Origin of the sequence: Pontibacter diazotrophicus, from assembly GCF_003367245.1 — a bacterium.
Taxonomy (GTDB): Bacteria; Bacteroidota; Bacteroidia; order Cytophagales; family Hymenobacteraceae; genus Pontibacter; species Pontibacter diazotrophicus.
The window spans coordinates 57,672-115,342 of the sequence record NZ_QRGR01000001.1 but is presented as its reverse complement, the minus strand read 5'-3'; the positions used below and the strand labels follow the sequence as shown (position 1 = coordinate 115,342).

Genomic DNA, 57,671 nt, shown 5'->3' with positions numbered 1-57,671 from the left:
GTCTTTGGAGTCATAGCCCCGGGCCTCAAACCGCCACAGGAAATTGTTTGCCGGAATGTAGTCGAAGTTAAGCGAGGCGCTGGATGTCTGGAAACCGGCGGGAGTACCTGTTACAACGATAATCTGGTCTTCATCATTATAATGCTCCACCCTACCGGCCAGGGCGAAGTGGTTGCTTAGTCTATAGCGGGCCAGCAACATAGCGGCGTACCAGCTCCCTTTCTCGTTGCTGCCAAACAATTCCTGGCGGCCATAGTCGGCACTGGCTCCCATCGAAAACCTGTCAGAGAAGGTGTAGCCAGCATTAAAATTGTTAAAGAACCGTCGCTTTGCCTCTACACCTTCCGGTGCTTCATTGCCATAGTAGTTGTTGTAGCTTAGTTCCAGTTGCGCTGTAGGGGTATAGCTGATGCCAAAGCCCAGAGACTTGGCATCATTCGTTTCCTGGATGTTCTGCCAGCCGTTGAGTACCAGAAAGGTCAGGGTTACTTGGTCAGACACGGCTGCCGTTAGCTGTGCCCCGGTCTCAAAATAGGGCGAATTTTCCGCCATCAGCGCCCGGGTGTAAATCTCATTATCGCCGGAGAAAGTAGACTCATAACCAATATGCGACGGCAGAATACCTACGTCCAGCCAAAGATCCTCAGCCAGCCGTACTCCTGCGTTTGCCTGCGCTATCAGCCGGGTTAGTTCGTTTGGCTCATCTGCATAGTTTGCCTGCACATAGGTACCCGTATGCAGTGCCAGCGTGGCCCGCACCCGGTCTGTGGCATAATCTGCCTGTAAGAAGCCCCAGTTCAGATTAAACTCATTGTGCCGGTATGCCTGCGTGGTGTAGAGGCGGTCCTGCCCGACAGGTTTCGAAAAATCATACCCATAGTATACATCCACTGCCCCGCTTAGCTGAAAAGGCGTTGCAGCGGCTTCTATGCTTAATGAGTCTATAGACTGTGCGTTTAAAAAAACAGGAGCAATGAATAATAGAAGGGAAAGTATGGTGGTAAAAAATCGCATAGTACTGTTTTAACCTTTTACTGGCCTCTTAGTGCGTAAAAAGGTACCGTGTTTCATTATTTCTTTTATGCCATTTACCTTATTTCAGGCTGATGGGTTGTCTCTGCTACAGGGCAGAATCAAAATCAGGAATCATGTTCAGGTTTGTAACGCAGGAGGACGCTCAAAGAAAAAAGAGTCAGATACCGCTAACAGCGCCTATGCCTTCCATCTCGTTTGCCGCTGTTGAATGCTTTCATGAATAATCTTGCTGTTCAAAAGAAGCAGCAAGAGCGAAATTGCATCAGTGCCGGTACTTATTTTATCGCCACTACCTGCTCCTTTTTTCTTTCACGGATACTTGCCGGAACAGCGGCTACAATTTCTTTTTGTAGCGCCTCTATCAGCTTTTTCTTCAGGAAGCTGCGGTGCACGACCAGACTTACCTCCCGCAGCGGCAGCGGCTCCTGGAAAGGGCGCACTAACCGGAGCTTTTCCTCAGGCATTTCCAGCACCGATAATTCTGGTAAAAGCGTGAGGCCGTGCTGTGTCTCTACAATACGTTTGAGTGTTTCCAAAGACCCGCTTCTGTAATCGAGGTGCCCCTTGCCCTCGGCGCCTACATGCACGCCCCTGTTGCAAATGTTGAGCACCTGGCTCCTGAAGCAGTGGCCCTCATTCAGCACCCACAGCTCTTCCAGGTCCAACTGCCCGGGATCTATAGCCTCTGACTTCGCCAGTGCATGGTCCGGGTTTACGTAAGCTACAAAGGCCTCATAAAAGAGTGGCAGCTCCCTAATGGATTTATTCTCCAGCGGTGTTACCAGCAGGCCTACATCCAGTAACTCATGATTCAGCTTTTCTACAATCTGCTCTGTCAGCAACTCCTGCACTACTACCCGCACATGGGGGTACTTCTCTAAAAAGCTGGTAATGAACAGGGGGATCAGGTAAGGGGCCAACGTAGGAATAACTCCGACACGCAGTTCCCCGCTAAGCTCCTGCTTTTGGTTCAGCACAATCTCCTGCACCTTCTTCGCCTCCGCCAGTACAATCCGGGCCTGCGCAATAATGTCTTTGCCCACTTCTGTCGGGCGCACCGGCACACGGCTTCTGTCAAAAAGTTGCACGCCAAGGTCCTCCTCCAGCTTTTGAAGCTGCATACTGAGTGTAGGCTGCGTTACAAAACAATGTTCTGCTGCGGTGGCAAAGTGCCGGTAGGTATCTACTGCCACCAGGTATTCTAACTGCACAAGCGTCATCGGTTGTGTAAATTAAATTTTAAGTATTGATTTGCCCTGAGTATTTGCGGGCACCAGCAAAGGTAACAAATAGACAAAGTTTATACTAGCATAAATATTATCGATTTGATTTATGAACATACTTGCACAATCTTTGTACATAAGCTTATAAATAACCAAAGAAGAAACGACTATGGAAAAGCTTACGAATATCGGATTACAGAAAGAGGATAGCCTGCAGATTGCCGAAAAACTGAATGAGTTGCTGGCAAACTATCATCTATATTATCAGAACCTGCGCGGATTCCACTGGAATATTAAGGGTATCCACTTCTTTCAGTTGCACGCAAAGTTTGAAGAACTATACACGGTGTCGCTTACAAAAATTGATGCCATTGCAGAGCGCATTTTAACTATCGGGCAGCAGCCTTTACATACTTTCTCTGATTATGTGCGGGTTTCCAGCATAAAGGAAGCGGGTAATCTGAGTGGCGATAAAGAAACAATATCAGTAACACATGAGAACCTAAGCACATTGCTGGACCTGGAGCGCGAGATTCTGAAGTTAGCCGCTGACACCGGCGATGAAGGTACTGTTAGCCTTATCAGCGAAGACATAAATGAAAATGAGAAAACGCTCTGGATGCTAAACGCCTTCCTGAGCTAGTTTCCTGAGGAAACTACGACTACCCAATTATATATCTAAAGCGCCTGCAGTTTCTGCCGGCGCTTTTTTGTTTACGAGGCCTCTTAAAGTTCCTTTAAAGTCCTTAAGCTTCTAGTCCCGGCGGGACGGCCTGTCAATAGAAAACCTATCATTAACTCCTAGCTCCAGAGGAGTGACCTGTTTGGTATGTATGAACAGGTTGCTCCTCTGGAGCTAGGGGTGCTTGCAGACTATCAGCTACCAACAGGTCGTCCCGCTGGGACTGGTTGAAAAGAAAGGCAGTTTCCCCGTCCCTGTCTGCCTAAGAAGGATGGAATGGTAAATAGAGGAACTCACAGTAATAAAAAGCGGCTGGCTCTTTTCAGAACCAGCCGCTTTTATTTTATAGCTTGAGGTAAGCCCTAGGACAGGACAAAGAATCAAAAGTCATTTGTCCTTCTTTAAAAAGTCCTTTGTCCCTCTTACCTCGCTTCTTCTAAACTAACCTTTGCCCATTGGCAGATGCCCCCGAGGGGTGGGTTAAATTTATATACGTTTACTTTAACAGAAGCTACAAAAGGGAATCTTTCATATACTTTATCAATGATGCGGTGCCCCAGGTGCTCAAGCAAACGGGCAGGAGACTTCATTTCGGTCAGCACCAGTTTATACAGTACCTCGTAGTTTACCGTCTCGTGCAGGTCGTCGCTTTCGGCGGCGCGGCGCAGGTCAGCATCTATAATCAGATCAATACCGTACTTGTTGCCGATTTTCTGCTCCTCATCATAATAGCCATGGAAAGCAAAAAACTCCATACCCTCCAGCGCAATCTGTCCCATACGTATGGCGGCTTAGCCTATCTCATCAAAGAATGAACCGGCAGTTGCAGTTTGCTTTACAGCACCAGCACCACTGGTAGCATAGTTGCGGGACGGCTCCGTAAGCGGCGGCTGAATTTCAGGCTTCTCTGGTTGCACTGGTTCAATATCCGGTATAGGTTGCTCAATGTCCGGAGCGGGCACACGTCCCGGATAATCCGGCTGCACTGGCTCAATTTCCGGAGAAGGCACGTTGGGTACCGTTGGCTCTATTGGGCTTGGCACCTCTGGTTGCGGCTGCGTTACGTCTGGCGCAGGGTCACCCAGTGGGTGGTACCCGTTGCTGTTGCTAATGGCTACAGGCGCGTTAGCTGCCGTAGATTCTGCCAGTTGGTATGGCCTCGTTTCAGTAGTTGTTTTCATTTCTTTCAAGGTTTTCAGTAGCTCGGCGCTTTCAACTTTCACGTTGTCGGCTCTTGAAAGAATACTCTGTGTATTGGTTTTAGGTTTTGCCTTTGTCTTTTCAGCTCTTTCCAGGGCTTCGTTGGCCAGGTTCTTCAGCTCACGAACCATCGTGTCCAGGTGGCCTTCCATGCGCTGGTAGTCCTGCTCCAGCACTTTCACTTCCTGCTTCATCTCGGTTATCAGTTTTTCTGACTGCCTTGTCGCTTCCTCGAGCACCTGGCGTGCCTGGTTGCGTGCCTGGTTCAGCAGTTCATTTGCCTGCAGTTCCGCTTCGCGGGCTCTCAGTTCTGCTGATTTGGTTGCCTGCTCCACAATGCTGCTACCAGTATCTTCGGCCGTTTTAAGTGTCTTGTAAAGTGAAGACTCCACCTCACGCAATTTCTGGGTCTCGCGGTGCGAAGCGTCCAGCTTCATGCGCAAGTCCTTATTCTCATCCAGTAACTTTTCCCACTGTTGCGAGAGCGTCATCAAAAAGGCATTTACCTCATCCTTGTCTAACCCTCTGAAAGCCTTTTCAAACGTTTTTTGTCTGATCTCTAATGGTGTAATCTTCATAACTCAACCTGTTTAATATCCCAAACCGAAATGGTGCGATCGTCACTACACGAAACTAACTGATTCTGATGAGCCGACCAAAATAATTTATTCACCGATGTGCCGTGGCTGGCATTCCGCACTTTATCGATCACCTTCAGCAGTTTAAAGGTCTCGGCATCCCAAACTTTGATGGACTTGTCCATGCTGCAGGTGGCAAAATGACGTCCGTCGGGGCTATAGGTAATATGATTGATGGTATACATATGCGCAATAGTATAGCCGCGCTCTTTGTAATTCTGCTCTACCTCCCACACCCGCAGGTGGGCATCGCGGCTTCCGGAAAGCAACAGCTTGCTATCCGGTGAATAAGCCACGGTAAACACGGAATTGGCGTGGGAGGCCATCTCGTGCTTCAGCTCCATCGTAGCAGCATCGAATATGCGTATGACGTTGTCGCTGTAGCCGATGGCCAGGTCCTGCGTTTGCGGGTTATAGGCCAGGCTGCGGGCGCTTTGGTCTGTTTTTCGAACAGTAGTCTGCAGCTTAAACGTGTCGCTGTGAAGCACGCAAACGGCACCGTTACCCATGGCTACAAATATTTTCTGCAGCTCCGGAATATAGGCAATATCAAAGATGGCTACCTTCGGGAGCGGCACCGACTTCAGTATTTTCTTATCCTTTAAATCAATTACCTGCAGCCCTTCCTGGTTTTGCCCTATGAGCAGCAGGTTCCGGTCTGCCACATAGCGGAGTGCATACACAGAGGTGCTTACCTTCGCAATAAGCTCCCCGTTCTCCGGGTTGTTCAGATCCCAGGCTGCCACCATGCCATCGCCGGCAGCCGAGAAAAAGACATGCTCCTCCCCCGACCGCTCCAGGGTGTACACACAGTCGCGGTGACCGGTGAGGGTGCTTAGTTTTTGAACTTGTACTTTACTGGTCATATTGCTGTAATGCCATATTACTGTAATACAGTATTACCGTAATTCAGTATGATATCTAATTTTAGCTAAATTTACAATAAATACGGCGAACCTGCGGTGCCCGCCAGTATAAAACCACCGCCAACGTGCCTTTTCAGCTATGCCCCTTCTGCTTACCCGACAATTAAACCCAAACACCTGGCTTGGTATCTGGCAACTACAGGAGTCCGTGCAGGATTTACGCGCCCTACTGCCACTACATGCCGATGTCAGCGCTATGGCAGGCAAGGTACACCCCAGGCGGCAACAGGAGTGGCTGGCCAGCAGGGTGCTGGTGTATCAGTTGCTGCCCCACTTCACATCGGAGCCACTGGTGCTGGCGCGGGATGAGAACGGCAGGCCCTACTTTCAGGACCAGCCTCTGCACGTGTCTATTACGCACTCGCCACACCTGGCCGCCGTTATACTTTCAGGGCAGCATCAGGTTGGCATAGATATTGAACTAATAACCCCGAAGGCACTGCGCGTAGCAGATAAGTTTTTGACAGAAGCAGAGAAGCGCTGTACCGCATCCGATGAAAAAGCTACCTGCCTATACTGGAGTGCCAAAGAAACATTGTACAAATTGTACAGCCGTAAAAAGCTGGTATTGAAGGATAATTTGTTGATAAGTCCGGGTTTGGAGCCAAATATGCTGCTGGGTCGTGTGCAAATCGAAAATTTTTCTAAATTGTACCAGATTCATCACGACACCATACAGGAACACGTGCTTACCTACTGCATCGACAGTGAATCAAAGACTACAACCTAAACCCTGTTATATGAAATACTTAGCCTCTCTTGCTACAGCCTTGTTCCTTTCAGTTGGTGCTTTTGCTCAGTCTGGAGGCTATCAACTGGGCGATAAAGTAACAAATTTCACTCTGAAGAGCAGTAATAACCAAACTGCTTCCCTGTCTGATTTCACCAATGCCAAAACTGTGGTACTGGTGTTTACAAACAGCCAATGCCCCTATGCAAAATTGTACGAAAACCGGCTGGTTACTTTGTCCAGCACCTATGCCAACCAGGGCGTGCAGTTTGTTTTCGTGAACCCGGGTGTAGGTGACGGAAGTGAGACACTGGAGGCAATGGCCGCCAAAAACTATAGTTTTCCTTACTTAGCCGATGAAGGCCAGAAGGTGAGCAGGCAGTTTGGTGCCACCAAAACACCGGAAGTATTCGTGCTGCACAACACGGGTGATGGCTTTGTGCTGAAATACAAGGGGGCGATAGACGATAACCCACAGGTGGAAAGCGGCGTGAAGAACTACTACCTCAGAAGCGTGATTGATTCGGTACTGGCAAATAAAGCAGTAGCAACACCTGACAAGCGCGCCACGGGCTGTTTAATCAAGAAGTATTAGTAACTGAAAATATAAACAAACCAAAGAAGGCAACCGCATGCGGTTGCCTTCTTTGGTTTAGCTAATGCCTGTTCTATTTACATACCACTTTCATCGTCTGTGATGGCTGCAAGCAGTTTGGTTACTTCAGTCGCCTTTTCCAGGTCATCCATCTTCTCGAACGAGAAGGCCAGGTTACGCAGCGCCCGCTTTACAATATCTAGGTTAGAGCAGGGCTCATAAAAGATATCAATCGGGTTCAGGTTAAGCTGCAGGATATAATTGTCTATGTCTGCCTTAGAAAGGATAAGCCCTTTGTTGTACACGTTGATGTAAAACTGCACCCCATCCATCTTATAAGTCAGAATAAATAGGTTTGGCAGGTTTACACCATATACCGGCATTCCGAGTCGCTGCGCCAGCGTCATGTAAATAACGCACAACGTCAGCGGATTTCCACGCTTTGACTCCAGCACCAGGTGCAGCATGGAGTTTGCCGGCGAATGAAAGTTTTTGGTGTTTGCCGAAAAGCGCTTTTCCCGGAACAGCACATTGTTCAGCGACTTTACCTGGTCATACGGATGCATCTCGTCCTTCATGTGTGTCCAGGCATCAAAGTAAAGCTGGTCCATTGTTTTGGTAATGTCGCTGAATTCCACATCCGGGTACATGTAAGAATTTACGAGCCACATGCCCTCCAGCAGATTCTCTGCTCCGCTTTCTTTCCACGCTTTCAGCCTGGCATGCAATCCTTCAAACTGCAGGTTGTGTATCAGGTCCTCTATCTTTTTCTGAAGGTCCGAGTCAAGCGTCTCTTCCCACTCTTCCTCCAAAAAGGGTATTATCCCCTCTCCCAACGCCACAATCCGCTGTTCTACGTGCTGCGCCACCTCGTTGTCATGATCTTCCAACAACGAGATCATCGCCTTTATTTCTTTCTTCGTCACTATACTCTCCTATATAAAAATTCAATATCTAAATCCGGAATTTAAACTGCCTGAGGCAAGCGCACATATTGGCGTATGATTTCTCTTGATAAAAATCTCAAACATGAGCCAGGCATACAAGGCGCAACGATGTTTCTGCTATAACCATGCCTTTTGCAGGGAGCAGATAGCTGCTTCGCAGCATTAATCACCTGTTTTTGACGCCTGCCTTTAGACTGTTAGCGCTTTCCTTAACTTCATTTAAGGTGTACGATAGGTTACCCGACGCTTCCGAATTTTAATCTATAATTTTAAGTTATTTGCTAACTTATCACGTCTGTATTACGCCCACATTGTATTGTTTCTCAATCGGGGCGTGATTGGCAGCCTCAATTCCCATGGAGATTACTTTTCGTGTTTCCAGTGGTTCTATGATGCCGTCCACCCACAGACGGGCGGCCGCGTAGTACGGCGACAATTCTTCGTTATACTTGTTTGTGATGCGCTCTAATAGCTCTGCCTCGGCTTCAGGAGTTATCTCCTCCCCTTTGGCTTTCAGCGATGATACCTGTATCTGCAGCAGTGTTTTAGCAGCTGCGGCCCCACTCATTACGGCTAACTGGGCCGTTGGCCAGGAATAGATCAGGCGCGGGTCGTATGCTTTTCCGCACATGGCGTAATTGCCGGCCCCGTAGCTGTTGCCCACCAGAATGGTGAATTTCGGCACCACCGAGTTGGACATGGCACTCACCATTTTGGCACCGTCTTTAATAATACCGCCATGCTCTGATTTGCTGCCCACCATAAACCCGGACACGTCCTGCAGGAACACCAGCGGAATCTTCTTCTGGTTGCAGTTCATGATAAAGCGGGCAGCTTTATCGGCAGAATCGGAGTAGATAACGCCTCCCATCTGCATCTCACCCTTTTTGCTCTTCACAATCTTGCGCTGGTTTGCCACAATGCCCACCGACCAGCCATCGATGCGGGCCAGGCCACAAATCAGCGTCTGCCCATATAATTCTTTGTAGGGCTCAAACTCAGAGTTATCAATCAGGCGATAGATGATATCCATCATATCGTAGGGCTTCACGCGGTCTGATGGCAGCAGGCCGTAGATCTCCTGCTCATCCAGCCTTGGAGCAGCAGGGGCAGCGCGGTTGAAGCCCGCTTTCGGATTATCGCCCATCTTGTCGAAGATGTTGCGGATATGGTTCAGGGCCTCTTGATCGTCTTTGCACTTATAATCGGTAACACCGGATATCTCGGAATGGGTGGTTGCACCGCCCAGTGTTTCGTTGTCGATGGTCTCGCCAATGGCAGATTTCACTAAGTAGGAACCCGCCAGGAAAACAGAGCCTGTGCCTTCCACAATTAATGCCTCATCGCTCATGATGGGCAGGTAAGCACCACCTGCCACGCAACTGCCCATGATAGCGGCAATCTGTACGATGCCCATCGAGCTCATCACGGCATTGTTGCGGAACATGCGGCCAAAGTGTTCTTTATCCGGGAAAATCTCGTTCTGCATGGGCAGGAAAACGCCGGCACTATCCACCAGATATACAATCGGGAGCTTGTTCTCGATAGAGATTTCCTGTGCCCGCAGGTTTTTCTTGGCTGTGATAGGGAACCAGGCGCCTGCTTTTACAGTGGCATCGTTGGCCACCACCACACACTGCCGGCCCTTGATGTACCCGATGCCTGTTACCACGCCACCACTTGGACAGCCGCCTACTTCCTCATACATGCCCTCCCCGGCAAAGGCACCTATTTCCAGAAACTCAGCGTCCTCATCGAGCAGATAGCTGACACGCTCGCGTGCGGTCATCTTGCCTTTTTCGTGCTCTTTCCGGATTCGCTTCTCTCCTCCTCCCTGGTGTACTTTGTTCAGTTTTGTTTTCAGCTGGTATACCAACTGCTTTAATGCATCTTCGTTTTTGTTGAATTCGATATCCATGCAGACTTTTTTGTGGTGTAGAACTGACAGCGTAAAAAGAAAAATCCGCCCTTAGAAGCGGATTTTACAAATATACAATTTTTAGTCCTGAAGGTTTAGTTAGCTTTCACCGAATCGGCTTTAGCAGGCTGCACAGCGGCCCCGGTTCCAGTAACAGGTGCCGCAGGTACCGGCACATACACTGTGTCAGGCACTGTCCGGAATTCTTCCGGGTTCTGCTCCTGTATCTCTTTTACTTCTTCCAGAGACACCACACGGCCTGTTTCATCTACTTTATACCTGTCTTTGCGGCCAAACACAGAGAAGTTTACATAACGCTTCGGATAGGCCTGAATATCGCGCAGCAGCGCATTGAGTGCTGCCGTAGAGTTGTTCAGGTTTTCATACAGTGCCTCGTCGTTCATCAGCTTTCCTGCGGTGCCCTGGCTGGTGTTGAGCTTTGTAGCGGCTGCCTGCAGTTCTGCCACGGCTTCGTTAGTGTTCTTCACCAGTTGGGTAATCTCCACCTGCTTCAGCGTATCCGTGATATCAGCCATGTTAAGGGCCAGCCTGTTAATGTTGCGTTCTGTCTGCTGCAAAGAAGCCGTCAGCGCATTAATATTGGAAGTAATCTGGTTGATATTGGCTTGATTAGATCGGAGAATCTCGTTTATGGCTGCGGTGGTAGCCTTTGTGTTGGCCAATATATCCTCCACATTACCCTTTGCTTCGCTTTCCAGCATCCTGTTCACACGGGCAAGTGTGGTATCTACTTTATCTATCACCGGCACCGTTTTAGTAGATATGATGTCTGCAATGCTGCTTTCTTCATAGGCTATCAGCCTTTCGCCGCCGTCGTATTGTGTGGTGCTATTACCCAGGTAAAGCCTGATGGTCTTTCCTCCTAAAAGGTCAGAGTTACCAAGGGCCGCAATGGTAGAGTCCCCTACATTCAATTCCTTGAGTACATCTAGCCGTACCTGTATGTGGTTTCCCTGGTCTGTCAGCAAAACCATTTCCTGCACCGTTCCCACCTTAATACCGTTCAGCATCACGGGGTTAGACGTTGTCAGACCATCCACATTGTCATACACCACATAGTAGGAATGGGTGTCTGAGAATATGTCAGAGCCTTTTAAAAACATAAAGCCAAAGTACAGGACAACGATGGCTACTATAGCTAATAAGGCTACTTTTACTTCTTTAGAAATCTTCACGTAAGAGCGTTTAGTATTAATTCATGATTTCCAGTTCCTTCTTGTATTCTTTGAAGGCCCGGTATATCCCTGATGCCATATACGTTTGCCCGGTTTTATCGTTAAGGAATTTCTCTTCTGCAGGATTTGTAAGGAACCCGCACTCAATGAGAACACTCGGCATATAAGACTTCCAGAGCACTAAAAAGGGAGCCTGCTTCACGCCCCGGCTCTTGCGCCCCACTCTGGTACGAAACTCGCTCTCCACCTTATCGGCAAAGCGCAGGCTGTTGTCGATATAGGCGCTCTGGTGCAACGTGAACAGGATGTGACTTTGTGGCGAGTTAGGGTCAAAGCCGTTGTAGTTTTCCTTGTAGTTATCCTCCTGCAAAACCACCGCGTTCTCACGCTTGGCTACCAAAAGGTTGCCTTCAGACTTCTGAATACCCATGGTATAGGTTTCTGTTCCGTAGGCTGTGGCAGGCCCGGAGTTAAGGTGAATGGAAATAAACAGGTCGGCGTTGTTTTTATTTGCGATGCCGGCGCGGTCTATCAACTCAACAAAGTTGTCATCCTTGCGGGTATAGACTACCTTTACATCAGGCAGGTTCTGCTCAATGAGCGCGCCTACCTGTAGGGCGAGTTTAAGGGCAACATCAGCTTCATGCGACATTTTTCCGTTACACCCCACATCTTTCCCTCCATGCCCTGCATCAATTACTACCGTGCGCAGTTTATAATTTCTCTTAAATTCCAGTGTATTGGAAGAACAGAGCAGCAAAACGATAGCCAGAAACGAAACAACAACAATATTTTTCACAACTTTCGTTAGTTAAAAGTTAAACAATAACTTTGTACAAAATAAGTAAACTTTTAGGGAACTCTGAAGATTTGCGCCACTTTTTAATTTTTTTACTGCTGCTGCCTTTTGCCTTGCTCACGCCTTTGCTGGTGGAGGGCCAGGTATTGCAGCAAACGCCTGCCGCAGGGCAGGATACTACGCTTGCCGCACCAGATTCTGTAGCACTCTCCGCACCAAGTGGCGATATCGCAACAACAATCAAATATGCTGCCAGAGACTCCATTCTCTTTGACGTAGAGCGCGAGGTGGTATACCTCTACGGTGATGCTAAGATTAACTATGGTACCATGTCGATGGAGGCCGCCTACATTGAGATAGACTACGAAACCAATATGCTGACGGCCACCACCCTCACCGACTCAACCGGAAAAGAGGTGGGGGTACCTGTGTTTACAGACGGAGGCGAAACCTACGCAGCTAAACGCATCGCCTACAACTATAAAAGCAGGCGGGGGCGCATTTCTGAAGTAGTAACGCAGCAGGGTGAGGGATATATACACGCGGAGGTGGTAAAAAGAAACGAAAACAACGAGTTCTTCGGACTGCACTCCCGCTATACCACCTGTAACCTGGAGCACCCGCACTTCTACATCGGGTCCCAGAAGTTTAAAGTGATTCCGAACGACAAGGTAATGTCGGGTCCGTTCAACCTCGTTATCGGGGACATACCTACACCACTAGGCTTCCTGTTCGGGCTCTTCCCAACACCCAAAGCACAAAAGAGGTCGTCGGGCATACAGGTGCCCAGTTTCGGGGAAAACACACGGGGCTTTTACCTGCAGGACCTCGGCTACTACTTTGCCTGGAACGACTACATCGGCACGCTGGTGCAGGCAGACATTTACTCGCTGGGAGGGTACAACATAGACGCCAAAACAGACTACGTAAAGCGCTACAGCTACAGAGGGTCATTTGGCTTACAGTACAATTTCTTAAAGAATGATGAGGCTGACATAGCCTATAGCGCCAGGTCAACAAACGAGAATTTGCTGCCGCCAACACAGCGCAGCATTTGGATTGACTGGTCACACACACCAGTGCAGAAGCCGGGGCGCGGCCGCTTCTCAGCTAACGTACGGGCAGGAACCCCAGGCCACCAGCGTGTAAACTATAACAGCGCATCAAATTACCTTGCAGCACAGTTTAACTCTTCTATATCCTATCAGAAAACAATCCCGAACTCCCCGTTCAGCTATACTATAAACGCGCGCCAGTCACAGAGTAACTCGCCTCAGCGAAGCCGTGCTGCCGGTGACGGAAGCACGGTTCCCGGTGCAGGAAATATGTCTTTTGTGCTTCCTGACCTGAGTTTGAGCATGACTACTGTGAGTATTTATGAGCTTTTCAGTGATGCACCTTCTACCGGCGCCTGGTATGAGAATTTCACGATTGGCTACAACGTGCGGGCACGTAACGAGGTATCGAATAATATACCTGCACGCAGTTTTCCGGGTTTAACCAATTTCATTGGTCAAACCCGTGCCGACACAACGCTGCCTATCAGCTTTAACAATATTCAGGAGCTTTGGGAAAATGGCAAAAGGGAAGCAAACCACAACCTGAGCATCGGCCTTGGTAACTATAAAGTTTTCCGCTTCTTTAACTTCTCTCCGAGCGTGAGCTATGGCGAAACATGGCTTGACGAGAAGTACACGTTCAGCTTTGACCCGGACTCTCAGAAAGTAGATATTGACACCACAAACTTTGGCCGGGTGTATCAGTATGCCGCAGGCGCCTCGCTCAATACCACTATTTACGGTACCGCTTATATCAAAGGCAAGCGTGTAGAGGCTATCCGCCACCTTATCAGGCCAAGTATCAGCTACAACTATCGCCCCGACTTTGGCGATGAACGCTTTGGCTTTTACCAGGAGGTTATGACGGGTATAGCCTCGGATAATACGGCGCGGGTTCAGACACTGTCACGTTTTCGTTCGGGAGCACCGGGCTCTTCCATGAGCAGTGCAATGGGCTTTTCGATAGACAATAACATTGAGATGAAGGTGCGCTCCAAAACCGACACTGCCGCGACCAAGTTCGAGAAGGTGACACTCATCAACAACCTAAGGTTAAGCTCCGGCTACGACTTTGCCGCAGACTCTTTTAAACTGGCTCCTATCCGCCTCACGATGAACACCCGCTTGTTTAAAATGGTGGATGTCACCCTGGCTTCCGCCTTCGATCCTTATAGAATCAGCACGAATGATGCAGGAGTTGCCAGAAGAGTAGACGAGTATTACCTGGATTTAAGAAGGCTCAGGCTGGCTAGAGTAACCACTGCAAACCTGAACCTGCGCACCAACCTGAACCCGGCAGCAAGAAAAACGGAGACCACCTCTCCTACTAACCTGCCTGCCCTGCAGCAGGACATGGACCCTTTGCTGCCAGATTATATCGACTTTAAGATTCCATGGACACTTGCCCTGGACTACACCCTGTCTTACAACCGTAGCCTTTCAAATGTCGTGGACATCAGACAGACATTTGGCATGAACGGCACCCTGGGCATTACGGAGATGTGGCAGGTGTCTTACAACGCCAACTACGACTTTGTAAACAATAACATTGCGCACGCCAACGTAAACATTCACCGCGACCTGCACTGCTGGGACATGAGCATCGGCTGGGTGCCGTTCGGTATCATGCGGGGCTACAACATCACCATCAATGCCCGCTCAGCCTTGCTGCGTGACCTCAAGCTCACAAAAAGAAGCAGAGGCAACGCCCTCTACCAGTAAAAACAAAAGCAGCCACTCTAATTTGGCTGCTTTTGTTTTTAGATTTTATAGCTTTACAGCCTAAACCTGTATCAACTATGTCTGTTCATAAAAGCGACGTAAAGAAAATAACTACGCACCAGCTGCAGAACATGAAGGAACGCAGCGAGAAGATATCGATGCTCACCGCGTATGATTTCTCGATGGCAACCATACTGGATGCTGCCGGCACAGACGTGCTGTTGGTGGGCGACTCTGCCTCTAACGTAATGGCGGGTCATGAAACCACGCTTCCTATCACACTGGACCAGATGATATACCATGCCTCCTCCGTGGTGCGGGGGGTGAGCAGAGCCTTTGTAGTGGTGGATCTGCCCTTCGGTTCTTACCAGGGCAATTCCTCCGAGGCCTTGCGTTCCGCCATCCGCATCATGAAGGAGTCCGGCGCGCACGGCATTAAACTGGAAGGCGGTGCCGAAATTAAAGAATCTGTTACCCGCATCCTGAGTGCAGGCGTGCCGGTGATGGGGCATTTGGGCCTGACGCCACAGTCTATCTACAAATTCGGCACGTACTCTGTCCGCGCTAAAGAAGACGCCGAGGCACAAAAACTGATTGAGGATGCGCAGTTGCTACAGGAGTTAGGTTGCTTTGCCATTGTACTGGAGAAAATACCTTCTGAACTGGCCAAGCGCGTGGCGGAAACGCTGACCATTCCCATCATCGGCATCGGTGCCGGCCCACATGTAGACGGGCAGGTACTGGTAGTGCACGACATGCTGGGCATCAACAAAGAATTCAAGCCCCGCTTCCTGCGCCGCTACGCCGACCTGCACACCATCATGACGGATGCTGTAACCAACTACATTAAAGACGTGAAGAGCCTCGACTTCCCAAATGAGAAGGAAGCCTACTAAACTGAATTATGAATGATGAATTAGAAATTATGAATGGGAGCGGCAGCTTAAATGTTACTCCCTCACCGCTAATTCATAATTCATAATTTCTAATTCATCATTCAAATGTTAGAAGTTCTTTTTGAGGATAACCATGTGCTGGCGGTGAATAAACCTGCGGGGTTGCTGGTGCACGGTGATGAAACCGGAGATACCACGCTGGCTGACCTGGCCAAGGAGTACATCAGGGAGAAGTATAACAAGCCGGGCAATGTATTTATAGGCGTGGTGCACCGTCTCGACCGACCGGTTAGCGGTGTTATACTACTCGCCAAAACCTCAAAAGCCCTGGCACGCCTGAACGAACTCTTCAGGAGCAAGAAAACAAAAAAGACATACTGGGCCGTGGTGCAGAACAGGCCAGTGCAGGAAGAGGGAACACTGGTGCACTGGCTGATAAAAGACAGCGCTAAGAACATCACCAAAGCCTACGCCAAAGAAAATAAAAGCGGCCAGCGCTCAGAACTCAACTACAAACTCCTGAGCGCACAGCAGAACAAATACCTGTTAGAGGTCAATCCCATCACGGGCAGGTCGCACCAGATACGAGTGCAACTTGCTTCTATGCGCTGCCCTATTCTGGGTGACCTCAAGTATGGGGCTCCACAGCCCCTTCCAGATAAAAGTATTGCCCTGCATGCGCGCCAGCTACAGTTTGAGCACCCTACGCTCAAAACAACTGTAACAGTGAGCGCTCTGCCGCCACAGAATGCCGCCTGGGCACCGTTCCGGCAATTATAATCATTGCCCAAAAGATGATTTTAATCATTTTTCTGAACTTTTACCCCCTCTTCTCTATTTTACATTAAATTCGTGTTGTAGATTTGCGTAAATGCATGGCACGGTTATCGCAACCAGAGCCCTACAACAGACTCAAACTATCATCATTCCATAAATTAATGGCCGTACTCATTTTCCTAGTAGTGCATTGGTATCTGTCGCTTTTCGCACAGACGTTTTACCTGCACCGTTATGCCGCTCACAAAATGTTCACGATGAACCCATTTTGGGAGAAGGCTTTTTACCTGCTGACTTACCTCGCGCAGGGCTCGTCTTTCCTTTCGCCGCGTGCCTATGCTATTTTGCACCGCATGCACCACGCTTTCTCTGACACGGAGCGCGACCCACACTCGCCGCATTTTTCTAACAATGCGTTCACGATGATGTGGAAGACAAAAGAAATTTACAACAACGTACTGCATAACCGTGTGGAGGCAGAACGTCGCTTCGAAGGCGATTACCCGGTGTGGCCTGCACTAGAGAAAGTAGGTGACTCTTACTACTCCAGAATAGGATGGGGCGTATTTTACGTGGTATTCTATATTGCCTTCGCTACACAGTGGTGGATGTTCCTGCTGCTGCCCATCCACTTCCTGATGGGGCCTATACACGGCGCTATCGTAAACTGGAGCGGCCACAAGTATGGCTATCAGAACTTCGACAACAACGATAAATCAAGAAACTCGCTTTTCTTCGACTTCCTGACAGGCGGTGAACTGTTCCAGAACAACCACCACAAGCTGCCTAACCGCGTAAACTTCGGAGTGAAGTGGTGGGAAGTAGACCCAACCTGGCCGGTTATCTGGACGCTGAACAAGCTCCACGTCATCAAGCTGAAGCCAGCGAAGGTAAAAGCAGCAACAAGAACAAAAAGCAAAGACCGCAGCTTAACTATATAAATTGCATAAAAGAAGCCCTCCCGCAACGGAGGGCTTCTTTTATATAGGAATAGGTGGTTTGTAGGTTCAACGCTCAAGCTTTGCCACTGGTATTGCTCCTTTTGCTACGTAACTGAAATTCTGGTGCATACGCCGCACTAATTTCAGATAAGTTTGTAATTATTAACATATAAATTCTTACCTTTGCGGTTCTAAAAACTGGCGGACGGGCTCCGCCGACATAAATTTTATATATAAAATGGCAGTAAAAATCAGACTGGCCCGCAGAGGCCGCAAAAAATCAGCTATCTATGATATCGTAGTAGCAGATGCAAGATCACCACGTGATGGTAAGTTCATTGAGAAACTGGGTACTTACAACCCTAACACTAACCCTGCGTCTATTGACTTCAGCGAAGACAAGGCGTTTCAGTGGTTAATGAACGGTGCACAGCCTACTGACACTGTAAAAGCAATGCTTTCTTACACTGGCGTACTTTACAGAAGACACCTGCAAATTGGTGTTATCAAAGGTGCTATTTCTCAGGAAACTGCTGATTCTCGTCTGGCAGAGTGGAAAGAAGCGAAGCAATCTAAAATTGAGGACAAGCGCCAGACTGTTGGTTCTGCTAAAGAAGCTGCCAGAAAAGCTGCTTTCGATGCTGAAACTAAAGTGAAAGAAGCGCGTGCCGAGGCTATCCGTCAGCGTGAAGCTGAGAAAGCTGCAGCAAACGCTCCTGCTCCTGCTGCTGAAGAAGCTACTGAGGCACCTGCCGAAGGCGAAGCTACCACAGAAGAGCAAGCATAAATTAAACTGCCATGAATATTGATGACTGCTTCCAGTTAGGCTTTATCGTCAAAACCCATGGCACCAAGGGGCAAGTAGTCGCGTTTTTTGATGTAGACTACCCCGAAGATTATGAAGATTTGGAATCAGTTTTCCTTGAGCAAAAAGGAAGACTGGTTCCTTTTTTTATAGACACCATGGAGCCGGTGCAGAAAGGCCGCTTCATCATCCGGTTCGAGGATGTTAAAACCATCGAGCAGGCCGAAGCACTACGCAACACAGCTATTTACCTGCCCCTCGATGAGCTGCCGGAACTGGAAGATGACCAGTTTTACTTCCATGATGTTATCGGATACCAGGTGGTAGACCAGAACTACGGCCCGCTGGGTATTGTAAAAGAGTTTTACGACCTGCCCCAGCAGCAGCTGATGGCCATGGAATACCTGAACCAGGAGATGCTGGTGCCGGTGATTGACGAAGTCTTTCTGCGCGCTGACCACGAGACAAAGCAACTGCATGTGAACATGCCGGAAGGCCTGCTGGAAGTATACACCCAGCCGGGTGGCCCTGACGAAGCCGACGACGAAGACGATTCGGAAGAACAACAATAATGCGTTTTGACATCATCAGCTGCCAGCCTGACCTGCTGGACAGCCCCTTCAGCCATTCTATCTTAAAACGTGCGCAGCAAAAAGGACTTGTGGAAATCCATATCCACGACCTGCGCAAGTATGCTGTGAACAAACACGGCCAGATAGATGACTATGCCTTTGGAGGCGGTGCCGGCATGGTGATGATGATTGAACCCATTGACAAGCTCTTATCGGAACTAAAAGCGGAGCGGACGTATGACGCCATCATCTACATGACGCCGGACGGACAGACGCTGAACCAGAGAACCGTGAATCAGTTTTCGCTGCTGCAGAATGTTATTATCCTGTGCGGGCATTATAAGGGCGTGGATGAGCGCGTGCGGCAACACTTTGTGACCCACGAAATCAGCATAGGCGACTATGTGCTGTCAGGTGGTGAACTGGGAGCGGCTGTGCTGGCAGATGCCATTATCCGCATTATACCTGGTGTGCTGAATGATGAGTCTTCGGCGCTGACGGATTCTTTTCAGGATGGACTACTGGCTCCGCCTGTTTATACCCGGCCAGCGGAATATAAAGGCATGCAGGTGCCGGAGATACTGCTTTCTGGCAACAACCCGAAGATTGAGGAGTGGCGTTTTGAGCAAGCGGTGGAGCGCACAAAACAGCGCCGCCCCGACCTGCTGGACGATTAAAGTAGCTAAATAACACTGCTGCGGGGCTTTTAAAGCTACGAGCCTCACAGTCATAGAGAAAAGGTAGCTAAAAATTATATTTTTTTTCTGCAGATATTCTTATGTAAGAAATAATTACATATCTTTGCAGTCCGAAATTTGAAGAAGATACTTTAAGAACATAGCCATCATGAGCGAATTAATTAAATTTTTTGAGCAGGAATCTACAGATAAGCGTGCCTCTTTCCCAACCTTCCAGGCGGGCGATACTGTAAACGTACACGTAAGAATCCGTGAGGGTAACAAAGAGCGTATCCAGCAGTTCCAGGGCGTAGTCATACAGCGTAAGAACGTAAACACAAACGGCGAGACTTTCACTGTAAGAAAAGTATCTAACCAAATCGGATTAGAGCGTATTTTCCCTTTGCTTTCTCCATCTATCGAGCAAATCGACTTAGTGAGAAGAGGTAAAGTTAGAAGAGCAAGACTGTACTACCTGAGAGGTTTACAGGGTAAAGCTGCTCGTATCAAAGAAAGAAGATAAAAATACCTGTTTTCATAAATTACAATAGTTTTAGTGAGAGAGGAGCCGACCAACATCGGCTCCTTTTTTGTTGTTATGAGTTTGTCATAGGCTATACCTTTTCTTTCCTCTCCGGCCCAGGCTCCTTATCTTTGTAATACCCTGAACCCATAAAGCGAATGATGAGACTGTACCTATACCTGTGCCTGCCCCTGCTCGCACTGCTGCTTTTCTCCTGCCAGACAGATTATGCAGAACTGCCTGCCTACAATGGCAAAAAGCAGCTACAGGCCGTAATAGAGACACCTGCCGGCAGCAACCATAAATTAGTGTACAGCCGCGAAAAAAAGGAGTTTGTCAATGATAAGGATGCGGACATGGACCGCGTGATCGGTTTTCTGCCCTACCCTGCAAACTTCGGTTTTATTCCATCCACAGAAATAGACCGCGGCGGCAAAGGTTTGGAAATATTGATACTCTCAGAGCGGCTGGAGACAGGCACTGTGGCAGAAGTGATACCGGTGGGGCTGATACAACTGGAAACAGCAGGCGAACTGCAGCACATTGTAGTGGCCGTACCGGCAAGGCCCAGCGAACGCCGCATTAACGCTACCAACTACGTCGCCCTCAGCAAAGAGTATCCCGCTGTTAAAACCATCTTACAGAACTGGTTCGCCAACTACAACCCCGCCGCCCGAACAAGCTTTGTAGGCTGGCGCGACGAAAAATTCGCAGACAAAGAAATTCAACGCTGGATGAAGTTATAACGCTACCTGATGTGGTAACAACTAATACATAAAAGGCCAGGCAATATATTGCCTGGCCTTTTAATTTTTGTATACTCCTGTCTTCATGCCTGGTCTCAGCACAAAGAGCAGAACAGTTATAGCACTTCCTGTTAAAGCTTTATAGTAGCGCGTTCTCTATTCGTTAGCATGTTTCTTCTGTAGTTACTATAGTCATTCAGATAGAATAATTACCATTTTACTAAATAAAATTCAAATAATACAACCCTGCTTTAAGTAAAAAAGTAAAATTACTTATAGTTATACTCAGATATAGTTCATGACCTATGAAAACAACACTACTAATTTCTGCTGGGCTCATGTTTACAGCAGCCACAACAACAGCACAGAGTAGCCTATCGGAAGTAATTCAGGAGGGCAATAGAAATGAGGCAGCAATACTGCAGCGGGGCAGTAACAACAGTGCTTCTATACAGCAGTTAGAGGGCTACGGCAGACCTACAGAAGACAACAAAGCAACTGTCATACAAATCGGAAATGGCAATACCGCCAGCCAAGTACAGTCTGCCGATGTTATCAATAACGTTGCAAGCATTACCCAATCAGGTAACGGCAACAGTGCCTCTCAGTTTCAGGCGCTATCAGCGTATGATCATACTGCTGTTATAGAACAGTCTGGTTATAATAACACGGCCTATCAAAATCAGACAGAAGTTTTTGGCACCACCTCCAATAACACCGCCTTGCTCTATCAGTCAGGCAATGAGAATGAAGCATCGCAGTTGCAGAGAGGTTTAAGCAACAACCTAGCTCATATCAGCCAGTACGGCGGCCGCAACAGCGCTACACAAGATCAAAACGGCTTTAACAACTTTGCAGTTATTGAGCAGATCGGAGCGCATAACGTAGCAGTGCAGCTGCAGCGGACAGGAGAAAATAACGCCTATATAGCCCAAATGGGAAACGGCAATGAGCATATACAGGACCAGGATACCAGAAGCATCTACAATGGTGCAACTGCCGTTGCCGAAGGAAATGACAACTACGGCTACCAGTTGCAGATAAGCGTGGGGAACACCTCAGAGATATACCAGACCGGGGACGGCAACGCTGCCACTTCTATACAGAGCGGCGGCAGTTGGGTTTACAGGAGCAACCACTCTAACCTAACGACACAGACCGGAAACTATAACGTAGCTGAGACAAGGCAGTATGGCAACAGTGGGGTTGGCCATATAAGCACCATCAGGCAAACCGGCAGCTACAATACTGCTATTATCAGGCAAGACAACCTAAGGTAAGAGGTACATAATAAACAAAGCGCCCGCTACACTTCCAAGTATAGCGGGCGCGCTGTTTTAACCCTGAATAGAATTTACTTTATTGCCTTCAGTTTCTCTCTTACTGCTTCGACTGACTTCTCCATATCCTGCACCTGCTGGCGGCTTATTTCCTGCTGCTTTACGTTATGCTCCACATTCAGTTCCAGTTGTTTCAGTTCCTCGGCGTTGCGTGCCAATTCGGCCTTAAGATCCTGCTTCCGCTGCCTGTTTTTATCAATCTGGTTCTGAATGCTGTTCGCATCCTTCACTACCCGGTCCTGCTCCGATTTGGTGGCGCGCAGCACTTCCTCCGCCTCATTTATCTGGCGCAGCACGTCCTCGCGGTACAACTTGCGGGCAAAGCCACGCATAAAGCTTTCGGCAGCGGCATGCTCCTTTGGTGTGGCATCTTTGTCCACATACGCCACGCCCATATCCAGGGTCCACCAAATATTACTGCCCTGTGCGTTGCTGCCAACCAGTGAAATAACGCGTAGCGGAGTACTTGAAATTGTATCAATAACAGCGCCCTCCACTGTTAAAACACCCTTACTGCTTTTTACTCTTCCAGCTTTTTTGCTCAGGTAGTCTTTCCAGGCTTTCTCGGTTGTTTTAGGGTCTATCTGCACCGAAAGCTGCTGTCCACGCCTGATTACCCCATTTACCTCCTGCTCTTTTTCTACAACCTGCACCATTTGTGCCTGGCAAACACCCGAAATCAGTAAAAGCACTGCAAGTATAATTCTTCTCATCAGCTACGGCTTAATTGTACTATTTATCTTTAATCCCACCCCTAAAATAAGTAATCAGGTGGAGAAAGTGTATGTGCAGGCGAAATTAATTTCACCTGGAATTGGTTTGGGTTTCGAGGTAGGTACATTAACTTTGTAAACTTATAGCTCCCGCAGTCTAAAATGGTTTTGCCCTGCCGCCGAACAAACATACAGCTGTTGTTGTTGGAAACACTATGAAAGTAACCATTTGCCGAAAGGAACATTTTAATGCTGCCCACAGGCTCCACAACCCTGCCTGGACCGATGAAAAAAACGCGAAAGTATTCGGCCTGTGCAACAACCCTAACTACCATGGCCATAACTATGAGCTTTATGTGAAGCTGACTGGTGCCGTGAATCCTGAAACAGGCTATGTGTACGACCTCAAAAAGCTGAGTGATCTCGTAAAACAGGAAGTGGTGGATAAGTTTGACCACAAGAACCTGAACCTTGACACAGAGGAATTCAGGGACCTGAACCCAACCGCAGAGAATATAGCAGTGGTGATATGGGAAAAGCTTCGCACGAACATCAGCACCGAGTATGAATTAGCCGTAACACTTTATGAAACAGAAAGAAACTTTGTGGAATACAATGGATAACCACAACAACGATATAGATATAGACAGAGACGAGGAGGCAATGGATGACCATGTGATGAGTTCGCTGGATACTCCCCTGCGGGCTGATGCATTTAAACTCTCTAACGCAGAGAAAGTCGAGATTATCAAAGGGCACTTCCACGAGATCATGCACACGTTGGGCCTCGACTTAACAGACGACAGCTTGAAAGGTACACCGCTCCGAGTAGCCAAAATGTACGTAAATGAAATCTTCAGCGGTTTGCATCCGGATAATAAGCCGGTGGCGCGCCGCTTCGAGAACAAGTACAAGTATCACAAAATGCTGGTGGAACGTGACATCACGGTTTACTCTTCCTGCGAACATCACTTTGTGCCGATCATCGGGAAAGCACACGTTGCCTATATACCGAATGAACACGTCATCGGCCTTTCCAAGCTGAACCGCATCGTACATTATTATGCCCGTCGCCCGCAGGTGCAGGAGCGTATGACGATGCAGATAGCCAATGAACTGAAGCAGGCACTGCAGACAGAGAATGTGGCCGTAATGATAGAGGCAGACCACCTGTGCGTGATGAGCCGTGGTGTAGGCGATGTGAGCAGCAGCACGATAACCGCTGAGTATTCCGGCCTTTTTGACCAGCAGGAATACCGCTCTGAATTCTTAAGCCATATACGCAGCAAGCACTAATACCTCCCACTGCACCACTGGCTTTGCCAATTAAGCTGCTTATTTAACTCCTAAGCAATATTAGAAAACTTAAATATACCTGTATTGCGTATAGGGGAAACAATGCCTAAACATGCTCAAGAATTATTATGTCTGGTAAAATATTAATTACAGGTGGTTCGGGATTAGTCGGGATGCGTCTGTCAGAGATGCTCATCGACCAGGGCTATGAAGTAGCCCACCTGAGCCGAAACCCTGACAAGGTCTCCAACTATAAAACCTTTAAGTGGGATGTGAAGGAAGGCACTATCGATGAGAGCGCCATCACCTACGCAGATTATATTGTTCACCTGACAGGAGCCAGTCTGGCATCTGAAAAATGGACAGAAGACCGTAAGAGAGAAATCATCAATAGCCGTGTAAAAAGTGCTAACCTGCTTTACAACGCCATGAAAAGTTCGGAGCACCACGTAAAAGGGTTCATCTCTGCTTCGGGAGTCGGCATTTACGGCAACTCCGGCGATCAGTTAGTGTCTGAGGAAAGCACTCTTGGCGACGATTTTCTGGCTGATGTTTGTCAATCCTGGGAAGGCGCCGCCTGGCAGATGCATGAGCTCGGTTTGCGCACCGTTATCATGCGGTTAGGCATTGTGTTAAGCACCAAAGGTGGCGCTTTACCGCAGATGGCACGACCTGTTAAGATGATGGCTGGCGCTCCGTTAGGCTCCGGCAAACAGTACATGTCCTGGATACATCTCGACGACGCCTGCCGCCTGTTTATAAGCGCAATAGAAGACCCTCAGTTTACAGGCGTATACAATGCTGTGGCACCGCACCCTGTCACGAATAAACAGTTTATGACAGAATTGGCAGAGGCCATGAAGAAGCCGCTCGTGCTGCCCAAGGTGCCTGCCTTTGCCATTAACCTGATGATGGGCGAAATGAGCGATGTAGTACTGACGGGGCAGCGTGTTAGTGCCAACAAGGTATTACAAACCGGTTTTACCTTTGAGTATAACTATTTAGAAGAGGCGCTCGAATCTTTTTATGAAAAGAATGCGAATGAGTAAACATCTACTAAAGGACAAAAGTATTAAGATAAAAGATGAAGGAGTTTCTCCTGATTCAAAACGGTTGAAGAATTTACGAAATAGAAGATGCGACAGATTTTGCACTTCATAATATAAAAGGGAAGGGCCAGCTAAAAGTAGCTGGCCCTTCCCTTTTATATTATTCCGCTCAGGCGGTGCTATAGAATATTGCCTCCAACGTTCAGCATCTCCAGCACCTCGTCCAGTGCAGTTGAATCTGGCTCTACCCGCTTTGGCAGCACCGTGGTGCAGTTGTACTTTTTGCTTACATCAACAGTTGGCCCCGGGAAGCGGCCCTTGGTATAGCCCAATGCTTGGTCTTTATAAACTTTCTCCATATACAGGCCAAACACAGGCAACGCCGTTTTGGATCCTTCCCCCAGTTGCGATGTACGGAAGTGAATGCTTCTGTCTTCACCGCCTACCCATACACCGGTTACTAAGTCTTTCGTCACACCCATAAACCACCCGTCAGAGTGGTTGGAAGTGGTACCGGTTTTACCGCCGATCTCATTGCCATTCCAAAGGTCATACTCCCACAGCGCCTGCGAAGTGCCTCCTGGCTCCTCAATACCGCCTTTCAGCATATGCATCATCAGGAAAGCGGTTTCTTCGCTCAGTACTTTCTTCTGCTTTGGCACAAACTGATGTATCAGGTTGCCGTTCCGGTCTTCGATGCGGGTGATAAACATGGGCTCTGTATGAAAGCCCTGATTCGGAAAAGTGCTGTAGGCGCCTACCATATCGAAAACAGATACATCGCTTGGGCCAAGGCCAATAGAGGGCACCTCCTGCAGCGGGCTTGTAATACCCAGGCGGTGCGCATACTTCACTACCGTCTCCCATCCTACCCGCTCTGTGAGCTGCGCTGTTACCGAATTCACTGATTTACCCATAGCACGGCGTAATGTCATGGGCGCACCAGTATACTCCCAGTCTGCATTGGTAGGCGACCAGTTCATCTTCTTCCCGTTCTCCACATAGTTGATAGTGATACGCTGGTCCACGATTTTATCGCAGGGGGAATAGCCGTTATCAATGGCGGCCACATACACGAACGGTTTAAAGGTAGAGCCGGGCTGGCGACGCGCCTGCTTTACGTGGTCATACTTAAAGTACTTGAAATTAATCCCCCCTACCCAGGCTTTGATATGGCCGGAGAAAGGATCCATCGTCATCATACCACCATGCAGGAAATGCTTGTAATACGCCAGTGAGTCCAGCGGGCTCATTGTCACCTTCTTTTCCAGAGAGTCATTGTCCCAGGTGAATACCATCATCTCGCGCGGGGTGTTCAGTTCCTTGTTAATGGCAGCCGCATCATTTCCATGCTTTTCCTTCAGACGCTTATAATAATCAGTACGCTTGATAGTTTCTTCTATGAAGCCTGGTATTTCACGGTCTTTGGCATCTACCCAAGGATTCTTGCCCTTCCAATGGCTATCGAAACGGCGCTGCAGTGTACGCATATGCTCTTCCATCGCCGCCTCAGCATGTGCCTGCATCCTGGAGTCAATGGTGGTGTATACTTTCAGGCCGTCGCGGTACAGGTCATACCCATTCTCCTTCGTCCACTGCTTCAGGTAGTCTGCCACGGCCCCTCTGAAGTAGGTGGCAGGGCCATCGTAGTGGTTCTCTACCTTGTACTCCAGCACCAAGGGCAACTGGCTCAGCGAGTCTGCCTGGGCAGGCGTGAGGTAATCGTACTTGGCCAGCTGCCCCAGCACGGTGTTGCGGCGGCGTGTGGCGTTCTCCGGGTTGTACCTGGGGCTGTAAAAGGTAGGGGCTTTCAGCAGCCCTACGAGTACGGCCGCCTGCTCCGTCTTCAGGCTGTCGGGTGAGGTATTGAAAAAAGTCTTGGAGGCTACCTTTATACCAAAAGAGTTTGAGCCGAAATCTACGGTATTCAGGTACATCGCCAGGATTTCTTCTTTGGTATAACGCTGCTCCAGCTTAATAGCCGTCAGCCACTCCTTTGTCTTTGAGATGACAAGGCTTACCCCCGGAACATGCCCCAGCACACCCTTTGTATCCGCAGTACGGGTCTTGTAGAGGTTCTTGGCCAGCTGCTGCGTAATAGTGCTGGCGCCGCGGGCATCGCCTTGTAAGCTGCCGTAAACAGCCGACATGATGGCGGCAGGGTCAATGCCGGAGTGCTCGTAAAATCGGATGTCTTCTGTGGAAACTAAAGCCTTGATAAGCATTGGCGACAGACTGTCGTAGCCTACCGGGCTGCGGTTTTCCTTAAAGTACTTCCCAATCAGTTTCCCGTCTGAGGTATAGAGCTCAGAGGCCATATCAGACCGGGGATTCTCTAACCTGTCGAGGCTTGGCGAGGACCCAAACAGGTAGAACAGGTTATTGTCCACACTCAGCAGGTATCCCAGCACAAAGGCAAAACCCAGAAAAAAAACTTTCCAGACAAAGCCTATCACGCTTTTATATACTGGCCTCTTCGGCTTTTCTATCTTTTCTTGCTCTTTCAGCATTGTCATCAAACAGAGGGCACCCTCTTTAAATTCCCGTTCACGCTCTTACAAACGACTGCAAATATACCTTTTGTACATAACAACTAAGATTATGCAGTCCAAAACTTAGTGAAGCTGCAGCAAAACACCTGTTCTTTTGTGGCGGCTGCCTATCTTTGTGTTATACGCTATTCCCAAAAATGTACCGCCTCATGCAACAAACACTACAGCAGGCTTTAGACAAAATGAAAGGGCTGCCACTCACAAAGACCACCCGAAATGAGTTAGTGCAGTATTTCCACTTTGGCAGCACGCATTACACCACGTCGCAGGGCCTGGTGCTGGACATTGGAGAACTCACGCTGGCGGTAAGCTGCCCCTGGCAACTGCAGCAACCAGAGGGTGCTGCCATTAAGCATAGCGAGGTTTTCATGCGCAAGCGCGAAGCCGGCCTCCCCTCCCCAAATTTTGACTGGAAAGTACCAGGCGCTAACCTGCGCGACCAGCGCCTGCTGGAGCTTGTGAAGGAAAGCAAAAGCTTGGTAGTGGAGCGCGTAGAGCTACTGGAAGACTTTGGATTGGCAGTACACTTTGCCAGTGGCGCTACGCTCACTGTCTCCCCTGATGCTGAGAAACCAGCAGAGGAGTACTGGCAGCTGTTCAGCAATACCGGCGATAGCCTGAAAGTCGGGGCTGGCAAAGACGGATATATCGTATAAGTTTAGGTGTAACTTTGGATAGCCATCGCCACTTTCAGCGGCCATAGCAACCTTTCCGGTGGCTGCATAGTATGGTTTTACAAAGCATCCGCCTTGAACGTACGCCTTCAACTTATCGAACTGGAAGACCAAAAGTGGTTTCCGCACGTCATCCGACAGGGGATGCTGGATTTCCTGCGCTTCATGATTTCAAAACTGGGAGCCTATAAGCCTGCCTTACCTTTGTTGCAGGAGCTCTTAGAGCGCACCAGCCAGCGTCACATCACTGACCTGTGTTCTGGTGCCGGGGGCGGCATAGAAGGCGTTCAGCAGGCTCTTAGCCAGCGCATAGGCACCACCGTCCGCGTCACCCTAACCGACCTCTACCCCAATTTAGGCGCATACAGGTACCTGCAGCAAACCTCAGGAGGTGCACTTGACTTTATACCGGAGCCCATTGATGCAACGGCTGTGCCTGAAAGCATTACCGGCGTGCGTACTATATTTTCGTCTTTCCATCACTTTCCTCCTCCCGTTGCAAAGGCCATACTGCAGGATGCAGCCAACAACCGATCGGCCATCGGTGTTTTTGAAGGGGCGAGCAAAAGCTGGCTGGAAGTACTGGTGCTGTGGCTGTTCTTTCCGGTGGTGATAGTGGTGGTGACACCCTTTATCCGGCCATTTAAGTTCAGCAGGCTCTTTTTTACTTATATTATTCCGCTTATTCCGTTGGGCATTCTCTGGGATGGTACTGTGTCGCTTCTCCGGATATACACGCCGCAAATGCTGCACCGCATGACAAAAGAAATAAACTCCCCCGACTATAACTGGCGTACCGGTAAAGTAGGCGCCCGACTTGGCAAGCACGTCATTTATCTTATAGGGTATCCGGTCGAATAATTTTGAATTACTGAGTTTTGAATAACTGAATGCAAAATAAAGTTAGAAGCCTGTAAAAACTTAATAACAAGCCTTCCATCTCTCTTTCCTGTTTAAAGTGGAACAAAAAAACTATTGCATAATATCATCAATTATTGCTAAGTGATACATGAATAGCTACCGAAGTGCCCTCACGCTGATGCGTATTCCTTTTTCTATTTACCTGATGCCAATCTTCTGGTTCGCATTGAGTACGGTGGTGGGCTATGAGGTTTGGCGGGCAGTGGCTGTTTTCATAATCCTGCACCTGCTGGTATACCCGGCCAGCAACGGCTACAACTCTTACTACGACCGGGACGAGGGCAGCATTGGAGGGCTTAAACACCCACCCAAGGTAACACAGCAACTGATGCACCTTGTATTGCTCTTTGATTTATTGGCTGTCGTGTTGGGCATTATTCTGTCGCCGTTGTTTGGGGCTCTGGTCGCCTTGTACCTGCTTATTTCTAAAGCTTATTCTTACGAAGGTATTCGCCTGAAAAAGTATCCGGTTCTCAGCACCTTTGTCGTCACTTTTTTTCAAGGGGCTTTTACGTATGTGATGGTGCAGGTAGGCATTGGCCTTTCCCTGGCAGAAGTGCTGCAGACACCAAATGTATGGTTCGCCCTTGTCAGCACCCTCTTTCTCTGTGGCTCCTATCCTCTTACTCAAATCTACCAGCACAAGGAAGACAGCGAGCGCGGAGACCGGACGCTGAGTTTGATTCTGGGTGTAAAAGGAACTTACCTCTTCGCAGCCATTAGCCTTGCCCTTGGCTCAGCGCTGCTGCTTTACCTGTACTTTACAACGGATCAGGTACGGAACATCTTTATCTTCTTAATCTTTACTGCTCCTATTCTATACTTCTTTACAGGTTGGATGCTGAAGGCACAGAAAGACCTGCGGGTGGTAAATTATGAAAACACCATGCAGATGAACAAGATATCTTCTCTCTGCATCAGTTTAGCCTTTATCTCCATTATTGTGGCAAGGGTGTATCTGTAGTATGGTAAAACTTCTGTTTGCGGTATCGTATACAGGTAAAACTATGTTGTACCTATGAAGTTTCTCTACGCTGTAATTGCTGGCCTTGCCGCCACTGCTGCCATGACGGCATTTTTATACCTGCTTTCCTACGCCACGCACCGGGTTATGAAAGTAACAAAGATATTAGGCACAATGCTGCTGTCCCGGACACAGCCGGACGGGAGCCTTTCGGATGCTGGAAGCACCAGAGCAATCGGAAACCTTGCGCATTATGCCGTAGGTGTTTTCTTTGCCCTGATGTACCTGGCGGCATGGAATTCCGGTGTTGGTCTTCTCACCGCTTCCTGGGGTTTGTTTCTGGGCCTGGGCCACGGCATTATCGCGATGGTGGTCTGGTATTTCTTTTTTATGGTACACCCTAAGCCGCCGCTACTGAAGCTAAGGACCTACCTCTCCACGCTTATTCTTGCCCATGTTATTTTCGGCTTTGTCGTTACCTACACCTTTTACCTGCTCACGGAGCCTGGGTATAGCTTTTGGCAGTAGAATCTGTTGAGCAAGCAATGTTCGTTCACTTGCTAATTTACTGTTATTTATAAGAGCCTCGCTTTGACTTTGCATAAAAGCACAACAGCCCGCTTACCTTTCGGCAAGCGGGCTGCTTTATGTTGAATGCTGTAATACGAATTAGCCGTTCATCGAAATCAGGAACTCCTCGTTGCTCTTGGTTCCGACCATTCTGTCTTTCAGGAACTCCATAGCTTCTATAGAATTCATGTCGGACATAAACTTGCGCAGGATCCAGATACGGTTCAACTCGTCTTTGTCCATGAGCAGGTCTTCGCGGCGTGTACCAGAAGCAGGCACATCGATAGCAGGGTACGTACGTCTGTTCGCCAGTTTGCGATCCAGCTGAAGTTCCATGTTACCGGTACCTTTAAATTCTTCGAAGATTACCTCATCCATTTTAGAACCAGTGTCTATCAGGGCAGTAGCAATAATGGTAAGTGAGCCGCCATTCTCCACGTTACGGGCAGCACCGAAGAAGCGCTTCGGCTTGTGCAGCGCATTGGCATCCACACCACCAGACAGGATTTTACCAGAAGAAGGAACTACCGTGTTATAAGCACGGGCCAGGCGGGTAATAGAGTCCAGCAGGATAACCACGTCATGGCCGCACTCTACCATGCGCTTGGCTTTGTCTAGCACAATGCTAGAAACTTTCACGTGGCGCTCGGCAGTTTCATCGAAAGTAGAAGCAATCACCTCTGCGTTCACGCTGCGTGCCATGTCAGTTACTTCTTCCGGACGTTCGTCGATCAACAGGATCATCAGGTATACTTCCGGGTGGTTTTCAGAGATAGCGTTCGCTATTTCCTTTAACAACACCGTTTTACCTGTCTTTGGCTGCGCCACAATCATACCACGCTGGCCTTTACCAATTGGGGCAAAAAGGTCCAGCACACGGGTAGAAATCTGGCTTGGTCTTGTTGTCAGTTTCAGGCGCTCCTCAGGGAAGAGTGGCGTCAGGTGCTGGAACGGAATACGGTCACGAATCTCCTCTGTGGTGCGGCCATTTACCGTCTCCACCTTTAGCAGTGCAAAATATTTCTCGCCTTCTTTCGGCGGGCGAATCTGTCCTTTTACTGTATCACCTGTTTTAAGGCCAAACAGCTTTATCTGTGACGGCGATACATAAATATCATCTGGGGAGGCAAGGTAGTTATAGTGCGTAGAGCGCAGGAAGCCATACCCATCCTGCATCAGTTCCAGCACACCTTCGTTTAGAATGATGCCATCAAACTCTTTAAAGTTAGTGCTGCTGGCTGCCTGCTGTTGCGTGTTACGGCGCGGAGCAGGTTCATTCCGGTCGCTGCGGCTATCATTCCCACGGTTATCATTGCGGGAGTCTCTGTCGCCTCGATCACTGCGGCTGTCATTGCCACGGCTATCGCTGCGGGAGTCTCTGTCGCTGCGATCGTTGCGGCTGTCGTTGCCACGGCTATCGCTGCGGCTTTCCCTGTCGGTGCGGGTGTCTCTGCTATCGTTGTTGCCTCTGTCTTTGTTATCATCACGATGCACACGCTCGCGATGGTTCTGAGAACCATGGTCTTTGGCCGGAGCCGGGGCCGGTACTGCAGCGGTGGCTGTAACAGCTTCGCTGCGTGCTGCTGTCTGCTCACGGGTAGGGCGTTTTTCTCTTTTAGCAGGAGCAGGCCTTGCAGGTGCTTCTGCTACTGCTTCTGCTGGCGCTTCCTCTACAGCAATTGCACTTTCAGGCGCTTCATCTTGCTTAGGCGAGGCACTACCAGCGGCAGACTTGTATTTCTTTGGTAATTTTTCAGTAGGGGTAACGGCTTGCTGATCAAGGATCTTATACACAAGGTCTTGCTTGCTTAGCTTCTTAAAGTTCTTAACACCTAAGTCCTCAGCAATTTCCTTGAGTTCTGAAAGAAGTCTATCTTTCAATTCATCAATATTATACATAAATAATGGTATGGTAGTTTATTAACCTGCCAGGCCGCACTAGAGCGAACGCAGCGAGAAATCTGTTATCAATCAGGAAAATAGAATAGGTTGCGAAAGAGTCAGAGAGGCACAGGGAAGAGCCTTCATCAATTGTAACGCAATGTTATTGCAATGCCTTATAATTAACAAATATTACGGAGTATTTAATAAAAAAAGTTTCAGTTTTATGCGAAAAGATTTCGTAAATGCCTCTAACTCCTCAAAAAAGTATATTTTTGTGCGTATACATAACACCCAACTATGCTACAGTTAACAGTTTTAAGAGAGCAGACGGCACAAGTAATTGAAGGTCTGAACAAGAAAAACTACAAAAATGCGGCCGAAGAAGTGAATACTTTGCTGGAACTTGACCAGCAACGGCGCCAGGTACAAAGCAAGCACGACGAGCTTCAGAGCAGAGCAAATTCCATCTCCAAAGAAATCGGCGTGCTGATGAAGAACGGGGAACGCGAGAAAGCGGAAGCCTACAAATCCGAGACATCCGAACTGAAGCAGAAAACAAAATCGCTGGCAGAGCAGCTGTCTTCTTTAGAGGAGCAAATGCAACAAGCTTTATACAAACTGCCGAACCTGCCGCACGAGAGTGTGCCTGAAGGTAGAACAGCAGAAGACAATGAAGTAGTTCTCCAGCACGGAGAAATTCCTGAATTGTTCGAGGGCGCACTCCCGCATTGGGAGCTGATACAGAAGTATGACATCATCGATTTTGAACTCGGCAATAAAATTTCCGGGGCAGGTTTTCCTGTTTATAAAAGGCAGGGAGCACGGTTGCAGCGTGCCCTTATCAATTTCTTTTTGGATGAGGCCATTAAGGCGGGTTATATGGAGGTGCAGCCTCCTATCCTCGTGAACGAGGCCTCAGGCTATGGCACCGGTCAGCTTCCGGACAAAGACGGCCAGATGTACCATGCCACGGCTGATAACCTTTACCTGATCCCGACGGCAGAAGTACCGATCACCAACATCTACCGCGATGTGATTCTGCCCACAGACCAGCTGCCTGTTAAGAACACCGGCCACACACCCTGCTTCCGCCGGGAGGCAGGGTCATGGGGTGCCGATGTGCGCGGCCTGAACCGCCTGCACCAGTTCGATAAGGTAGAGATTGTGCAGGTAACGCTGCCGGAGAAGTCTTATGAGGCGCTGGAAGAGATGAGCCAGCACATACAGGGCCTGCTGCAAAAGCTGGAGCTACCTTACCGGGTGCTGCGCCTGTGCGGTGGCGATATGAGCTTTACCGCTGCCCTTACCTTTGATATGGAAGTATATTCTGCCGCCCAGGGCCGCTGGCTGGAGGTAAGCTCTGCCTCTAACTTTGAGACCTACCAGGCAAACCGCTTAAAGCTGCGTTACAAAAACGAATCAGGCAAAACACAACTGCTGCACACACTCAATGGTAGCGCTCTGGCTCTGCCACGCATTGTTGCCGCTTTACTGGAAAACAACCAGACACCGGATGGTATCAACATGCCAAAAGTGCTGCATCCTTACCTTGGGTTTGAGAAGATTGGCTAATTGGTAAATTTGAAGATTTGAAAATGTGGGGATTTAAAAATCATTCTTCACAAGCATAAAGCAGAACAGCCGCTGAATTTGTACTTCAGCGGCTGTTCTGCTTTATGCTATTCTATCAATGTCAGAAGAGAGATAGAACTACTAATGCCGTTGTTGGTGTTTTTTTTCACTAACAACCAACCTGCATAAGCCTTAGCGTTTTTGTTGTTGGTGAAAAACACCAACAACGGCGGAGTTTCTTCCAGACCTATCCGTATCCAGGTACAAGTGAGTCTGGAGACTCACTCTCACTGCACGTCACCGGATAGATTCCGGCGCCAGGAATATTTTTCTTCGCTCTAGCCACCAAATTGCTCCTGGTACTGCTGATAGTAGTTTTTTAGCTTATACTTTTTCAGTGCGCTTCTGGCCTCCTCTATGCTTTGCTCTGTCAGTTCCTGCGCCTGTAAACTTTGCAGCAGTTGCTCCTGGTCCGCAGTGCTTTCCTCTACCTGCGCATTCGCCTCATGGAATGTTGGCGATAGCGAGAGCTTGTTTTTTAGCACACTGACATAATCTATAGCTACCAATTTCTCCAGGGCCTGTTCTACCTCTTCCAGCGTAAATACCGTTCCATCTATGGCGTCGGCCATCAGCAGCACATCCTGCAGAGTGGCTCCTCCTTCTCCACCAGTAGCCAGTAGTAGCGCCTCGAGGAATTGCGCATCCGCTTCTTCCCAGGTTAATTTATACTTCGGCATTTTCTTTTCTGTTTGTATGGGGTGTCGCTAAAGGTGAAAATCTTTATAACAATATATTATTTTATCTTTATATTGTCTGTTAATAACAGCCTCTACTGCCGTGTTACCAAACAGAAAACAAACAACCAGGCTTCTCCTATCCCTCATCTTAGTCTTTGTTGCTCTACAAGGCTTTAGCCAGTCAAAAGGGTTCATTCAGGATAAAAGCACTTACCGAGGGGGATTCATACACTTCGACCACCGCAAACCCGGGGAAGTAAAATTCAGCTACATGAGAGGGGGCACCCCCCGCACCTATTCTGTGGATGAACTCACAGGGTTTGGCTTCCAAGACAGCACCACGTTTGCCCCCAAAACAGTACAACTGGAAGGTAAGCCCCAGCGCCTGTTTGTTGAAATTATCGGTGATAGTACTTTCTTTTACCTTCAGCGAGACAAGGCCTTCTTTAAAACTACGAAAACAGTTGAACAGATAAACAAAAAAGACCTGCTTCCCTACCTTCAGTCACTTACAAGCGCCTCAGCTAAATGGAATTCTGATCTGCATTTGTTCAGGCTAAAGCGCAACTCGCTCCGATATTTTGCAGGTAACAACGCGGCAGGCAAAACACCCACCGTCCTGTTTGTCAGTGGTGGCTTGTTCACAAGCTTCAATCGCTCTACCCTGTCCACTGAAATCACCTTATTGAACAAAGGACAGTCTGGTCCGGTAGCTGCTACATCAGCAAACATCAGTGCTGGTATTTTTGCGGACTTACCTATTTGGCCGGTGAACAACCTGTCGCTGCACGCGCAGGGTAACTACGGCAAAATGAGGTTCAACGAAACCAGGACCTTTCCAGATACACGCTATGACTTCAAGGTAGACCTGGACTTCGCCCGGCTTTCTTTGATGCCACAGTATACCCTCAGCTTCTCAAAGTTACGCTTGTTTGCACAGGCAGGCCCCAGTGTTTTGTGCTTTTTGAAAACTGACAGCCAGGCATTGGAGACAATAACGGAGGGAGATAATATCTGGCCTGCCCTGGTCAAGGGTGTGCCTGTAAGCAAAGGTTTTATGTTCGGTTTAGAGGCTGGGGCAGGCATTGGTTTCTTTTACCTCCCAAAGCACTACTTCTCATTGAGTATAAGCCAGGCCAACTCTTTTGGCAAGCATTTCAATATCAGCAACCAGTCTGTTACAGTTAGCACGAACTTATGAAAACCAGCTTTTCCCGCTATGCTCTGTACCTGCTCTTCTTTTGCCTGTGCTGCTGTGCAAAGGAAGAGGAGTTCCCAAAGGGGCTTAAATACCCATACCTCGAAATACAGCAAGCCACTGCCGACGACACAGGCATAAAAGTGTCCGCAAGCGTTAAAATTCAAGGCACAGCCAATGTCAAGGAGTATGGGTTTATGTATCATCTTATTTCCGAAAAAAAGCAAAACGAGAAGAGGGTACAGGTTACTTTAACCAACAAGAAACTGGAGTCCGTTCTGAGCGAAGGTCTGGTTGCAAGAGGCAACTTCCAGATAAGGGCCTACGCCATTGTGGATGACAAAACAGTGTACAGCCCTCCCGTGAGCGCGGTCAGCCTTATTTCAAGCCGGCCTGCTATTATGGACTTTTCTCCCAAGGAGGGACCCGCTTTTACTGAAATTACGATAACAGGCTCCAGTTTCACAACCGACCCTTATCGGATCGAAGTTTATATTGGCCCCATAAGGCTTCAGGTTATGGCAGCAGATTTCGATAAAGTTGTGGCCAGGGTTCCTGATGGTAAACACTTTGGCTCTTATCCAATACGGGTGGTTTTCAATGGCCAGGAAGGTGAGTCCGAAGAATCATTTAAGGTGTGGGGACCGGAGCTGGTCAGCATGTCGAGGTATGAAGGAATTCCCGGAGACACTGTTACACTATTTGGGAAGCACTTTAGTGGCGGCAGGTGGGGGCCTTATGCACGGCTCAACGGGCTTGACTTTAAGGTGCTCTCCAGCACTGATACAAAACTGAAGATGGAGGTGCCTTTTGGGAAGCCGGAACAGTTCGACACCCCTTACCCCGTGTCTTTAACCGCTGGTGAAAAAAGCGCTGCCTCTCCTTTCACCTTTACCATACATTCTAATTTTGGCGCCGCAACGGCTACAAGCCCGAACATGCAGTATGACTATGTTGCTTCCTTTGAAGCAGATGGCAAAGGATACTTTTTTGACTTCAACCGGGTGGTAAGCTACTCCACCACTACCGGCCAGTGGCGTGAGGAAAGTCAGTTTCCGGGAGTACCCCGCAACTTTCCTATATGGAGGCGCATTGGGGACAAAGGCTATTTGATTGGTGGCATGGATGGGAACCGCTATTATGGCGATGTGTGGGAGTATGACTTCAGAACCGCAACCTGGCTGAAAAAACAGAGTCCTTCTTTTTCTATGTATTATGTAGCCAGCTTTGTGCTGGATGGTAAAATATATTTTGCCGGAGGCACAAACAGCCGGAGCAGCTATACACTTTGGCAATATAACCCTCAAACAGAGCAGTTCACGGAACTTAACAGAGTGCCGGGTTACGTTTCATATGGCAGAGCGTTTACACGAAATGGTAAAGCCTTTCTGTTAATACAGGGGAACGTGATGGTCTATAACCAGGCCGCCGACTCATGGGAAGTAGATAGCCCGTTCAGCGCAACCGACAGCTACGCACTTACAATAGGCGATTCTGAAGTTTACTTGCTGCCTCTAAAGGAGAAAGCGGTGCTGTACCATTACCAGGCTTCTACTAAAACATGGGAGAAGGCGGCGTTTTACCCAGGCTGCACCACAGATTACTATTATACTTTGAGATTTTCAGGGTTTGCCACAAGCAATGCTTTGTATGTGGGCGCATTTTCTTCAAACTCAACCAGCAGTTGCTATAACAGGCTGTACCCTTTTGAACCTTAATTAAAACTCTCCAAACGGAATATCCCGCATGCATTTAAAGTGACCTTTGGGACATTTGCTGTAGCCTATTTTGGAGCAGGGACGACAGCTGAGGCCATGCACCTCCAGCACTTTATAACTTGTACGGAACGGGTACATGCCAAACTCTGGAATGGTATTGCCCCAAATACTGATGATGTCTTTCTGGAAAGCTGCCGCAATATGCATTAAACCAGTATCATGGCTGACCACCTTCTCTGCCTGCCGCACCAGCGAAGCGGATCCGCTCAGGTTATACTTGCCACATGCGTTGTAGATCGTCGTTTGTTGTGCGTTGTTCACTGGTCGGGTTTTGAAATAGGCCACAATTTCTTCTCCGGTGGCGGCGTCTTCCTTTCCACCCAAAAGAACAACAGGTTGCTGCAGGCGCTCACACAGCTCTATGATGCGTTCGGTGGGCAGGCGCTTGGTATAGTGCTGTGCCCCAATGGCAAATGCCACATAGCCCTGCCGGAAAGATGCTGGCAATGCTTGCAGGTCTACCTCGTCTTTGGCTGGTATAAAGTAGTCCAGGCCTTTGCCATCATCTTTCACACCTAAAGCGGCAGCGGCATCTAAATAACGCTGCACAATATGTATGTCGGGAAGGCGGTTGCGCTTAAAGTTCACCATAAGCCACTTTTCATAATTGAGCTTATTAAAGCTTTTGCCTGGCTTTCCCAATCGTGCCCGAATAATGCGCGTGCGCAGGTTGTTATGCAAATCCACTACATAATCAAAATTTTCTGCCTTCAGCTGTCGCACCAGCTCTTTCAGGCTGCCACCCAGCAGGTGCATTTTGTCAATGTATGGGTTGTTCTCCAAAATGCTTTTGAACCCCTGCTTTGTGCAGTAATGCACTTCCGCATCGGGCACCTGCTGCTTAATGCAGCGCACCACTGGCGTCGTCAGCACAATATCGCCGATAGAGGAAAAACGTAGTATGAGGATTTTAGGCATCTTATTTAAAACGCGTCCAGCCGCAAACTTTCAATTTGTAGCAATATCTGATGCAATCTTTCTGCTTGCGTATCATTTTTTATAAACTCAGGCTTTGCAAGTAGAAAAACCTGTCTCGTTTGTGCTCCAGATTAATACCTATAGCAGCAAAAATTGCACAGTATTTCCCTACTTTATCTTCTCCTTCCGCTCCCTGAAATACTGCTCCACCTCTTCGGCAGACTTTGTATTGAAGGTCATCTCTTTTGTAAGGCCTCCTTTTCTGCCAACCAGCACGCCATAGCGCATATCGTCGTAACCGCTGGTGTGGTGGGCATCCGGGTTGATACTGAGCATCACGCCTTTCTCTATCGCATACTGTACCCAGCGCCAGTCTATGTCCAGGCGCCAGGGGTTTGAGTTGATCTCGATGATGACATTATTGGCAGCACAGGCATCTATCACCATTTTATGGTTAATCGGGTATCCTTCGCGGCGCAACAGCAGGCGGCCTGTTGGGTGGCCCAGCATGGTGGTGTAGGGATTTTCGATGGCGGTGATGAGGCGCGTGGTGGCTTTCTTCTCATCCATGTTCAGGCTGCTGTGGATAGAGGCTACAATGAAGTCAAATGTCTTTAAGATGTCTTCGCTGTAGTCCAGGGATCCATCACCCAGAATATCTGACTCTATGCCTTTGAAGATTTTGAACGGGGCTAGTTTCTTATTCAGCTCATCTACTTCCTTTTGCTGGCGCAGCACGTCTCCCTCCCGCAGGCCACCGGCATACGAGGCTGTTTTGGAGTGGTCGGAGATGCCCAGATAGCCGTAGCCCATGTCGCGGCAGAAGGTAGCCATTTGCTCTAAAGTGTGGGCGCCATCGGAGTAGGTGCTGTGGTTGTGCAAGCTACCTTTCAGGTCTGATAACTCCAGCAGTTTCGGCAGCTTGTTCTCCATGGCCAGCTGCAGTTCATTTGTGCCTTCGCGCAGTTCCGGCAACACATAGGCCATACCCGCTGCAGCATAGATGTCCTCCTCAGTGGCGTGGTTCTCCTGCCGTACGACAGCCATCATACACTTGCCAGCTGCGAAAATCTGTGTCAGGTGCGCTGCGGAAGCAGAGCGCGTCAGCAGCTCGTTGGCAAAGCTTGCCTCCGGTACAAGAAAAACTTCTGTGCTCAGGCCACTCACCGTATGCTGCCCGCGCCACACCAGTGGTCCGGAAGCTTTCTCGTCCTGCTCCAACACCTGTAGTTTGTTGAGCGCATCTGTTGCCTCGGCAGAGGCATCTGTTGCCACCACCAGCTGCAGGTGCTCCACTATCTCCATGCGTCGGCGCACATCACCTGCAAAACTTACCTGCGCTTCTGGAAAAACCTCCTGTATACTTTCCAGCAGTTCCTGGGCAGCAGACTCGGCTTCGGCATATAACAGCTTGCCACGGTTTTGCTGCGTGAAGAGCAGTGCCTGCCTGATGTTTTCCTGTGTTTTGGCACCAAAGCCCTTTAGCTTGCTTACTTTGTCCTGTTCGCATGCCTCCAGCAACTCTTCTACGGTTTCAGCACCAAGCTCTTTCCAGAGATTGCGCACTTTTTTCGGGCCAATGCCTTTAATACGCAGCATCTCCACCACACCGGGTGGTGTGGCTGCCAGCATCTGGTCCAGCTCTTCAAAAGAACCTGTGGTGTTTATTTCTACAATCTTAGCGGCAATGCCTTTGCCTACCCCGCCGATTTCCTCCAACTGTGACTGGCTCATGCCAGCCAGAGGTGCCTCTACCAACTCCAGTGCTCCCACCGCATTCGCGTAAGAGCGAATCTTAAAGGGGTTCTCATCGTGTAGCTCCAGCAGCTCAGCCGACAGCTTAAACAGTTTTATGATATTCTTATTTTCCAAAGCTCCGTTTTGTATACTTACAAAGATAGAAAATGCCGCTGAACCTTGCCTGCCATATCCCTTTTATTCACCCGCGGCCTCCATACCTTTGGTTTGTGGTAATGGTAACACAGCGCGCTTTTAAATTAGCAGGCTTCTATATAAAAGAAGAAATGCCTAAATTGCCCTATAAACTTTCACTGAAGTATGAAAAACGCATCATTGCTCTGCCTGCTGTGCCTTGTGCTGGTAGCTGTTACCTGCAAAAAGAGCGACAAGCTAGCGGCAGCGCTGATAGATAGAACCTGGCTGCATTCTTTTGAAGAAGACTCCGGCGATACGCTCGTTTACCGCCCGAATACCTACGAATTTCCGCCATCCCGCGGCCGCACCGGCTTCACACTGGAGTCTGGCGGCGTGATTAAGCGCTACGAAATCGCTCCTACTGACGGGCTGGAGGAAAAGCTAGGGGAATGGGAGAAGAAAGGCAGACGCAGTGTGCAGATCCGGATGAGCCCTGACAGCAGTCCGCCGCAGCATTACGAGGTGCAGATTATCTCGCTTGAAGATGACGTGCTGAAAATAAGAAGACAGCCTATACCTGGAAATGAGTAATCGCATGCATGGATATAAAGGTGTCTTTCAACATATCAGCAACCTGAAAAAAAATTGAACAACCTTAACTGCTCCAATGTACACCAAGCTCTCACTAAAAGTCAGGATAGCAATTATAGCAGCCCTAACGGTTCTGCTTATTTTAACCATGGCATTGACCAATATTGAGAACCTGCTGGGAGGTTTGATCGGAGGCGTAATAATTGGGCTGTTAATCTCTGAGTATGGTATGTACCTGCAGCGTCGTAGAGCAGAATAATATTTCCATCCGTTCCTCCTGTTTCCGAAAATCAATAATTTACCTATATAAATACCAATGCAACACTGGCTTGTAAAATCAGAACCTGAAAAATATGCCTGGGCCGATTTAGTAAAAGACGGCCGCACGATGTGGGATGGCGTGCGCAACTACCAGGCGCGCAACAACATGCAGCAGATGCAACCCGGCGACTTAGTATTATACTACCACAGCGTATCAGAAAAGGCTATAGTAGGTATTGCCAAAGTAGAGAAAGCCGCTTACCCGGACCCAACTACAGACGACGACAAGTGGGTAGTAGTGGATTTGGCGCCCTTCCGCGATTTTAAAGACCCCGTAACACTGGAGCAGATAAAAAAAGACAAGCGATTGGAGAATATCGCCCTCCTGCGCCAATCGCGCTTGTCGGTTATGCCACTTACCGCCGAAGAATTTGATGTGCTGCTTGCGCTGGGCAATTAAACCGGCTTTTTTCAGAAATCGGCCAGCCATAACAACGAACAGCAGCTAAATTCAGTACAATGAATTAGCTGCTGTTTTATATTTACCCGTACCTGATAGCATTAACACCCTGTTATTTATGGTTCTTTTTCGTTACCTGCTCACCTGCATTTTCATACTTCTGCTGTTCCCTGTGCTCGCCCAGGGGCCAGCGCAACCTGTGCGTGTCGAGTTGCCATTCGACCTGGAGACAACCGATGTGGAAGTAATTGCCCTCCCTGACAGCAGTTTGCTCGTGTACTACACCACCGGCAACCTCTGGAAAACAGAGGCTACCTTTAACTTTACGAAGTTTAATCACCAGCTCGAGCAACTATGGTCTGATACCGTTAACATGCCTGCCGATAGCTACTATATCCGGCACTATACAGAAGCACCCTATACCTATCTTGTTTTTGGGCAGGATGACCTACAGGAGTACACGTTTGTGAAGCTAAACCACAGCACAGGGCAACTGCAGCAAAAACATTATGAGCTGGAGCCGATTGATGCAATATATGAGTACAATGTGCTTGACGACAATTACTTTGTTATCGGCCGAAACAAAAAAGACCAGAAGCCAGTGCTCCTGCACCTGAATACCCGCACAAACGAGATACAGCTGCTGCCATCGGTATATGGGGAGGAGTCCACTTTTTCTGATCTTTTAGCAGACCCCGATCATGGCCGCGTAGATGCCGTATTGTCAGAATCTAACGGGCGTATATCCCGGCTGCAGGTAAAAAGCTTTGATGCCCGTGGCAAACTACTCAGGAGCCACTTTATTCTGCAACAGGAAGATAAAAGCCTGCTAAACGCAGAAATTACCCCTGGCGACAGCACCCAAAAGATGCTCTTTGGCACATATGGCACCCGCGATCTACGCTATAACCAAGGCTTTTTCACAACACCGATCACCACTACCGTTGTGGATGAGGAAGGCAGGTTTTACAGCATGCTGCAGCTAAAGAACTTCTTTAAATACCTCAAGCCCCGCCAGGAGGAGCGCACCCGCCGCAGGGAGGCAGCCCGTCTGAAATCGGGCAAGAGCCCCCGGTACCGGTACCGCCTGCTGCTTCACGACCTCATTGACACTCCAAACGGATACATATTGGCAGCAGAGGTATACTACCCGCAGTACCGCAGTTCTAACACCAACTGGGGCATTGACCGCAGCTTTTCCATAGGGCGCCAGGAAGAAGGGTACAAACGCACGCACGCTGTAGCGCTGGGCTTCGATAAACAAGGCAGGCTGCTTTGGGATAATGCCTTCCCGCTTAAGGACGTAGTCAGCTATGATCTGGTGTACACTGTTGAAGTAGGTCGCTTACCGGATGGCCGGGTGGTGATGGCCTACCCAAGAGAAGAGCAAATTATTTACCACGTAATGGACCACAACAAGTTCGACGAAGAGGAAACCGAACTGGACATACTCACTTACGAGGAAGATGAAAAAATACAGGACACTATTGAGCCAGGTATTATACGCTGGTACGGCAACAGTTTTGCTGCATTTGGCTTCCAGCGCATAAAGCCTAAGTCCAAAAGCTCCCGCACCGTCTTCTATATCAACAGGATTGACTTTTGACAGATTTAATTGCCTGATGACTGTATTTTCAAATTGTTGAATTCAAAGAGGCTTTCACAATAGCTTCTGCCGCTTCGTACAAGCTCTTTTCAAGAGAAATATGTGCCAGTGGCATTAGCCTTTCAACAATGCAGCCATTTAACAATTAAACCATTTAACCTTCCAACATTTATTTCCCTATCTTAATCAGACACGCTATATTTGCAGTCAATACTTCCGGCTATGCAGAAAAGACTCATCGTAAACCACCAACTGCTCGATATAATGGTGCTGCGCCTTTGCCACCAGCTCATCGAGAACCACGGCGACTTTTCTGATTCTGTTATACTGGGTCTGCAGCCACGCGGCAGGTTTGTAGCGCAACGCATCCAGCATACCCTGGCTTCCATACTGGGCAGGCAAGTACCAACCGGCTACCTCGACACCACATTTCACCGCGATGATTTTCGCCGCCGTGAAACACCGCTTACCGCCAACGCCACCAAAGTTGATTTCCTGATTGAAGGCAAAAATGTGATTCTGGTGGATGATGTGCTGTATACCGGCCGCTCTGTACGGGCTGCGCTGGATGCGATGATAGCCTACGGCCGCCCTGCCAATGTGGAACTGCTGGTGCTGATTGACCGCCTTTACTCGCGCCACCTGCCTATACAACCAACCTATGTGGGTCGCCACGTAAACTCGTTGCAAAGCCAAAGGGTGCTGGTAGAGTGGAAAGAACAGCAGGCCCCGGAAGATAATATATGGCTCATTACCAAAAACGAAGAATAAACTCTCCCCATGCAAGAGCTCAGCGTCCGGCACCTTTTAGGCATCAAAGACATTACCCCGCAAGACATCCAGCTCATTTTTGAGACCGCGGATAATTTTAAAGATGTGCTGAACAGGCCGATCAAGAAAGTCCCTTCGCTGCGCGATATTACCATTGCCAACGTTTTCTTCGAGAACTCCACGCGCACCCGCCTCTCCTTCGAGCTAGCCGAAAAAAGGCTTTCTGCCGATGTCATCAACTTCAGCAGCAGCAGCAGCTCCGTAAAGAAAGGCGAAACCCTGCTGGATACGGTGAATAACATCCTGGCCATGAAAGTGGATATGATTGTGATGCGCCACTCCAGCCCGGGCGCCCCTCACTTTCTGAGCAACCACATCAAAGCCAATATAGTGAACGCCGGCGACGGCACCCACGAGCACCCGACGCAAGCACTGTTAGACTCCTTCTCCATTAGAGAAAGGCTTGGCGATGTAGCGGGTAAGAAAGTCGTAATTATCGGGGATATCCTGCACTCACGGGTGGCCCTGTCCAATATCTTCGCGCTTCAGAAGCTGGGAGCCGAGGTAATGGTGTGCGGCCCTACCACACTGCTGCCAAAGCACATCAGGCAACTGGGCGTAAAAGTGGAGCTGGATGTACGGAAGGCCCTGGCATGGTGCGATGTAGCAAATGTGCTGCGCATACAGTTAGAGCGCCAGCAGATGAAGTACTTCCCGTCGCTACGCGAGTATACCCTGTACTATGGCATCGACAAAAAGATGCTCGACAGCCTCGACAAAGAAATCACGCTCATGCACCCCGGCCCGATTAACCGAGGTGTGGAATTGAGCAGCGATGCAGCAGACTCTCACCACTCCATTATCCTGAACCAGGTAGAGAATGGTGTGGCTATTCGTATGGCTGTGCTGTTCCTGCTGGCTCAAAAGCAGTAGCATATTTCAAAACTTATTTCTCCTGATACAAAGAGGCCTGTTCCGGATAGCGGAGCAGGCCTCTTTTGTGTCATTAAATTTGAATGCTGCATTTTATTGCACCTTCCCTGCGGCTGTTTCTCTCAAACAAAAACCTACTGCAAACAAAAAGGCCGCAGGAAAACCTGCGGCCTTTTTGTCAAATAATTTGTGCTTAATGCATTTCTAATCGAGGTCGAGTTGCATGTCAGGTGTGTTCATTTCAAAACCTACCCTTCTGTTTTGTGCTCGCTGAGATTCAGTTCTGCGACGTGGCAGACGCTCATTCACCTCAACCAAAGGTTGGGACTCGCCATAACCTCTCGTTACTAAACGGTCTGGGTTCTGAACACCTTGCTCGATTAAGTACTCTTTCACGGCTTCCGCTCTCTGCTCAGACAGCGCCTGGTTGTACTCTTCAGAACCAATATAGTCAGCATGTCCTTTAATCAGGAGTACGTGGTCAGGGTAGTTTGTCAGTGCTACTGTAATGCTATCCAGTAATTGCTTGTAGCTTTCCTGAACACGGGCACGGTCAAACTCAAAACGAACCTTCTCTTCCATCAGTCGCTGAGTTGCTTCATCAAGCTCAGGGCATCCGTTTGCTGTGCCTGGGCCTGCAGAGTTAGGGCAAGCATCCTGGTAATCCGGAACACCGTCACCGTCAGCGTCTAGCGGGCAACCATCAGGACCTACCTGTACGCCAGCTGGTGTGTCAGGGCATTGGTCATTCGGGTCAGCTACGCCGTCACCGTCAGTATCAGGGCAACCTTGCATGGCAGCAGTACCAGGCTGGTCAGGGCACTGATCATCTCTGTCAGCCACACCATCACCGTCACGGTCAGGGCAACCTTGTGTTGCAGCTGTACCGGCTTCTGTAGGGCACTGATCCTGGTAATCCGGCACACCGTCAGCGTCAGCGTCTAATGGGCAACCATTTCTATCAACTTCCACACCTGCTGGTGTGTCAGGGCACTGGTCTCTTCTGTCTGGCACACCATCACCGTCAGCATCCGCGGCTCTGCCTAAGTTAAAGCCAAGGCCCACATTGTGCATAAAGAAGCGGTCATTGTTGCCGCCAAACTGGCCATCAAACTTATCCTGACCAGTAATCATGTAATTTGTTTCAATGAAAGCACTTACGGCATCAGAAAAACGGAAACGAATACCGGCACCACCTTTTGCAGCGGATGTGATGAACTTATCATCTTCTTGTCTCATTCCGTCAGCATACGCATCTGTTTTTACCCAGGCTCCACCACCGGCTATTTGCAGGTATGGTCCTATAAAGGCATCTTCTTTTAAAAGGCTACCATACAGTTTCAGGCGCAGGGCCAGCATAGCAGTACCTAACTGAGCATCGAACTGATTCTGATCCGAAATGTAAGACTCAGCACTACCATAAGTCAGGTGCAAACCTGCGTCTATACCAGATGTAATATAACGGTTCAGGTTTAATCCCCCGCCCCATTCGAGCCTGTTACTTTCGAAGAACTGATTTTCCAGTTCGCCATTGTACTGCAGGGCACTTCCGTATATCTGGAGGTTAGTTCTCTGATCAGAGCTTTGGGCAAACAACCCGTTACTTGCTAACAGCAAGAATACGAGCGCCATAGCTAATTTACTAAGTTGTGTAAGTTGTGTTTGCATGATTTTACAAAGTATATTTTGATATGACAATACGTGCATGTTTGGGAAGGAGTTTCTGTTATACCCAAAAAAGAGTCCGGCACCAGGAAACTGGGAGGTTTTCGTTGCACGCAATTTTAGAAGGAGGAAAAATTTATCCATAGGCTTTAAATAAAATTAAACATTTACACTACCTTGAATACCACCGCAGTTACGTAAAGCCGCACACATATTACCGCTAGTGCATTCCTCTACTTCAACTGATACAGTAGTACAAGGTTGTTCCAGAAAAAATATTTTGATGCAAGGGCATTAATTTAAGAGTAAGTACAGTAAAACCGGTTGTCAGCACATGCCCCGAAGTTTTTTATATTTCACTCTTTTACAATAGAACAGACTTATTTCTGCATCAGGCGTTCAATATCGTCTGCTTCAATAGGGATAGCCTGCATCAGATCACGCGGCCCGTTCTTCGTGATAAGAATATCGTTCTCCAGCCGGATACCTATCCCCTCTTCCCGAATGTAGATGCCCGGTTCGCAGGTAAACACCATGCCTGCCTCAAATGGTCTGAACTTATTGCCGACATCATGCACATCCAGCCCCAGGTGGTGTGAGGTGCCATGCATAAAATACTTCTTGTACATAGGTTTGGCAGGATCCTGATTCCTAACATCGTTCTCGTTCAGCAGCCCCAACCTGATAAGCTCATTTTCCATCACGATACCGACAAATTTGTGGTATTGGTCCAGGGTATTGCCCGGCACCAGCATCTGTGTGGCAGCCTTCATTACCGTGAGCACCGAGTGATAGACATCGCGCTGACGCGCTGTGAACTTGCCGTTTACCGGCACCGTGCGCGTCAGGTCTGCGGCATAATTGGCATATTCTGCCCCAAAATCCATCAGCACCAGTTCCCCGTCTTCGCATTCCTGGTTATTATCTACATAGTGCAGAACGCAGGCATTGCCGCCGGAAGCAATAATGGGTTGATAAGCTGGCCCTTTAGAACGGTTGCGCAGAAACTCATGATAAAGCTCTGCCTCAACCTCATACTCCTTTACGCCGGGTTTTATAAACCCAAGCAGACGACGGAAGCCCTTCTCCGTTATATCGCAGGCCTGCTGAATCAGCGCCACCTCCTGCTCCGATTTTATAGCACGCAACTGGTGCATGATGCGCGCGCTACGCTCATACCTGTGCAAGGGGTAGTGCTGCTGGCACCACTTTATAAAGCGGGCATCGCGGGTCTCCACCTCTATTACGGCACGCAGATGCTCGTTTGTGTTCAGGTAAATATGCTCCGCCTCAAAAAGCTGGGTTTTCAGTATCTGCTCAAACTCATGCGTCCATAGCACAGTGCCAATACCAGACACCTCCCGGGCCTGCTGCTTCGATAGCTTATACCCTTCCCATGTGAGGATGTGGTCGTTTGTTTCGCGCACAAAAAGCACCTCTTTCATGCGCTCGTCTTTCGCATCCGGGAAAAGCATCAGGATACTTTCCTCCTGATCTACACCGCTTAGGTAAAAAAGGTCACTGCTTTGCCGGAAGGGCATGGTGGCGTCTGCGTTAGCAGGCATCACGTCATTGGAATGGAAGATAGCAACGGAGGATGGTTTAAGTTGCTTTATAAAGTGGCGGCGGTTTTGCACAAACAGCTCCTGCCCAATTGGGTGGTATTTCATAGTTTGTAGATTATTGTTCGGCCCATAAAGCTACTAAATTTTACAGAGATGGCAACTGAGGCTCCTTCTGCTCCGGCTATTACGGCACTCATATGAGCAGGGCCCGGACTAAAAATTATTTTTTAAGGAGGTACAAGCCAGCACATTTGGAAGTTGTCACAAACTTTGTTTACCTTTAGCACAACACTTTAGGGGTGTCCTGTCGCCAAACAGAAAGGCAGGACTGAGAAATACCCTCTGAACCTGATACAGTTAGCACTGACGAAGGGAAAAGTCATGACGAGAAACACACCTGTCCTCCTACTTCTTCTTGATTCCGCTCGGCCGGTAAGCGCCGGTGCTACCTGCATCCCAAACCGGGCAACCAATGACTATTTTCTTAAACAACCAAGCTAAGGAGCTCTCTGAGCCTTCCTCCGTATCCGCTTTGCTTCAGCTTTTAGCTTTGGAGCACATGCGTGGCATTGCCGTGGCCATCAACGACCAGGTAGTGCCCCGCAGCAACTGGGACTCTTATCAGTTGCAGGAAAACGACCGGCTCACCCTCATCCGCGCCACTCAGGGCGGATAACACTCCTTTCCCATCTACAGAAAACTATCAGGAAGAAAAATATGAGACAAGACAAAACACCTACGGCCAGCACGATTACGCGCACGCCTTTCCCGTCATCCCGCAAAGTATACGTGCCGGGCCAGCTCTATAATATACGTGTCGCCATGCGCGAAATTTCCCTGGAGGATACCGTGCACAAGTTTCTGGGTGTGGAAGAGCGCCAGCAAAACCCTGCGGTAACAGTGTATGACACCAGCGGCCCCTATACCGACGAGGATGTCACGATTGACGTGCGCCAGGGCCTGGGCCGCCTCCGCGAAGAATGGATACTGAACCGCGGGGATGTGGAACAATTGCCGGGCATTACATCGGAGTATGGGCAGGAGCGTCTGAACGACGCAACTCTGGACGAGCTGCGCTTTAGGTACCTGAGCAAACCATACCGTGCCAAAGCAGGGCAAAATGTCACGCAGTTGCACTACGCCCGCAAAGGCATTATTACTCCGGAGATGGAATACATCGCCATCCGCGAAAATCAGCGGCTAGCAGAGTTAGAAGGCATCGGGCATCAACACGAAGGCAACAGCTTTGGCGCGAACACACCAAAAGGCTTTATTACGCCGGAGTTCGTTCGCCAGGAAGTAGCCGCTGGCCGTGCGGTTATACCTTCCAACATCAATCACCCGGAAAGCGAACCCATGATTATAGGGCGTAACTTCCTGGTGAAAATAAACGCCAACATCGGCAATTCTGCGGTTACCTCCAGTATAGAGGAGGAAGTGGAAAAAGCTGTGTGGGCCTGCCGCTGGGGTGCTGACACCATTATGGATCTTTCCACGGGCAAGAATATCCACGAAACCCGCGAGTGGATTATCCGCAATTCTCCTGTTCCGATTGGCACCGTGCCGATTTATCAGGCGCTGGAGAAAGTGAATGGCAAAGCTGAAGACCTGACTTGGGAGATTTTCCGTGACACGCTTATTGAGCAGGCCGAACAGGGAGTGGATTACTTTACCATACATGCCGGTGTGCTGCTGCGTTACGTACCGCTTACAGCAAACCGCCTGACAGGCATCGTTTCAAGAGGCGGCTCCATTATGGCGAAGTGGTGCCTGGCACATCACCAGGAAAGCTTCCTGTACACGCACTTTGAGGAAATCTGCGAAATCATGAAGGCGTACGATGTGGCTTTCTCCTTAGGAGATGGTTTGCGCCCCGGCTCTATTGCCGATGCCAACGACGCCGCCCAATTTGCAGAACTGGAAACGCTGGGCGAACTGACGAAGATTGCCTGGAAGCACGATGTGCAGGTAATCATTGAAGGGCCTGGACACATCCCCATGCACCTCATCAAAGAGAACATGGACAAGCAGCTGGAAGTATGCGGCGAAGCACCTTTTTATACCTTAGGCCCTCTCACCACCGATATTGCCCCCGGCTACGACCATATTACGTCTGCCATTGGCGCTGCTATGATTGGCTGGTACGGCACGGCCATGCTTTGCTATGTAACGCCAAAAGAGCACCTCGGGCTGCCAAACAAAAAAGACGTAAAGGACGGCGTGATTACCTATAAACTCGCCGCCCATGCCGCCGATTTAGCCAAAGGCCACCCGGGCGCGCAGTACCGCGACAACGCCCTGAGCAAAGCCCGCTTCGAGTTCCGCTGGCAGGATCAGTTCAACCTGTCGCTTGATCCTGATACAGCCCGCGAATACCATGACGAGACGCTGCCTGCCGAGGGTGCCAAAGTAGCACACTTCTGCTCCATGTGCGGCCCTCATTTCTGCTCCATGAAAATTACGCAGGAGGTACGGGAATATGCTAAGAAAAAGGGAGCATCTGAGGAAGAAGCACTGCAGCAGGGCATGCAGGAGCAGGCGGAGGTTTTCAAAGCGAAGGGGTCGGAGATATACTCGTAGGCAGACGCTCGCAGGAGCTGCGAGGTCTTTTAAAACGAAGAGCTAATGAAGATAAAGTGCTGGTGCGAGCTACAAGTTCGCACCAGCATCAGGCTCTGGCAGTCTATTTTCTCTGAAGCAGCTATAGCTTATCATCTTAAATTATGATTTCGAGACTACACTATATTACACAGGAAACAGCAGCATTTACCCATGCCATGGCCGCGGAGGCTGCCTGCATGGCTGGTGCTGACTGGGTGCAGCTGCGGGTAAAAACCCAACCCTATGAGGTTTGGAAAGAGCTGGCGCTGCAAACCAAATCCATCTGCCGGTGCTATGGCTGCACGTTCATCATCAACGACAATGTTGCGCTGGCCGCTGAAGTAGATGCCGATGGCGTGCACCTTGGCCAGCTGGACATGTCACCCCGGGAAGCGCGGGAGTTGCTGGGCTCGGAGAAGATAATTGGTTGCACGGCCAATACTTTTGCCGATGTGCAGCGGCTGGTGGAGCAGGGCGTGGATTATATAGGCCTCGGCCCCTATCGCTTTACCAGCACCAAAAGTAACCTCAGCCCCATTCTAGGCCTGGAGGGATACACCGATCTGTTGCAGCAGTGCCGCCAGGCAGGCATCAGCATTCCCATCATAGCCATTGGCGGTATCACAGCAGCAGATATGCCACTGCTGCTACAAACAGGTATACATGGCATTGCCGTTTCCTCGGCCATCACGCTGGCCCCGGATAGAGCCGCTGCTATGGCCGAATTCAATCAGCATTTCAGTTTATCAACAGAGAAACAGGTATGAAAAACTTAACCATAGCCGACAAAACCTTTACCTCCCGCCTCTTTACCGGCACCGGCAAATTCGGTTCGGGAAAGCAGATGGAGGAAGCACTGCTGGCCTCCGGCTCCGAGTTGGTAACCGTGGCCCTGAAGCGTATGAATGTGCAGCACGGGCAGGACGATATCCTCCCGCACCTGTCGCACCCGCAGTTTAACCTGCTGCCCAACACTTCTGGTGTTCGGAATGCCAAAGAGGCCGTATTTGCAGCACAGCTGGCCCGCGAGGCGCTAGAGACGAACTGGCTCAAGCTGGAAATCCACCCCGACCCGAAATACCTCCTCCCCGACCCTGTCGAGACACTAAAAGCTGCCGAAGAACTGGTAAAATTAGGTTTTGTGGTGATGCCTTACATCCACGCTGATCCGGTGCTGTGCAAGCGCCTCGAAGAAGTAGGTGTGGCTGTTGTCATGCCGTTGGGCTCCCCAATAGGGAGCAATAACGGTTTGCAGACCCGTGCTTTTCTGGAAATTATAATTCAGCAAAGCAAAGTGCCGGTGGTGGTAGATGCTGGTATAGGCGCGCCTTCGCATGCTGCAGAGGCAATGGAGATAGGAGCCGATGCAGTGCTCGTGAATACAGCCATTGCCGTGTCGCAAAACCCGGTCATGATGGCCAGGGCATTTAAAATGGCAGTAGAGGCCGGGCGAATGGCCTATGAGGCGAAACTGGCTCCAACTGGCCAAACAGCGCAGGCCAGCAGCCCACTCACGGCTTTTCTGGATGAGCTGTAAGTTGGTTGACTCTTTCGGACACCTACAATTCATTAGTAGATAGAGAAATAGCTCAAGTTGCGATTATTTTTTTGTAGCTGAAATGCCCCCCCTAACCCCTCCGAGGAGGGAAATCTTTTTTCTAGACTGAAATTCCCCTCTTGGGAGGGGTAGGGGTGGGTCTTCAACGGTAGCAAAACAGTGAAATGAGCACATCGCAACCTGAATTAATTAGCTCTATACCTACTGTCATTCTGAAAGAATTTTGTTAGCAAACTTTCATAACGCTTCATCAACTTGTTTACTGGCTTTCCTACAGAATCTTTTCAGAATGACAAAAGTGAGAAGGCAAGCACATTCTTTTTAAGCAGCATTTAAATAACCCTATGTCTTTCCAAGCTATATTTGAACAACAGAACTGGGACGAGGTAAAGCAAAGCATCTACGCTAAAACGGCAGTAGATGTAGCGCATGCACTGGCAAAGCCCATACGAACTTTAGAGGATTTCAAGGCGCTAATCTCACCTGCCGCTGCTCCTTACCTGGAACAGATGGCGGCGCTGAGCCAGCAGCTCACACAGAAGCGCTTTGGAAAAACGCTGCAGATGTATCTGCCCCTATACCTGTCCAACGAGTGCCAGAATATTTGCACCTACTGCGGCTTCAGCCTCGATAACCCCATGCCCCGCACCACCCTCACACCAGAGCAGATTCTGAAGGAGGTAGAGGTGATTAAAAGCTACGGTTACGACCATGTGCTGCTGGTAACTGGCGAAGCAAACAGAACAGTGGGCGTGGGATACTTCAAAGAAGCACTGCAGTTGCTGCGCCCCCACTTCTCCCACATCTCCATGGAAGTACAGCCGCTGGACCAAGAGGAGTATGAACAGCTTATTCCGCTGGGCTTGAACACCGTACTGGTCTACCAGGAAACGTATCACCAGGAGGATTATAAAAAGCATCACCCCAAGGGTAAAAAATCGAACTTCCAGTACCGTCTCGAAACGCCGGACAGGTTGGGTAAAGCAGGCATACATAAGGTTGGACTGGGTGTGCTGATTGGGCTTGAAGACTGGCGCACCGACAGCTTTTACACAGCATTGCACCTGCAGTACATGGAGCGCACCTACTGGCAAACCAAGTATAGCATCTCCTTCCCAAGGCTCCGCCCCTTCTCCGGTGGGCTCCCACCGAAAGTAGACATGAACGACAGGGAGCTGGTACAGTTAATTTGTGCCTACCGTATCTGGAACGAAGAGGTAGAACTGTCACTGTCAACGCGTGAGAGCCAGCATTTTCGCAACAATGTTATAAAATTAGGAATTACGTCTATTAGTGCGGGTTCCAAAACAGATCCGGGAGGCTATGCATCTGGCGTAAATGCGCTGGAACAGTTCGAGATAAGCGACGAACGAACTCCAGCTGAGATGGTGCAGATGATTCGTCACCAGGGCTACGACGCGATATGGAAAGACTGGGACAGCGGGTTGAGTTAGAGAAGAGAGTTTAGGAGTTAGAGGGTTAGAAAGTTAAGAAATTAGAGCGTTTTCAGATGCTCGCAGGAGCTGCGAGGTCTTTGTCGGGATTTATAAAGCGTTTAATAGATTCCTGAATGCCTCCACCGGCTCTGGCTGGTCCCAAATGGCGCCTAACACGGCGGCTCCTGCGAAACCAAGTTCCTGCACCTGCGGCAATTTATCTGACTTTATACCTCCTAAGGCAATTATAGGCAGCGTAGCCTTTGGCAAAGTTTCTTCCAACTCATCTAAGGTAAAGGCAGCTGGATAATCTTTTTTTGAGATACTATGGAAAATTGGGCTTAGAAAAGCGTAGTCGAAGTATGACCGAGGCTTTTGTATGTCTTCTAAAGTATGGAAGGACGTGGAAAAAGTGAGGTCAAGCTTAGCTGTTGTGGCTGCAGCGGCTCTGTTAGCTTCTCTGAAGTGCAGGCCCTTTACCGCAAACTCCTGCGCCAGCGCGTGGTGCGTGTGCAGCATCAGCCGGCTATGATACTGCTCCGGCAGCTGCTGTAGCCAGTTTCGCAGCTCATTAATACCTGCCTCCGGCTTGCGCAGGTGCAGCGTCTGCAAGCCTAACTCAAAAAGTCTGAAACAGATCTCATGCTCCCGCTCAACCCGCTCCGGTGATGTAATCACAATCAGTTGCATCAAAAATGATTCATAACTTATACATCACCACATTTTAACTTTCTAACACTCTAACTTTCTAACTTCTTTCCATCTCTCTAACTTCCAGAACTTCCAGCAGCTGCTCATTCCGTATCTCGCGGGCACATTTGAAATGGCCTTCCGGGCAGGCTTTGTAGCCATGCAGGCCGCAGGGGCGACAGTAAAGCGGCTCCTCCCGCTCCACCACATGGGCAAAATCCGAGAGTGGACCGAAGCCAAAGCGCGGCACTGTAGAGCAATAGATGGCACAGGTAGGGGCATTCAGCGCAGAGGCCAGGTGCATGGGGCCGGAGTCGTTCACGTAATTGAGTACGGCATCCCGCATAAGCGCTGCCGACTGCAGCAGGTTCAACTGCCCGCAGAGGTTCTGAACGCGCTGGCTAGTGCTTTGGCTGATGATGGCGGCACAATGTGCTTTATCAGCAGGTGAACCCAGCAGGTAAATTCTGTAAGCAGGATCAAGGCTGTTGATGAGTTGTACCCACTGCTCTGCCGGATACTGCTTTGTGAACCACACCGAAGTGGGGGCCATACAGATAAACGGCACCTCCTTCAGCTCCTGCACCTTTGCGAAATCAGCCTGCGAGGGGTACAGCTTTGGTTTGGAAGGAATGGCATTTGTGAGGCTTTGGATGAGCATGTCGTTGCGTTCCACCTCGTGCGTGCCCGACTTTACATCGTGCACATAGCGGCGGGTGAAGAGGCGGGAGAAGGGGTTCTTCTCAAACCCTACTGTTTCCTTCGCTCCCGAAAAAGCAGTCAGAATGCCTGTGGCCCCGAAGCGCTGCACGTTCACCACCAGGTCATACTGTTCTGCCCTGATTTGCTTCAGTAATTTCAGCAGACTTTTATACTTGCCCTGCTGCTTGTCCCACACAAGCACTTCCCGTAACAGAGGATGCCCTTTCAGCAGTGCTTCGTTTCCTTTGCGCAGCAGAAAGTCCAGTTTCGCCTCCGGGTAAAAAGCATGCAGCTTCTCCACCAAAGCCGTGGCGAGTACCACATCCCCCAAAAAAGCTGTTTGTATAATAAGGATTTTCTTCATGCTGATAATAAGCTTCCGGTAAAGCTACACCAAAGCGCGCTGGGTTAAAAAATATAGCCTGAAAGGGAGCAACCGGCAGGGAATGAACAGTTGAGAAATCGTTGCCGGTTATGCTAAAAAGCAATATATAGTATATTGCTCATTTCTGCAAAGTGAAGGCTGTTTTTAAACTAAACATTAAACTACTTTAACTCAATAGTTCTGATATTCTTATAAAATATCGATTTGAGTATTGATATTTGTAATGGGTTGCTTTGGTGATGCAGGCAAGTCGCCTTTCCGAACATGGATTGGCAACCCCTCATGCAGCTGCCGCTGCCTATTTGGAGTGCACCTGCCTTAGCGGGTACAAAGATACATCATCGACAGGGGAGGAAAGTCAGCAGACATCTTTTCCGCCTGTTATCATTACCTTTTACTATTATATGAAAAGAACTTTATTCCTTCCTGGCTTATTAGGCCTTCTGCTTTCCATGTCCGGCTGCGTTTCTACGTATATGCCCAACGTGCCCAACGTACCCATGTTTACTCAAAAGGGGGAATTGAGCACAGGAGGCCACATAACACCGAAGGGTAACTTCACATTTAACACAGCCTATGCCGTTACCGACCACTTTGCGGTGTTGGTAAATGGCTCTATGCTCAACAGCGAGCGCAAAAAGAGAGACCTTCAACATAACCTGATTGAAGCAGGCGGTGGTTATTTCACCTCCTTTGGGCCAGAAAATAACCGTGTTTTAGAGGTGTATGGTGGTTTTGGCAGCGGCAGCAGCGACCGTACTGAAAGAGAAGAGAATGACGAGGGCGTTATTACCTCTGAACGGCGCGAGGCAAGCTTCAGCAAGTATTTTGTTCAGGTAAATTTCAGCTCTAAAAGGAAAAAGTCGCTGCGCCTGTTTGGCAACGAATACCCACTGAACTATGGTACTGCCTTACGGGCCAGTTACATAAACATGAACAAGCACTTGTTTAACGGTTTGCCGGCGGCAGAAGAAGACAATATCTTTCTGGAGCCTATCTTCTACACCCGCCTGACCCTGAACCCATCCGTGCAGCTTCAGTATTCCAGCGGCTCAAACTTCGGTCTGAAGAACCGCAAATCCCTGACCGCCGGTTACTCTGTTTTCTCGCTTGGCTTTGTAATCAATGTAGGAGGCCGCAACACAACCCAGAATAAACCTGCTACCAGTAAGAAAGCTGCACGCTAGAATTTAAGCTTTTAGGTACGCATATTGGCATATAGCACGCAAAGCCGCGTTTTAATCCCTGCGGGACGTTCTGTTAATAGAAATAAGATTCATTCCTTCTTTAGCTCCGTAGGAGCGGCCTGTAAGCTTACCCTAACATGCCGCTCCTACGGAGCTAATTTGCTTTTAGACCATCAGGCTATCAACAGGGCGTCCCGCTGGGACTGTTGCGAACATCTTGATGAATTGCCTTCAGTACTTCTGGAAGCATGCCTCTTTTTAAAAGCACAGTCTTGCAGGCACAGCCACCGTTCGGAATTTGAAGCACTAAAAGGATTCTGCGACTTTTTCCGTACCTTTGCAAGCCTAAAATCGATATTGAATGCCTGATTATCATATTCATACTTTACCCAACGGGATAAGAATTGTACACAAGCAGGTGCAGCATACCAAAATAGCCCACAGCGGGTTTATAATGGATATCGGCAGCCGCGACGAACTTCCCAACGAAACAGGAATAGCTCACTTCTGGGAGCACATGGCCTTTAAAGGCACAGAAAAAAGAAAGTCGTTTCACATCCTCAACAGGCTTGAGTCTGTGGGTGGTGAGTTGAACGCCTATACTACAAAG

General features: G+C 49.0%; 54 protein-coding genes and 1 riboswitch (2 of these 55 cut by a window edge). Of the genes, 35 read left to right on the top strand and 19 right to left on the bottom strand.

Features of this window, described 5'->3' with window-relative positions:
- Positions 1-1,014, bottom strand: the 5' portion of a protein-coding gene (locus DXT99_RS00490) for a porin (protein ID WP_115563552.1). It extends 75 nt beyond the left edge of the window; the window shows 1,014 of its 1,089 coding nt (coding positions 1-1,014); the start codon lies at positions 1,012-1,014; the stop codon falls past the left edge of the window.
- Positions 1,015-1,310: 296 nt separating this feature from the next.
- Positions 1,311-2,255, bottom strand: a complete 945-nt coding sequence (locus tag DXT99_RS00485; protein WP_115563551.1) for a hydrogen peroxide-inducible genes activator — start codon at positions 2,253-2,255, stop codon at positions 1,311-1,313.
- Positions 2,256-2,427: 172 nt separating this feature from the next.
- On the opposite strand from DXT99_RS00485, the gene DXT99_RS00480 reads away from it, so the two are divergent.
- Positions 2,428-2,901, top strand: a complete 474-nt coding sequence (locus DXT99_RS00480; RefSeq protein ID WP_115563550.1) for a Dps family protein — start codon at positions 2,428-2,430, stop codon at positions 2,899-2,901.
- Positions 2,902-3,362: 461 nt separating this feature from the next.
- Here the strand turns inward: DXT99_RS00480 and folB are convergent, their stop codons facing one another.
- Genes folB through DXT99_RS00465 form a run of 3 tightly spaced genes read right to left on the bottom strand, consistent with a single transcriptional unit; the run spans position 3,363 to position 5,644 of the window.
- The gene (gene folB, locus DXT99_RS00475) at positions 3,363-3,719 is read right to left on the bottom strand and encodes a dihydroneopterin aldolase (protein WP_115563549.1); all 357 of its coding nucleotides are present in this window, start codon (positions 3,717-3,719) and stop codon (positions 3,363-3,365) included.
- Positions 3,720-3,731: 12 nt separating this feature from the next.
- A complete protein-coding gene (locus DXT99_RS00470; protein WP_115563548.1) occupies positions 3,732-4,718 on the bottom strand; it encodes a DivIVA domain-containing protein in 987 nt (328 codons plus the stop codon).
- Positions 4,715-5,644 carry a WD40 repeat domain-containing protein gene (locus DXT99_RS00465; protein WP_115563547.1) on the bottom strand — a complete coding sequence of 310 codons (930 nt, stop codon included), beginning with the start codon at positions 5,642-5,644 and terminating at the stop codon, positions 4,715-4,717. The genes DXT99_RS00470 and DXT99_RS00465 overlap by 4 nt, the downstream gene beginning before the upstream one ends.
- Positions 5,645-5,783: 139 nt before the next feature.
- Here DXT99_RS00465 and DXT99_RS00460 point away from each other — a divergent pair, with 139 nt between their 5' ends.
- Complete coding sequence (locus DXT99_RS00460; protein ID WP_115563546.1) at positions 5,784-6,434, top strand: 4'-phosphopantetheinyl transferase family protein; 651 nt, start codon at positions 5,784-5,786, stop codon at positions 6,432-6,434.
- Between the two features lie 10 nt (positions 6,435-6,444).
- Positions 6,445-7,029, top strand: a complete 585-nt coding sequence (locus DXT99_RS00455; RefSeq protein ID WP_115563545.1) for a thioredoxin family protein — start codon at positions 6,445-6,447, stop codon at positions 7,027-7,029.
- A 77-nt stretch (positions 7,030-7,106) separates the two neighbouring features.
- Here the strand turns inward: DXT99_RS00455 and DXT99_RS00450 are convergent, their stop codons facing one another.
- The 4 genes from DXT99_RS00450 to DXT99_RS00435 all read right to left on the bottom strand — a co-directional run bounded on the left by DXT99_RS00450 (position 7,107) and on the right by DXT99_RS00435 (position 11,889).
- A complete protein-coding gene (locus DXT99_RS00450; RefSeq protein ID WP_115563544.1) occupies positions 7,107-7,955 on the bottom strand; it encodes a transglutaminase-like domain-containing protein in 849 nt (282 codons plus the stop codon).
- Between the two features lie 310 nt (positions 7,956-8,265).
- Positions 8,266-9,894 carry an acyl-CoA carboxylase subunit beta gene (locus DXT99_RS00445; RefSeq protein WP_115563543.1) on the bottom strand — a complete coding sequence of 543 codons (1,629 nt, stop codon included), beginning with the start codon at positions 9,892-9,894 and terminating at the stop codon, positions 8,266-8,268.
- A gap of 95 nt (positions 9,895-9,989) precedes the next feature.
- The gene (locus DXT99_RS00440; protein WP_115563542.1) at positions 9,990-11,090 is read right to left on the bottom strand and encodes an MlaD family protein; all 1,101 of its coding nucleotides are present in this window, start codon (positions 11,088-11,090) and stop codon (positions 9,990-9,992) included.
- 16 nt (positions 11,091-11,106) lie between these two features.
- Positions 11,107-11,889 (bottom strand): N-acetylmuramoyl-L-alanine amidase family protein, encoded by a 783-nt coding sequence (locus DXT99_RS00435; RefSeq protein ID WP_115563541.1) that lies wholly within the window; start codon positions 11,887-11,889, stop codon positions 11,107-11,109.
- Between the two features lie 71 nt (positions 11,890-11,960).
- On the opposite strand from DXT99_RS00435, the gene DXT99_RS00430 reads away from it, so the two are divergent.
- The 10 genes from DXT99_RS00430 to DXT99_RS00385 all read left to right on the top strand — a co-directional run bounded on the left by DXT99_RS00430 (position 11,961) and on the right by DXT99_RS00385 (position 21,886).
- The gene (locus DXT99_RS00430) at positions 11,961-14,669 is read left to right on the top strand and encodes a putative LPS assembly protein LptD (RefSeq protein ID WP_147294147.1); all 2,709 of its coding nucleotides are present in this window, start codon (positions 11,961-11,963) and stop codon (positions 14,667-14,669) included.
- Between the two features lie 77 nt (positions 14,670-14,746).
- Entirely contained in the window at positions 14,747-15,565 is an 819-nt protein-coding gene (panB, locus tag DXT99_RS00425; RefSeq protein ID WP_115563539.1) for a 3-methyl-2-oxobutanoate hydroxymethyltransferase, read from the top strand.
- 105 nt (positions 15,566-15,670) lie between these two features.
- Entirely contained in the window at positions 15,671-16,345 is a 675-nt protein-coding gene (locus DXT99_RS00420) for an RluA family pseudouridine synthase (RefSeq protein ID WP_115563538.1), read from the top strand.
- Positions 16,346-16,503: 158 nt separating this feature from the next.
- On the top strand, positions 16,504-17,283 hold the full coding sequence (locus DXT99_RS00415; RefSeq protein WP_115563537.1) for an acyl-CoA desaturase: 780 nt from the start codon (positions 16,504-16,506) through the stop codon (positions 17,281-17,283).
- Between the two features lie 238 nt (positions 17,284-17,521).
- Positions 17,522-18,070 (top strand): 30S ribosomal protein S16, encoded by a 549-nt coding sequence (locus DXT99_RS00410; protein ID WP_115563536.1) that lies wholly within the window; start codon positions 17,522-17,524, stop codon positions 18,068-18,070.
- Between the two features lie 11 nt (positions 18,071-18,081).
- Positions 18,082-18,660 (top strand): ribosome maturation factor RimM, encoded by a 579-nt coding sequence (gene rimM / locus DXT99_RS00405; protein ID WP_115563535.1) that lies wholly within the window; start codon positions 18,082-18,084, stop codon positions 18,658-18,660.
- A complete protein-coding gene (trmD, locus tag DXT99_RS00400; RefSeq protein WP_115563534.1) occupies positions 18,660-19,337 on the top strand; it encodes a tRNA (guanosine(37)-N1)-methyltransferase TrmD in 678 nt (225 codons plus the stop codon). The genes rimM and trmD overlap by 1 nt, the downstream gene beginning before the upstream one ends.
- A 169-nt stretch (positions 19,338-19,506) precedes the next feature.
- Positions 19,507-19,860 carry a 50S ribosomal protein L19 gene (gene rplS / locus DXT99_RS00395; protein ID WP_115563533.1) on the top strand — a complete coding sequence of 118 codons (354 nt, stop codon included), beginning with the start codon at positions 19,507-19,509 and terminating at the stop codon, positions 19,858-19,860.
- Positions 19,861-20,018: 158 nt separating this feature from the next.
- Complete coding sequence (locus DXT99_RS00390; RefSeq protein WP_115563532.1) at positions 20,019-20,606, top strand: inorganic diphosphatase; 588 nt, start codon at positions 20,019-20,021, stop codon at positions 20,604-20,606.
- A 305-nt stretch (positions 20,607-20,911) separates the two neighbouring features.
- Entirely contained in the window at positions 20,912-21,886 is a 975-nt protein-coding gene (locus DXT99_RS00385) for a hypothetical protein (RefSeq protein ID WP_115563531.1), read from the top strand.
- Between the two features lie 74 nt (positions 21,887-21,960).
- Here DXT99_RS00385 and DXT99_RS00380 read toward each other — a convergent pair whose 3' ends face one another.
- Complete coding sequence (locus DXT99_RS00380; protein ID WP_115563530.1) at positions 21,961-22,659, bottom strand: DNA repair ATPase; 699 nt, start codon at positions 22,657-22,659, stop codon at positions 21,961-21,963.
- 215 nt (positions 22,660-22,874) lie between these two features.
- Here DXT99_RS00380 and DXT99_RS00375 point away from each other — a divergent pair, with 215 nt between their 5' ends.
- From DXT99_RS00375 to DXT99_RS00365, 3 genes are all read left to right on the top strand, one after another.
- Positions 22,875-23,282: a 6-pyruvoyl trahydropterin synthase family protein gene (locus DXT99_RS00375; RefSeq protein WP_115563529.1), complete on the top strand. Its 408-nt coding sequence runs from the start codon at positions 22,875-22,877 to the stop codon at positions 23,280-23,282.
- The gene (folE, locus tag DXT99_RS00370) at positions 23,245-23,955 is read left to right on the top strand and encodes a GTP cyclohydrolase I FolE (protein WP_181884983.1); all 711 of its coding nucleotides are present in this window, start codon (positions 23,245-23,247) and stop codon (positions 23,953-23,955) included. The genes DXT99_RS00375 and folE overlap by 38 nt, the downstream gene beginning before the upstream one ends.
- A gap of 128 nt (positions 23,956-24,083) precedes the next feature.
- Positions 24,084-25,004 carry a TIGR01777 family oxidoreductase gene (locus tag DXT99_RS00365; RefSeq protein ID WP_115563527.1) on the top strand — a complete coding sequence of 307 codons (921 nt, stop codon included), beginning with the start codon at positions 24,084-24,086 and terminating at the stop codon, positions 25,002-25,004.
- Between the two features lie 179 nt (positions 25,005-25,183).
- On the opposite strand, the gene DXT99_RS00360 is transcribed toward DXT99_RS00365, so the two are convergent.
- Positions 25,184-27,514, bottom strand: coding sequence for a penicillin-binding protein 1A (locus tag DXT99_RS00360; RefSeq protein ID WP_246000371.1), 2,331 nt, complete (start codon positions 27,512-27,514; stop codon positions 25,184-25,186).
- A 191-nt stretch (positions 27,515-27,705) separates the two neighbouring features.
- Here DXT99_RS00360 and DXT99_RS00355 point away from each other — a divergent pair, with 191 nt between their 5' ends.
- The 4 genes from DXT99_RS00355 to DXT99_RS00340 all read left to right on the top strand — a co-directional run bounded on the left by DXT99_RS00355 (position 27,706) and on the right by DXT99_RS00340 (position 30,643).
- Positions 27,706-28,212: a hypothetical protein gene (locus DXT99_RS00355; RefSeq protein WP_115563779.1), complete on the top strand. Its 507-nt coding sequence runs from the start codon at positions 27,706-27,708 to the stop codon at positions 28,210-28,212.
- A 93-nt stretch (positions 28,213-28,305) separates the two neighbouring features.
- Positions 28,306-29,091, top strand: coding sequence for a class I SAM-dependent methyltransferase (locus tag DXT99_RS00350; RefSeq protein WP_115563525.1), 786 nt, complete (start codon positions 28,306-28,308; stop codon positions 29,089-29,091).
- A gap of 148 nt (positions 29,092-29,239) precedes the next feature.
- Complete coding sequence (locus tag DXT99_RS00345; RefSeq protein ID WP_115563524.1) at positions 29,240-30,115, top strand: UbiA family prenyltransferase; 876 nt, start codon at positions 29,240-29,242, stop codon at positions 30,113-30,115.
- A 54-nt stretch (positions 30,116-30,169) separates the two neighbouring features.
- Entirely contained in the window at positions 30,170-30,643 is a 474-nt protein-coding gene (locus DXT99_RS00340) for a hypothetical protein (RefSeq protein ID WP_115563523.1), read from the top strand.
- 141 nt (positions 30,644-30,784) lie between these two features.
- Here the strand turns inward: DXT99_RS00340 and rho are convergent, their stop codons facing one another.
- The gene (gene rho, locus DXT99_RS00335; RefSeq protein WP_115563522.1) at positions 30,785-32,584 is read right to left on the bottom strand and encodes a transcription termination factor Rho; all 1,800 of its coding nucleotides are present in this window, start codon (positions 32,582-32,584) and stop codon (positions 30,785-30,787) included.
- 282 nt (positions 32,585-32,866) lie between these two features.
- On the opposite strand from rho, the gene serS reads away from it, so the two are divergent.
- Complete coding sequence (serS, locus tag DXT99_RS00330) at positions 32,867-34,141, top strand: serine--tRNA ligase (RefSeq protein ID WP_115563521.1); 1,275 nt, start codon at positions 32,867-32,869, stop codon at positions 34,139-34,141.
- Between the two features lie 338 nt (positions 34,142-34,479).
- Here the strand turns inward: serS and DXT99_RS00325 are convergent, their stop codons facing one another.
- Positions 34,480-34,881, bottom strand: coding sequence for a hypothetical protein (locus DXT99_RS00325; RefSeq protein WP_115563520.1), 402 nt, complete (start codon positions 34,879-34,881; stop codon positions 34,480-34,482).
- A gap of 100 nt (positions 34,882-34,981) precedes the next feature.
- Between DXT99_RS00325 and DXT99_RS00320 the strand changes: the two genes are divergently transcribed.
- A complete protein-coding gene (locus DXT99_RS00320; protein WP_147294146.1) occupies positions 34,982-36,082 on the top strand; it encodes a porin family protein in 1,101 nt (366 codons plus the stop codon).
- On the top strand, positions 36,079-37,797 hold the full coding sequence (locus DXT99_RS00315) for an IPT/TIG domain-containing protein (RefSeq protein WP_115563518.1): 1,719 nt from the start codon (positions 36,079-36,081) through the stop codon (positions 37,795-37,797). Before DXT99_RS00320 ends, DXT99_RS00315 begins: the two co-directional genes overlap by 4 nt.
- Here the strand turns inward: DXT99_RS00315 and DXT99_RS00310 are convergent, their stop codons facing one another.
- Both DXT99_RS00310 and polX read right to left on the bottom strand, forming a co-directional pair.
- Positions 37,798-38,775, bottom strand: coding sequence for a glycosyltransferase family 9 protein (locus DXT99_RS00310; protein ID WP_115563517.1), 978 nt, complete (start codon positions 38,773-38,775; stop codon positions 37,798-37,800).
- Positions 38,776-38,943: 168 nt separating this feature from the next.
- Complete coding sequence (gene polX, locus DXT99_RS00305) at positions 38,944-40,647, bottom strand: DNA polymerase/3'-5' exonuclease PolX (protein WP_115563516.1); 1,704 nt, start codon at positions 40,645-40,647, stop codon at positions 38,944-38,946.
- 186 nt (positions 40,648-40,833) lie between these two features.
- Between polX and DXT99_RS00300 the strand changes: the two genes are divergently transcribed.
- The 5 genes from DXT99_RS00300 (at position 40,834) to DXT99_RS00275 (ending at position 45,272) form a co-directional block, all read left to right on the top strand.
- Entirely contained in the window at positions 40,834-41,241 is a 408-nt protein-coding gene (locus tag DXT99_RS00300; RefSeq protein WP_115563515.1) for a hypothetical protein, read from the top strand.
- Positions 41,242-41,557: 316 nt separating this feature from the next.
- On the top strand, positions 41,558-41,962 hold the full coding sequence (locus DXT99_RS00290) for an EVE domain-containing protein (protein ID WP_115563513.1): 405 nt from the start codon (positions 41,558-41,560) through the stop codon (positions 41,960-41,962).
- Positions 41,963-42,080: 118 nt separating this feature from the next.
- Positions 42,081-43,568, top strand: coding sequence for a hypothetical protein (locus DXT99_RS00285; RefSeq protein WP_115563512.1), 1,488 nt, complete (start codon positions 42,081-42,083; stop codon positions 43,566-43,568).
- 222 nt (positions 43,569-43,790) lie between these two features.
- The gene (gene pyrR / locus DXT99_RS00280; protein ID WP_115563511.1) at positions 43,791-44,339 is read left to right on the top strand and encodes a bifunctional pyr operon transcriptional regulator/uracil phosphoribosyltransferase PyrR; all 549 of its coding nucleotides are present in this window, start codon (positions 43,791-43,793) and stop codon (positions 44,337-44,339) included.
- A 9-nt stretch (positions 44,340-44,348) separates the two neighbouring features.
- The gene (locus DXT99_RS00275) at positions 44,349-45,272 is read left to right on the top strand and encodes an aspartate carbamoyltransferase catalytic subunit (RefSeq protein WP_115563510.1); all 924 of its coding nucleotides are present in this window, start codon (positions 44,349-44,351) and stop codon (positions 45,270-45,272) included.
- 204 nt (positions 45,273-45,476) lie between these two features.
- Here DXT99_RS00275 and DXT99_RS00270 read toward each other — a convergent pair whose 3' ends face one another.
- Positions 45,477-46,904, bottom strand: coding sequence for an OmpA family protein (locus DXT99_RS00270; RefSeq protein WP_181884982.1), 1,428 nt, complete (start codon positions 46,902-46,904; stop codon positions 45,477-45,479).
- Positions 46,905-47,317: 413 nt separating this feature from the next.
- The gene (locus DXT99_RS00265; RefSeq protein WP_115563508.1) at positions 47,318-48,607 is read right to left on the bottom strand and encodes an aminopeptidase P N-terminal domain-containing protein; all 1,290 of its coding nucleotides are present in this window, start codon (positions 48,605-48,607) and stop codon (positions 47,318-47,320) included.
- Positions 48,608-48,787: 180 nt separating this feature from the next.
- Positions 48,788-48,894, top strand: a riboswitch (TPP riboswitch).
- Between the two features lie 80 nt (positions 48,895-48,974).
- Here DXT99_RS00265 and thiS point away from each other — a divergent pair.
- From thiS to thiH, 5 genes are all read left to right on the top strand, one after another.
- On the top strand, positions 48,975-49,178 hold the full coding sequence (gene thiS, locus DXT99_RS00260) for a sulfur carrier protein ThiS (protein ID WP_115563507.1): 204 nt from the start codon (positions 48,975-48,977) through the stop codon (positions 49,176-49,178).
- Between the two features lie 41 nt (positions 49,179-49,219).
- Complete coding sequence (thiC, locus tag DXT99_RS00255) at positions 49,220-51,082, top strand: phosphomethylpyrimidine synthase ThiC (RefSeq protein ID WP_115563506.1); 1,863 nt, start codon at positions 49,220-49,222, stop codon at positions 51,080-51,082.
- A 143-nt stretch (positions 51,083-51,225) separates the two neighbouring features.
- Complete coding sequence (locus DXT99_RS00250; protein WP_115563505.1) at positions 51,226-51,870, top strand: thiamine phosphate synthase; 645 nt, start codon at positions 51,226-51,228, stop codon at positions 51,868-51,870.
- On the top strand, positions 51,867-52,640 hold the full coding sequence (locus DXT99_RS00245; RefSeq protein ID WP_115563504.1) for a thiazole synthase: 774 nt from the start codon (positions 51,867-51,869) through the stop codon (positions 52,638-52,640). Before DXT99_RS00250 ends, DXT99_RS00245 begins: the two co-directional genes overlap by 4 nt.
- Before the next feature lie 365 nt (positions 52,641-53,005).
- Entirely contained in the window at positions 53,006-54,115 is a 1,110-nt protein-coding gene (gene thiH / locus DXT99_RS00240) for a 2-iminoacetate synthase ThiH (protein WP_115563503.1), read from the top strand.
- Positions 54,116-54,205: 90 nt separating this feature from the next.
- Here the strand turns inward: thiH and DXT99_RS00235 are convergent, their stop codons facing one another.
- Together DXT99_RS00235 and DXT99_RS00230 are read right to left on the bottom strand one after the other, a co-directional pair.
- Positions 54,206-54,787 (bottom strand): thiamine phosphate synthase, encoded by a 582-nt coding sequence (locus DXT99_RS00235; RefSeq protein ID WP_115563502.1) that lies wholly within the window; start codon positions 54,785-54,787, stop codon positions 54,206-54,208.
- 58 nt (positions 54,788-54,845) lie between these two features.
- Complete coding sequence (locus tag DXT99_RS00230; protein ID WP_115563501.1) at positions 54,846-55,853, bottom strand: glycosyltransferase family 9 protein; 1,008 nt, start codon at positions 55,851-55,853, stop codon at positions 54,846-54,848.
- Positions 55,854-56,278: 425 nt separating this feature from the next.
- On the opposite strand from DXT99_RS00230, the gene DXT99_RS00225 reads away from it, so the two are divergent.
- Together DXT99_RS00225 and DXT99_RS00220 are read left to right on the top strand one after the other, a co-directional pair.
- Positions 56,279-57,061: a hypothetical protein gene (locus DXT99_RS00225; RefSeq protein ID WP_115563778.1), complete on the top strand. Its 783-nt coding sequence runs from the start codon at positions 56,279-56,281 to the stop codon at positions 57,059-57,061.
- Positions 57,062-57,422: 361 nt separating this feature from the next.
- Positions 57,423-57,671: the 5' end (the start) of a M16 family metallopeptidase gene (locus DXT99_RS00220; protein WP_115563500.1), read on the top strand. The gene runs 984 nt beyond the window's last position; the window shows 249 of its 1,233 coding nt (coding positions 1-249); its start codon is at positions 57,423-57,425; its stop codon lies off the right edge, out of view.

Excerpts from the sequence above, each read along its gene's own strand:
- DXT99_RS00480 (WP_115563550.1), top strand. The coding sequence starts at position 2,428 with ATGGAAAAGCTTACGAATATCGGATTACAGAAAGAGGATAGCCTGCAG.
- DXT99_RS00300 (WP_115563515.1), top strand. The coding sequence starts at position 40,834 with ATGAAAAACGCATCATTGCTCTGCCTGCTGTGCCTTGTGCTGGTAGCT.
- DXT99_RS00345 (WP_115563524.1), top strand. The coding sequence starts at position 29,240 with ATGAATAGCTACCGAAGTGCCCTCACGCTGATGCGTATTCCTTTTTCT.
- DXT99_RS00275 (WP_115563510.1), top strand. The coding sequence starts at position 44,349 with ATGCAAGAGCTCAGCGTCCGGCACCTTTTAGGCATCAAAGACATTACC.
- rplS (WP_115563533.1), top strand. The coding sequence starts at position 19,507 with ATGAGCGAATTAATTAAATTTTTTGAGCAGGAATCTACAGATAAGCGT.
- DXT99_RS00325 (WP_115563520.1), bottom strand. The coding sequence starts at position 34,881 with ATGCCGAAGTATAAATTAACCTGGGAAGAAGCGGATGCGCAATTCCTC.
- DXT99_RS00410 (WP_115563536.1), top strand. The coding sequence starts at position 17,522 with ATGGCAGTAAAAATCAGACTGGCCCGCAGAGGCCGCAAAAAATCAGCT.
- DXT99_RS00225 (WP_115563778.1), top strand. The coding sequence starts at position 56,279 with ATGAAAAGAACTTTATTCCTTCCTGGCTTATTAGGCCTTCTGCTTTCC.
- DXT99_RS00290 (WP_115563513.1), top strand. The coding sequence starts at position 41,558 with ATGCAACACTGGCTTGTAAAATCAGAACCTGAAAAATATGCCTGGGCC.
- panB (WP_115563539.1), top strand. The coding sequence starts at position 14,747 with ATGTCTGTTCATAAAAGCGACGTAAAGAAAATAACTACGCACCAGCTG.
- DXT99_RS00355 (WP_115563779.1), top strand. The coding sequence starts at position 27,706 with ATGCAACAAACACTACAGCAGGCTTTAGACAAAATGAAAGGGCTGCCA.
- folB (WP_115563549.1), bottom strand. The coding sequence starts at position 3,719 with ATGGGACAGATTGCGCTGGAGGGTATGGAGTTTTTTGCTTTCCATGGC.
- rimM (WP_115563535.1), top strand. The coding sequence starts at position 18,082 with ATGAATATTGATGACTGCTTCCAGTTAGGCTTTATCGTCAAAACCCAT.
- folE (WP_181884983.1), top strand. The coding sequence starts at position 23,245 with ATGAAACAGAAAGAAACTTTGTGGAATACAATGGATAACCACAACAAC.
- DXT99_RS00455 (WP_115563545.1), top strand. The coding sequence starts at position 6,445 with ATGAAATACTTAGCCTCTCTTGCTACAGCCTTGTTCCTTTCAGTTGGT.
- DXT99_RS00420 (WP_115563538.1), top strand. The coding sequence starts at position 15,671 with ATGTTAGAAGTTCTTTTTGAGGATAACCATGTGCTGGCGGTGAATAAA.
- serS (WP_115563521.1), top strand. The coding sequence starts at position 32,867 with ATGCTACAGTTAACAGTTTTAAGAGAGCAGACGGCACAAGTAATTGAA.
- DXT99_RS00340 (WP_115563523.1), top strand. The coding sequence starts at position 30,170 with ATGAAGTTTCTCTACGCTGTAATTGCTGGCCTTGCCGCCACTGCTGCC.
- trmD (WP_115563534.1), top strand. The coding sequence starts at position 18,660 with ATGCGTTTTGACATCATCAGCTGCCAGCCTGACCTGCTGGACAGCCCC.
- DXT99_RS00385 (WP_115563531.1), top strand. The coding sequence starts at position 20,912 with ATGAAAACAACACTACTAATTTCTGCTGGGCTCATGTTTACAGCAGCC.
- DXT99_RS00390 (WP_115563532.1), top strand. The coding sequence starts at position 20,019 with ATGATGAGACTGTACCTATACCTGTGCCTGCCCCTGCTCGCACTGCTG.
- DXT99_RS00460 (WP_115563546.1), top strand. The coding sequence starts at position 5,784 with ATGCCCCTTCTGCTTACCCGACAATTAAACCCAAACACCTGGCTTGGT.
- DXT99_RS00485 (WP_115563551.1), bottom strand. The coding sequence starts at position 2,255 with ATGACGCTTGTGCAGTTAGAATACCTGGTGGCAGTAGATACCTACCGG.
- DXT99_RS00375 (WP_115563529.1), top strand. The coding sequence starts at position 22,875 with ATGAAAGTAACCATTTGCCGAAAGGAACATTTTAATGCTGCCCACAGG.
- DXT99_RS00245 (WP_115563504.1), top strand. The coding sequence starts at position 51,867 with ATGAAAAACTTAACCATAGCCGACAAAACCTTTACCTCCCGCCTCTTT.
- pyrR (WP_115563511.1), top strand. The coding sequence starts at position 43,791 with ATGCAGAAAAGACTCATCGTAAACCACCAACTGCTCGATATAATGGTG.
- DXT99_RS00415 (WP_115563537.1), top strand. The coding sequence starts at position 16,504 with ATGGCCGTACTCATTTTCCTAGTAGTGCATTGGTATCTGTCGCTTTTC.
- rho (WP_115563522.1), bottom strand. The coding sequence starts at position 32,584 with ATGTATAATATTGATGAATTGAAAGATAGACTTCTTTCAGAACTCAAG.
- thiH (WP_115563503.1), top strand. The coding sequence starts at position 53,006 with ATGTCTTTCCAAGCTATATTTGAACAACAGAACTGGGACGAGGTAAAG.
- DXT99_RS00265 (WP_115563508.1), bottom strand. The coding sequence starts at position 48,607 with ATGAAATACCACCCAATTGGGCAGGAGCTGTTTGTGCAAAACCGCCGC.
- DXT99_RS00465 (WP_115563547.1), bottom strand. The coding sequence starts at position 5,644 with ATGACCAGTAAAGTACAAGTTCAAAAACTAAGCACCCTCACCGGTCAC.
- DXT99_RS00250 (WP_115563505.1), top strand. The coding sequence starts at position 51,226 with ATGATTTCGAGACTACACTATATTACACAGGAAACAGCAGCATTTACC.
- DXT99_RS00470 (WP_115563548.1), bottom strand. The coding sequence starts at position 4,718 with ATGAAGATTACACCATTAGAGATCAGACAAAAAACGTTTGAAAAGGCT.
- DXT99_RS00285 (WP_115563512.1), top strand. The coding sequence starts at position 42,081 with ATGGTTCTTTTTCGTTACCTGCTCACCTGCATTTTCATACTTCTGCTG.
- thiC (WP_115563506.1), top strand. The coding sequence starts at position 49,220 with ATGAGACAAGACAAAACACCTACGGCCAGCACGATTACGCGCACGCCT.
- DXT99_RS00230 (WP_115563501.1), bottom strand. The coding sequence starts at position 55,853 with ATGAAGAAAATCCTTATTATACAAACAGCTTTTTTGGGGGATGTGGTA.
- DXT99_RS00380 (WP_115563530.1), bottom strand. The coding sequence starts at position 22,659 with ATGAGAAGAATTATACTTGCAGTGCTTTTACTGATTTCGGGTGTTTGC.
- thiS (WP_115563507.1), top strand. The coding sequence starts at position 48,975 with ATGACTATTTTCTTAAACAACCAAGCTAAGGAGCTCTCTGAGCCTTCC.
- DXT99_RS00445 (WP_115563543.1), bottom strand. The coding sequence starts at position 9,894 with ATGGATATCGAATTCAACAAAAACGAAGATGCATTAAAGCAGTTGGTA.
- DXT99_RS00360 (WP_246000371.1), bottom strand. The coding sequence starts at position 27,514 with ATGCTGAAAGAGCAAGAAAAGATAGAAAAGCCGAAGAGGCCAGTATAT.
- DXT99_RS00235 (WP_115563502.1), bottom strand. The coding sequence starts at position 54,787 with ATGCAACTGATTGTGATTACATCACCGGAGCGGGTTGAGCGGGAGCAT.
- DXT99_RS00365 (WP_115563527.1), top strand. The coding sequence starts at position 24,084 with ATGTCTGGTAAAATATTAATTACAGGTGGTTCGGGATTAGTCGGGATG.
- DXT99_RS00310 (WP_115563517.1), bottom strand. The coding sequence starts at position 38,775 with ATGCCTAAAATCCTCATACTACGTTTTTCCTCTATCGGCGATATTGTG.
- DXT99_RS00315 (WP_115563518.1), top strand. The coding sequence starts at position 36,079 with ATGAAAACCAGCTTTTCCCGCTATGCTCTGTACCTGCTCTTCTTTTGC.
- DXT99_RS00270 (WP_181884982.1), bottom strand. The coding sequence starts at position 46,904 with ATGGCGCTCGTATTCTTGCTGTTAGCAAGTAACGGGTTGTTTGCCCAA.